Origin of the sequence: Hohaiivirga grylli (genome assembly GCF_039655745.1) — a bacterium.
GTDB lineage: Bacteria > Pseudomonadota > Alphaproteobacteria > Rhizobiales > Beijerinckiaceae > Hohaiivirga > Hohaiivirga grylli.
Genome location: NZ_JBBYXI010000001.1, coordinates 1 through 57,671, shown reverse-complemented (window position 1 = coordinate 57,671; position 57,671 = coordinate 1). Strand labels below are relative to the sequence as shown.

Sequence of the window (57,671 nt, the reverse complement as noted above, 5' to 3'; positions counted from 1 at the left end):
GAAAGATTGTTGTGATGCCAAGTTCTGTTGCCTCCAGTGGGGAGGCGGGAGAATAGGCTTTTCCCTTGAAACGGATACTGCCGCTTGATGGCGGGAAAAGACCGGAAAGAATCTTGATCAGCGTTGATTTGCCGGCACCATTCTCGCCGAGCAGGGTATGAACCTTTCCCGGGCGAATATCGAGATTCATATGGCGCAATGCCTGCACTGGCCCGAAAGAGCGGGTCAGGTCACGGATTTCCAGAAGTGTATCTGAGGCTGTCTGCCTGTCTGACATGGGTTTTTCCAAAATATGATATGGGCGGGGTAAGGCCCGCCCATATGGAACAGCTTATTCCTTGACGTCGCCACCACGGACATACATGCCCGGAACGATCGGCTGTAATTCAGGAACGGTTTCGCCCTTCATGATCTTGACGGCAGACTGAACGGCTGTCTGGCCCATCTTATCCGGATACTGACGAACAACGGCAGCGAAGACCGGATCGCTGTCAACGGCATCACGGGCTTCCTTCATACCGTCAAAACCGATGACCTTGACCTGATTTTCAAGCTTGGCTGCCTTGACTGCTGCAGCTGCTGCGAGGGCTGCATCGTCACCAAAACCGAAGATACCGACAATCTTTGGGTTGGCTTTGAGGATGTTCTCAGCCGTTGCCAGTGCTTCTGCACGGGTGATACCGGCCTGATTGGCAACAATCTTCATATCCTTATGGGCTTCAAGGGCTTTGCTGAAGCCTTTGACGCGATCAACAACTGACTGCACTGTCGGGTAATTGATGACGGCGATTTCACCTTTGCCATCGGTCAGCTTAGCCATCATCTCGCCAGCTTTGACACCACCGGCATAGTTGTCTGTGCCAATGTGGGATGCAACCTTGACGCCATTGGCCGGGATATCAACCGTAATGACTTTGATATTGGCCTTTTCAGCCTTGCGGATAATGTTGCGAACGCCATCGGAATCAACCGGTGACAGCACAATGACATCGACCTTTTTAGTGATGAAATCTTCAATGTCAGCAAGCTGCTTGTTGAGATCCTGATTGGCAATGGAGATGTCGAGTGTAACACCCTGTTTCTCTGCTTCCTTCTTCATGGCCTCACCGAGGTCGATGTAGAAGGGATGGGATTGTGTCAGGAGAGATGCCCCGATCACGTCCTTGGCAGTGGCGGGAAGAGACAATGCGCCGAGTGCCAGACCGGCAAGGGCTGCAATTTTAAGTCCTTTGAATGAAAACACGGCTTGCTCCTCTGTTAGACCTGAGATTGCTTGAAAATAAATGTTCCGGTTGGGCCGGGGTGTAATCTGAACCCCAAACGGGTCAGAAGCTCGCGACACCCTATGTCAGGGCGCTCTGAAAAAGCGATGGTGCCAATACGGGCTATGGAAAGGTTTGCTGATTCAGTAAATGTAGTGTGCGCCATATTATGGCTATGTATGAAAGTGATGGTTTGCCGGGCATGTATGAGGGCAGCCTGGGTAAACTCGGAAGACGAACGTTCATCGATGATGAGATTACCTTTCACATCTATCGCCTTGGCCTCACACAGATAAGTATCGACCAGTTCACATTTCAGACTTTGAATGAGTTTTGGCCCGCCAAGAGTGGAGCCATCTGCCCCAAGTGTTCCGGCCAGCAGATTGATCTTGCCGTCAAGACACTGTCGGGCCAGTGCGATGGCATCAATATCACATAAAATAAGCTGGAGATCATGAAGGCAGTTGAGCAGCGGAATGATCTGCTTGACCAGATTACCCTGTCCAATGAGTAAGGGGCCGTCATCCTGTACGAGATTAGCTACAGTCCGTAACATTAAGGCTGTATGTGCCTTGTTGGGTGTTGCCTGCTCTCTGTTAAATTTGGGAGTTAGCTGGTTGGTTGCCAGTGCCTTGCCAAAGCTGCGGATCAACAGGCCCTGTTCTTCAAGGTAATTGAGATCACTGCGAATGGTAACAGCTGATACACCAAGCACCTGCGCCAGGTCTTCAACCCGCATTTCACCCTGCCGCCTGACAATCTCTGCCAGGGTCAACCGCCGTTTGAGCGTTCCGCTATGTGTCCCAATGACCAAAATGAAAAACTCGAAAGGTGAAACTTATGAAACGTAAGTAGCACGTGGGATATATAGGTGTAAAGAGCGCTGCGAACTAAGAGATGGTGGGGTATAAATGGGCAGAATTTATGAGTTACAGGCTGCTTTATTGCAGTTGGAAAATTTACATAATCCGCGGAATAGTCCGATTTCTTTGGGTTAACCTAATTGTCATTATTTTGATTCGTAAGGTTACTGCGTCAATTTCACTCAGCGAACCTAGAGTTAAGCAAATTACGACAGGTTTTATGATTATTTATCTATCCATTAATTTTTTTAATATAAAACAGCAAAAGGCTTCATAATAATATATTCAACCAATTAACTTATTGATACTAATCATTAATTTCAATAAAATCATTTGTTTTGAAAAATATTTTTAAATTGTCTGATATTAAAATTTCTATTGCAAGTTCATATAATTTTATTATAAAATGCCGGAAATGATCGTATAAATCATCTGGAATAATTATTTCTTGTATAAGATTAAGTTATACTTCCTTTGAATTTGTACGCACCTAGGAGCGTTTGAAACTTGGCTTTCATGCCATATGTCAGGCTCCTGCGATGTCCGTAAGATCGGCAGGGGCTGTTCTTAAGCGGTAAGATATTGGTTTATATGTGAAAGAGGTAATGTTCTTACGTCTTGATCATAGAATTTAAACAAACAGACATTAAAGTCTATTGGGGCAAGTATGAGCAAGTTTTTCAGCGCTTCTGAGCGTCGTTCGTCTATTAATCTGTCTAGCCAGAATGTATCGAAGGCATCGCGTCGTCAGCTTATGCGCGTTTTGCGTATGGCGCATCGCACCCTTGGCATGAAGCGTAGCAAGCTGGCTCTGGGTGTCGGAATTGGGGTGGCCCTTGTCGCGGGTAGTCTGGTCATTTCCTCGACTCCTGCATTTGCCCAGTCTCTTGGGGGCGGCAGTGCCATTGGTAATGCAACAGCGATTTCACCGTCGGGGGCCTGTTCGACATTAACGCTGGCAAATGCTCTTGCAAATTCCAATTTGGCCATTGCTATGGGCTGTGGAAGTGCGGCAACGGCAATGTCTGCTGTTGCTATTGGTACAAGTGCTTCAGCTTCTGGTAACAGCTCGATTGCCATGGGTAATAATGCTGCAGCCTCAATGACAAATGCGGTTGCTATTGGTACTAATTCTGTCGCTTCGGGCGCAAGTAGTACGGCAGTCGGTGCATCAGCAAAGGCAACAGCTTTCGGTTCTTATGCTATGGGCTTTGCAACCACAGCGGCCGGGCAGTCCTCATTGGCTGCCGGCTATTCTTCGAGCACGGGTACTGGTGGTACAAATGCTACGGCTGTGGGTTCATATGCATCTGCAACGAATATGCAGGCGCTTGCTTTTGGGTATCAGGTAAAAGCAGAGGGCGTTAATAGTACAGCAATTGGTTCTCAGGCCACCGCGGGTTATACTGGTACGATTGCTATAGGGACTAACGCCAAGGCGACGATAGCTAGTGGTGGTACAACTGCAGATCATGCTATTGCAATAGGTGATACTGCCTGGGCTTTAAAAGATGACGCCATGGCTCTCGGCTACATGTCGATGGCAACCGGTGTATCTTCGATATCACTGGGGGAAAGATCATATGCCCAGTCAGATTATGACATTGTTTTGGGTTCCGGAGCCTCGACGAATGGTACCGGTCTGGATATGGCGCTTGGTGTCAATGCAATAGCAGGTGGTGGCGAGTCGACGACCATCGGGTATAATGCACAGTCATTAGGACTGCGTGCAATTGCACTCGGTGCAACAGCTAATGCTGATTATGATTATTCCGTTGCGATTGGTTATAATGCTGTTGTTAGCAAAGCGAATGCTATTGCGATTGGGCAATTAACGAGGGCAGGTCTTAGTGCTGTTGCCATCGGTGATGGGGCTGCTGCGACGACTGATTACAGTGTGGCATTAGGGGCCCAGGCTACGACGGCTAGAGTGAACGCTGTTGCGCTTGGCTATAAATCCACTGCTGGTGGTACCAGTTCTGTTGCTTTGGGCGATGGGGCTACCGTTACGAATAATGCAAATTTCTCAGTTGCCATTGGTAGTGCGGCGCTGATTGGCGCAAATGTGAATAATGGAATTGCACTGGGGACGTCTGCAAATGTGACGTACCATAATGGAATTGCACTGGGTAATACATCAGCCGCAAAAGCTGCTGATGCGATTGCTATCGGTAATGCGGCTCAGGCAACGGGCGGATATGCTGTTGTCTTGGGCTCACAAGCCAGTGCTCCAGGTAATTATGGTATTGTGATCGGTCAGGGCGCATCTATGGCGTCTACAACGTCAGGTACTGCTGCCTACTCCATTGCGATCGGCGGGACATCATATGTTGGTGGGCAGAGTGCCATTGCTTTTGGTTATAAAGCATCGGTTGCTGCCAATTATTCCATGGCAATGGGCGCATCAGCCAATTCGTATGGTCTGTATGATGTTGTGATCGGTTATTCCGCTGTTGGTGGTGTTGCTGGTGGAACATCGACAAATAATAATACAGCCGTTGGGCGCAGTGCTCAGGCAACAGGGGGTGGCTCTGTTGCTTTCGGGTATCTGACAATTTCATCAGGCTCTTCTTCAACGGCTATCGGTAACACTGCCAAGGCGACGGCTAATAGCAGCACGGCATTTGGTACACTTTCTACTGCAAGTGCTAGCTGGTCAACCGCATTGGGCCCTGGTGCAACCGCATCAAACGAACATGCAACAGCAATCGGTTCCAGTGCAAAGGCACTAGGGGCGGATACGATTGCTATTGGTCAGTCAACGAGAGCAGATGGCTCTGATTCAATTGCCATAGGTTTTCTTGCCACAACGGGAGCAGCAACCAGCAATTCAATTGCTATTGGCTCGTACTCGGAAGTTACCAGTATTAATTCGCTTGCTCTGGGTTATGAAGCTTTTGCTTCTGGCGCAAGCAGTACGGCTATCGGTTATGCCTCTGAGGCCTCCGGGGCTTCAAGCTTAGCTGTTGGTTATAATTCAGCTGCCTCTGGTGCCAACGCAACGGCTGTTGGGTATATTGCACGTGCAACTGGTGAGAGCGGAACTGCATTAGGAAACTATTCTAATGCTGCTGGCCTCAATAGTATTTCTATCGGGCGCTCTTCAGCTGCCTATGAAGGGGCTACAACTATTGGTTATTTCTCCTTTGCAATGGCTAAAAATGCGACAAGCTTAGGCACTGGTGCATATTCCAGAGGCGTGTCCTCTACTGCACTTGGTGATTCTGCGCGCGCCAATGAAGATAACTCTGTTGCGCTTGGTGCCTCGTCATTGACAGCTGCCGCCGTTTCAACAGCCTCGATCACCATTAACGGTAAGGCTTATAACTTTGCTGGTGATGTTGCCAATAGTACGGTCAGTGTGGGTAGTGCCGATCTGAAGCGCACAATTACCAATGTTGCAGCAGGTTCTATCTCTGCCACCTCGACTGATGCAATCAACGGATCCCAGCTGTTTGCGGTTAATGCCAGTATTGAAGATGCAACAACCGGTCTTGCAGCAGCTCTTGGTGGTGGAGCCGGTTATACCGGTGGCGTCTGGACAGCTCCGACTTATGTCATCACATCCGTTGCAGCTGATGGTACAACAACATCCAGCACCTACAACAACGTGGGTGATGCGCTTGGTGGTATCAGCACCAGCCTTGGAAATGCAAACACCCATATCAACAATGTTGAAACGAACCTGACAAATCTGACGACCAATATCGTCAATGGTGAGATTGGCCCGGTTCAACGTACGGCAACAACAACCCTGTCACTGATTGCCTCTGGTGGTAGTGCCTCTGCTCCGGGTGTTGCCCAGAAGCTGGCCAATGTTGCTGATGGTGAGATTTCTGCAAGTTCACTGGAGGCCGTTAATGGTTCTCAGCTGTACGCATTAAGCCAAAGCATTGGCGGTAGTGTTGATGCCCTGTTGTGGGATGATACCTATGGCATGTTCAGTGCAAGCCATGGCTCAACGCTTACAAACAAGATTACCAATGTCGAAGCTGGTGATGTGAGCTCTTACTCGACAGAGGCCATTAATGGCTCGCAGCTTAATGAAACTAACCAGAATACGTCGCAGTATCTGGGTGGTGGCGCTGACGTTGCAGGAGGAGGTGTAGCCCCAACCTACAACATCACAAACGTTGCGGTTGATGGAACGACAACGTCCAGTACCTACAACAACGTTGGCGATGCACTGGGTGGTCTGAACACCAGCATTGGTAACACCAATACACATCTCAACAGTCTTGAGACCAATGTGACGAACCTGACGACCAATATCACCAATGGTGAAATTGGTCCGGTTCAGCGGACAGCCACAACAACCCTGTCGCTGATTGCTTCCGGTGGAGATGCCTCTGCTCCGGGTGTCGCTCAGAAGCTGACCAATGTTGCCCCTGGCACATTGAGTGCAGTCTCAACGGATGCGGTTAACGGTTCCCAGCTTTATGCCACCAACCTGAATACATCTCAGTATCTTGGTGGTGGTGCCGATATTGGTGCCGGTACAGCCCCAACCTACAACATCACCAATGTTGCGGTTGACGGAACAACAACGTCCAGCACCTACAACAACGTTGGCGATGCACTGGGTGGTCTGAACACCAGCATTGGCAATACCAATACCCATCTCAACAGTCTTGAGACCAATGTGACGAACCTGACAACGAATATCACCAATGGTGAAATTGGTCCGGTTCAGCGGACAGCCACAACAACCCTGTCGCTGATCGCTTCCGGCGGCAATGCCTCAGCTCCGGGTGCAGCCCAGAAGCTGACCAATGTTGCGGATGGTGCTGTCACAGCCAACTCACTGGACGCCGTCAACGGTTCGCAGCTCTACGCTCTTGGTCAGACAATCACTGATCTGAGTACAGATGCTCTGTTGTGGGATGATACGCTCGGTGCGTTCAGTGCCAGCCATGGAGCTGTCACAACCAACAAGATCACCAATGTTGCTGCTGGTACACTGAGTGCAGTCTCAACGGATGCGGTCAATGGTTCCCAGCTTTATGCCACAAACCTGAATACATCTCAGTATCTTGGTGGTGGTGCCGATATTGGTGCCGGTACAGCCCCAACCTACAACATCACCAATGTTGCGGTTGATGGAACGACAACCTCCAGCACCTACAACAACGTTGGTGATGCGCTTGGTGGTCTGAACACCAGCATTGGTAACACCAACACCCATCTCAACAGTCTTGAGACCAATGTGACGAACCTGACAACGAACATCACCAATGGTGAAATCGGTCCGGTTCAGCGGACAGCCACAACAACGCTGTCGCTGATTGCTTCCGGCGGCAATGCCTCAGCTCCAGGTGCAGCCCAGAAGCTGACCAATGTTGCTGACGGTGCTGTCACAGCCAGCTCCTTGGATGCCGTGAACGGTTCACAGCTCTACGCCCTTGGTCAGACAATCACCAATCTTGGCGCTGATGCCCTCCTTTGGGATGATACCTATGGCATGTTCAGTGCGAGCCATGGTTCAACGCTTACAAACAAGATTACCAACATTGAAGCTGGTGATGTGAGCTCTTACTCGACAGAGGCTATTAATGGCTCGCAGCTTCATAACACGAACCAGAATACGTCTCAGTATTTCGGTGGTGGTGCTGATGTTGCAGCAGGTGTTGCTCCGGACTATGTCATCACCAATGTTGCAGTTGATGGTACAACGACCAGCACAACTTACAACAACGTTGGAGACGCTCTTGGTGGTGTGAACACCAGCATTGGTAACACCAATACGCATCTCAACAGTCTTGAGACCAATGTGACGAACCTGACAACGAACATCACCAATGGTGAAATCGGTCCGGTTCAGCGTACTGCTACAACAACATTGTCCCTGATTGCTTCCGGCGGCAATGCCTCAGCTCCGGGTGCAGCCCAGAAGCTGGACAATGTTGCGGATGGTGCTGTGACAGCAACCTCGCTTGAAGCTGTTAATGGTTCTCAGCTTTATGCTCTTGGTCAGACAATCACTGATCTGGGTACAGATGCTCTGTTGTGGGATAATACCCTTGGTGCGTTCAGTGCCAGCCATGGAGCTGTCACAACCAACAAGATCACCAATGTTGCTGCTGGCACACTGAGTGCAGCATCAACGGATGCGGTTAATGGTTCGCAGCTTTATGCCACAAACCTGAATACATCTCAGTATCTTGGTGGTGGTGCAGATATTGGTGCCGGTACAGCCCCAACCTACAACATCACCAATGTTGCAGTTGATGGAACAACAACGTCCAGCACCTACAACAACGTTGGCGATGCGCTGGGTGGTTTGAACACCAGCATTGGTAACACCAATACCCATCTCAACAGTCTTGAGACCAATGTGACGAACCTGACAACGAACATCACCAATGGTGAAATCGGTCCGGTTCAGCGTACGGCCACAACAACCCTGTCCCTGATTGCTTCTGGTGGAGATGCCTCCGCTCCGGGCGCCGCCCAGAAGCTGGACAATGTTGCAGATGGTGCTGTGACAGCAACCTCGCTTGAAGCTGTTAATGGTTCTCAGCTGTACGCCCTTGGTCAGACAATCACTGATCTGGGTACAGATGCTCTGTTGTGGGATGATACGCTTGGTGCGTTCAGTGCCAGCCATGGTGCTGTCACAACCAACAAGATCACCAATGTTGCCGCTGGCACACTGAGTGCAGCATCAACCGATGCAGTCAATGGTTCCCAGCTTTATGCCACCAACCTGAATACGTCCCAGTATCTTGGTGGTGGTGCCGACATTGGTGCCGGTACAGCCCCAACCTACAACATCACCAATGTTGCAGTTGATGGCACAACAACCTCCAGCACCTACAACAACGTTGGTGATGCACTGGGTGGTCTGAACACCAGCATTGGTAATACCAATACACATCTCAACAGCCTTGAGACAAACGTCACAAACCTGACAACGAACATCACCAATGGTGAAATCGGTCCTGTTCAGCGCACAGCCACAACGACGCTGTCACTGATCGCTTCCGGCGGCAATGCCTCAGCTCCGGGTGCAGCTCAGAAGCTGACCAATGTTGCCCCTGGCACATTGAGTGCAGCATCAACGGATGCGGTTAATGGTTCCCAGCTTTATGCCACCAACCTGAATACGTCCCAGTATCTGGGTGGTGGTGCAGACATTGGTGCCGGTACAGCGCCAACCTACAACATCACCAATGTTGCGGTTGACGGAACAACAACCTCCAGCACCTACAACAACGTTGGTGATGCGCTGGGTGGTCTGAACACCAGCATTGGCAATACCAACACCCATCTCAACAGTCTTGAGACCAATGTGACGAACCTGACAACGAACATCACCAATGGTGAAATCGGTCCGGTTCAGCGGACAGCCACCACAACTCTGTCACTGATTGCTTCCGGCGGCAATGCCTCAGCTCCGGGTGCTGCCCAGAAGCTGGACAATGTTGCGGATGGTGCTGTGACAGCAACCTCGCTTGAAGCTGTTAATGGTTCTCAGCTTTATGCTCTTGGTCAGACAATCACTGATCTGGGTACAGATGCTCTGTTGTGGGATGATACGCTTGGTGCGTTCAGTGCCAGCCATGGAGCTGTCACAACCAACAAGATCACCAATGTTGCTGCTGGCACACTGAGTGCAGCATCAACGGATGCGGTTAATGGTTCGCAACTTTATGCCACAAACCTGAATACATCTCAGTATCTGGGTGGTGGTGCAGACATCGGTGCCGGTACAGCCCCAACCTACAACATCACCAATGTTGCGGTTGATGGCACAACAACGTCCAGCACCTACAACAACGTTGGCGATGCGCTTGGTGGTCTGAACACCAGCATTGGTAACACCAACACCCATCTCAACAGTCTTGAGACCAATGTGACGAACCTGACAACGAACATCACCAATGGTGAAATTGGTCCGGTTCAACGTACAGCAACAGCAGTTCTGTCACTGATTGCTGCTGGTGGTGACGCCTCTAATCCGGGAGCTGCCCAGAAGCTGACCAATGTTGCTGACGGTGCTGTCACAGCCAGCTCACTGGACGCAGTCAACGGTTCTCAGCTGTATGCGCTGACCCAAAATGTTGAGAATCTGAATACAGACGCTCTGTTGTGGGATGATCTTCTGGGTTCTTATAGCGCCAGCCATGGCAGCAGTGCTCAGAACAAGATCACCAATGTTGCAGCAGGTACGCTGAGCGTAACCTCAACGGATGCAGTGAACGGTTCTCAGCTGTTTACAACCAATCAGACGGTTGCTTCCTACTTCGGTGGTGGTGCAAGCTTTGATGGCAGCACATGGACAGCTCCAACCTATAACATCGCACGCATCGGTGTTGATGGCACAACGACGACCGTTGCTTACAACAATGTCGGTGATGCTTTGGGTGGTGTGAACAGCAGCATCTCTAACGTCAACACACGTGTCGATAACATTACGACAAATATCGATAATGGTACGGTTGGCCCGGTTCAGCGGACAGGTAATGAGAATGAACTCACACTGGTCGCTGATGGTGGTGATGCTTCAAATCCGGGTGATGCCCAGAAGCTGACCAATGTTGCTGATGGTGATGTTTCTGCAAACTCATCGGATGCAGTGAATGGTTCTCAGCTGCATGAGACCAACCAGAATGTCGCCACTATTGGCGAAGGCTCAGCCTCTGCGCTTGGTGGTGGTGCATCTTATGACAGTGAAACCGGCACCTGGACAGGCCCAACCTATAACCTCACCAATGTGAACTCAGACGGTTCAACAACAACGAACTCATATGACAACGTTGGTGATGCACTGGGTGGACTGAGCAACAGCGTCAATAACGTCAACAACCGGGTTGATAATATCGATAACTCGATTGAAGTTCTGCAGAATGACGCATTGCTCTGGGATAATAACCTTGGTGCATTCAGTGCCAGCCATGGTTCATCTCAGACCAACAAGATCACCAATGTTGCAGCAGGTACCCTGAGTGCGACATCGACCGATGCCGTCAATGGTTCCCAGCTCTATGAAACCAACCAGAAGGTTGAAGAGCTTGACCAGAATGCGGTTAAGTATGACCTCAACCCTGATGGAACAAAGTCCAATACTGTGACTCTTGAGGGTGGTGATCCGAACGCTCCTGTTGTGATCACGAACGTTGCAGCAGGTGTCAACGACTCGGACGCGGTGAACGTTGCGCAGCTGCGTGAAGCTGTCAGTGGTGGTAGTGTGAACAACCAGTATATTGATCAGCGTGTTCAGCAAACCTTGCAGGAATCACGATCCTATACAGACTACAAGTCCGCTGAAACTCTCCAGCAGGCCAATGCCTACACTGATATGAAGTTTGATAGCCTCAATCAGGAAATCACCAAGGCGAAGAAGGAAGCACGTCAGGCAGCAGCAGTTGGTCTTGCAGCCGCATCGCTTCGCTATGACAACCGTCCGGGCAAGTGGAGCACGGCCGTTGGTGGTGGTGCATGGCGTGGTGAGGGTGCCTTTGCGATGGGTGTTGGCTATACCAGTGAAGATGGTATGGTACGTGCCAATCTCTCCGCGACCACATCCGGTGGTCACTGGGGTGTCGGCGGTGGCCTGAGTATTACACTGAACTGAGGTAACTCAATGAGACTTATCACCCTTCTGGTGATGGTTATGATGCTTATCAGCGGCGGAGCCATCTCCGCCGCTGAAAATGATTCAAGCGCACGCGGCAGATATCAGATCCGTCCTTCCGATGTTGTTTTGCCGGAAAATGTTCCGCTTGGTCAGTATCGCCGCTATTTCCAGCCGTTTGAAAACTGGATTCTGATTTGTGACGAAAACTTACGCGAGAGACGCAAAGTCTGTAACGCCAGCCAGACCATAGAAGACAAATCAACGAAGGCTCTTGTTTTTAGCTGGTCACTTGCTGCAACCGATAGTGGTGAGCCGCATATGATCGTACGGACTGCACCTGACACGCAGATATCAAAAGGCTTGGAACTACGGCTTTCCACGGGCCAGGTCTTTGCTCAAATCAAGTTTAACGGCTGCAATAAAACAGTCTGTATTGGCCAGACAGTCGTCGGCCCAGTTCTCTCCGGCCAGATATCAAAAGCCGAAAGTGTCTTCGTCCAGTTCTGGAACAAGGCCGGAAAACCCATCAGGCTCCGTGTCCCGCTCAAGGGGCTGAAAGAAGCAGTGAATGCGATTTGAGGTCCAGGGACTAATAATTATAATTGAAAATTTTATATAATTTAGTAAAATTTACTAGCTCCAAATATTAGGATATGGACGTGGAATTTCTTGTTCAATGCGATCCAAAATTTCCCTACAATGATATCGTTGATATCAGGCAAAGATTACTTAAATCAAATGCGTTAGTGTTTGGTTACGCTTTTGAAAAATTTGATTTATTCTCTATAGAAAGTATATTGCATCTTCAGCATTTTGAAGAGAAAAAAATTCAATTATTGCCAGATTTAAACATTGTATCTCGTATGATTAATGTTGCTCAATTTGGCATTCCGTCTCGAATGGATGATGTGACGAAGCTTGCCATAGATTTGATGGCATTCTCTCAAACAATGAATATCTTTATAGAACCATCTATTGCATTTCATGAACTTGCAAGCTGTGAAGGAAATCAAAAAGCATTAGAGAAATTAGCTTGGTTTAGAGTGGCAGATTACGGTCAAGCAAATAGTTGGGTTGATTTAGCCCAAGGGCGAATTCAACGTTTGCCGAGCGTTAGTTTAAAAGAGACCCAAAAATTAGATTTAGCTTATCCACTAAGTCGGTGGAGACGTAACTATATAGTTGCTTTAAAAATTGCAGAACTTGAGCTTTCAAACTTAACACAATTGGATCGTGCACTTTCATTGCTCAAATGGATGGTGCAAGATTATTTTTTTGCAGGCCCTGCTGCAATTTTTGCAACAATGTATTTCTCTCCTCACAAGAAAAAGCGGGTTATTAAAAATTTACATTCTACGGATCGTGAGAGGGCAATTAGAGGAATTAAGAATGCTGCATGGGATATTACTCATATGAGTGATTTCGTGGCTAAAATTAATAAAAATGATCAAAATATTAAGCAGGGAGAATACTTCATTTTTGCTACAGCAGACAAAAGCTTAGCGGAAATTGCACCTGTTCTTATATATAACTCTTCAAAATATGATCAGGTTGATGAACTGGCACGAAATTTATCAAAATGGTGGCCTAGTGTTGAAGCTTTAAAGATTTCCGAAGTTCTAACTCAGTATCTTCGAGATATAGAAGGCCGCCCGCCTCCTACATCTACTCTTCCTTCAGATAATCCAATTCAATTTATGATTGAAAAAGGTGAGAGAATAATTAAGGGTACAGTTAAATAATATAGAATAATGTTTTCGAGAGGTTATAGCATGAGTATGCATAATTATAATCATTTTAAAACATCTAAAGCGCACTGTCCTTCATGTAATGGTGATCGTATATGTAAAGTGTATGGATGCAAAACTATTAATTTCAATGAAGAGGAAGCTCAAATTCATGGTGAGGTCACACACTCACTTCTTCAATGTTGTGGTTGTGAAGCTATGTTTTATGAAGTTAGCAGTTGGAATAGCGAAGAGATTGATTATTCATATGATGATTTTGGGAATGAAAAATGTGCCCCAATTTATGACAAATGTATTTACCCTAAGCCTGAAATAAAAAATAAACCCACTTGGCTATCTGAAATAGAAGATATTGATATTACAATATTTAAAATATTAAATGAGGTTTATATTGCGTATGAAAATGATGCGCATACTTTAGCAACAGTTGGGTTGAGAACTGTATTAGATCGGGCAACAGAAATTTTAAACATTGATCCTGCAATAACATTTAAAGAAAAACTAGAAAACTTAAAGACAAAAGGATTTATTGGTGGTAAAGAGTTTGATATACTCGAAGTAGTAATTGATGCAGGAAATGCTGCAGCTCATCGCGGTTGGATCACGAGAGATAAAAATGTAAGGCAATTACTGTCTACAGTCGAAATTTTTATTGAACGTAGTTTGGTACAAGCAGATAGTGTCTTGCAATTAAAGAAATTCATTCCTGAGAAACCTAAAAGGGTTAAAACTACTTAAAAATATAATTTCTCTGATGCTTCCGAAGTTTATTCTGGCGGAGAGGGGGAGATTCGAACTCCCGATAGACTTGCGCCTATGCCGCATTTCGAGTGCGGTGCATTCAACCACTCTGCCACCTCTCCGCGGGGCTTCTGTATCATCGGTTGAAGCGGAGCTGGATTAACATGCGTTAAGGCGGCTGACAATACAGGGTTTGTGAAAAAGCACCAGGCTGGCTGTGATTATTCCGGGATAAGGGGATGCGGTAACACAAGGCGACGATAAACGCCGCCTTGTGTTATTGTGTTATGCGAAGAGCTTTGCTGCCAGATCGCCGATGGCTTTGAAGTCTGGTTTGCCAGAGCCCAGTAGCGGGATGGCATCGACGGTTTTAACATCTGCCGGGATCATCAGCTCTGGTGCGCCCTGCTGCTTGGCGAATTTCTGGAGTGCCTCACGGGTTGCGTCTTTCTCCGTTGTCATAATGACAATACGTTCGCCTTTTTTGGTATCGGGCAGGTTTGCGGCTGCGGATTGTGCGCCTGTCCAGAGTTGGGCTGCAAGAGCTTCAACTGCAGCAAGAGAGACCATCTCACCACCGATTTTGGCAAAGCGCTTGGCGCGGCCCTTGATGGTGACAAAGCCGTCTTCGTCAATGGTGCAGATGTCGCCCGTGTCGTGCCAGCCTTCCGGTGGCGGATCGATGACACCGGGTTGCTCAGGCCTCAGGTAGCCGAGCATGACGTTCGGGCCTTTCACGAACAGACGGCCGCCTTCTTCAATGCCAGCGACAGGTTCAAGCCGGTAATTCATACCGGGAAGAATACGGCCAACGGTGCCATAGTGATTGAACATCGGCGTATTGAGTGCCAGCACCGGTGCGGTTTCAGTAACGCCATAACCTTCCAGAATGCGCAGGCCAAATTTTTCCATGTAAACCTGACGTGTTGATTCCCGGACAGGTTCGGCCCCCGCCACGATGTAGCGAATGGAGCGAAAGTCATAAGGGTGGGCTTTCTTGGCATAACCGGCGAGGAAGGTGTCGGTACCAAAAACAACCGTGGCATTGGTGCCGTAAACCATCTCTGGAATAATGCGGTAATGCAGGGGTGACGGGTAGAGGTATACCGGCACACCATAAACCAGTGGCAGAATGAGGGCTGCCGTCAGCCCGAAGGAATGGAACAGTGGCAGGACATTGAAGACTTTATCCTGACGGCCAAAGTCAATCCGGGCTGCCGCCTGTGCGGCATTGGCCAGAATGTTGCGGTGTGAAAGTACAACACCTTTTGGAGCGCCTTCGCTGCCTGAGGTGAATAGAATGGCAGCCGGATCGTTAGCAGAGCGTGTAACGAGCGGCTTATGATAATGAAACAGCATCTGCAGTTTGTCAGCTGTTGTGATCTGTTTAGCGACATCTTCCAGATACAGAATTGTGAAGTTCTGCTCCAGAAGGCTGATTACCTTTTCAAGGCGTGCTTTTTCAATGAAACTACGGGCTGTCAGTACGATTTTGACATCCGCTGTCTTGCAGGCAGATTCAAGATTTGCCGGGCCTGCAGTGAAGTTGAGCATAGCCGGGACGCGACCAGCCGACATCAGCCCAAGAATGGTTGCAGCCGTGCCGCTGGCTCCGGGGAGTAACACCGCAACAGCTTCACCTGTTTTTGTCTTCGGCATAATCTTTTTGCCGATGAGTGATGCAGCGATCAGCAGTTTGCGATAACTCATGCTGCCGGAAAGAGGGTCTTCAACCGCAATGCGCCCCTTTCCATGCTCGTCAGCGGCTTTGACAACGGCCTCATAGATCGTCTGATCAATGTGGGCTGTTTTGAATAACAGATCAGACATGATCTGATAGAGATGGATACCTGCCTGTTTCCGGCGCTCCCGTCCCTTTATCTCTTCCGGAACGGAAAGACGGACAGGCTCCAGAATTGTAACGGTAACCTTTGGCCACCAGCGACGGCGGACCTGCTGACGTGTCAGGCGAGAGAAAAAGGTCTTTTCCAGGCCATCAATCTTGACCGGGACAACTTCGGCCTCTGATTTATCGGCAATCAGGCCAACACCATCATAAACCTTCATCAGACTGCCGGTAACAGTCAGACGGCCTTCCGGGAAAATGACAAGGGTTTTGCCGCTTGAGACTTCGTTGATCAGAGCCCGGGTTGCCATGGGCTTTGCCGGGTCCAGCGGATAGGCATTGACGAGTTTCAGAAAAGGCTTCACCCACCAGCGTTTGGCGATGTTGTAATCAATCGCAAACAGTGGCGCTTTATTAAACAGCGACAGGGCAAGGGCAGCATCCAGAAAGCTGACGTGGTTGAGAGCAATAATGGCACGCTCACCAACCTTATCGAGATTTTCCCGGCCATGGACTTCAACGCGATAAATGGCGCGAAACAGGATTGAGAGAAAATCCGCCAATGGGTTGGTTGGTGAATTTCTGAAAATAACAACGCCAACAAAAAGCGAGGCGATACCCAACAGAGTGAGGATGACGGGTAGGGATATGCTGCTGCGTGTTACCTCTGCTGTTGATGCGGTTCCGCCAAGCAGCTGTTCAAGAACAGCAACAACAATGGCACCGATCACCATGGCAGCAGCTGACTGAATATTGGTGGCAGCAATCACACGTGCACGCTTGTCGGCATCAGCCCATGCCTGAACGGCGGCAAAAGCCGGTACAATGTAAATACCGCCAGCAATAGCAAGGCCGGCCATGTCGATAGCGGCATGCATGCCGTCAACGCTGAACAGAAACTGTTTCCATGACAGAGGTGTCAAAGATGGCTGGTGGAAATAGAGCACCATAGCCAGATCAAAGCAGAATACACCCATCAAAAGACCGGCTACAGCGGTTGGCAACATGATAATGCGCCCGCTTGCCAGCCAAGAAGCTATACCGGAACCAATGGCGATGCTGATGGCAAAAATGGTAAGAAGGGCTGTTGTGACTTCTTCCTGGCCATTGAAGTAATCTTTCGCAATGACAGGCAGCAATGAGAGCAGGACAGCCCCGATTAGCCAGAACCATGAAACAATCAGGCCACCATTCCAGAGGCGCTTGTTGCGATGAAGGTCTTTGAGAAGATCAGAGGTAGAACGTAAGACATTACGGTCAACTTTGAGATACGGAGCAGCTTCACCTGTTTTCGGGATGAACATGCTGGAAATCCAGCACAGAACGGCAAACCCCATAATGAACAGTGCGATGAATGTTGCAAAGGTTGAGGCGCTGTTATCGGCTGCACCACCATCAATTGTAATGGCCATGCCTCCTAAAATGGTGCCTCCAAGAATTGCAAGAAAGGTTGCGCCTTCCACTAGTGCGTTGCCTGCCGGGAGTTCAGACTGTTTCAGATGATCTGGCAGGATGCCGTATTTAATCGGGCCAAAGAGTGCTGAAATGGTGCCGAAACCGAATAAGGCCGTAAAGAGGAATGGCAGGGGAGGAAGAGCCATCCCAAACAATGTGATGTGCTCAGCATAAACAAGAAAGCCAATCACGGCGATGAAGGCAACGGCAATTTCAACGAACTTCAGCCTGCGTGCGACGATGGCTTTATCGTATCTGTCGGCCCATTGACCACCAAGACCAGAGAGAAAGAACGATGGGGCAATAAAAATAGCACCAGCCAAAATAACCAGCACTGGGCCACTCTCGCTGCTCAGTTTGTACATGATCAGCATAACAAGGGCATTTTTCAGGAAGTTGTCATTGAATGCCGAAAAGAACTGACACCAGAATAAAGGCGCAAAACGCCGTGATGTCATGAGTGAACTGAACATGTATTTGCCTCCAACCACGTCGCAACGTGACATGCTTTATGTATCGCGTATTACGTAAATAAAACATGTCATCGTGCAATTTTTTAAAAATGAACAATGTTCATGTCTGGACATTCTCATAAAAATGAACAATGTTCAATATGGGTTTTGAAAAAGCTTTGGAAAGTGTTGTGAGATGCAGGCAAGCCCTCGGAAGGAAGCCCTTAGGAATAATGTTGTTCAGGCTGCGGAAGCACTTGTCTCAGCTGATGGACTAGGGGCGCTTAAAGCGCGGGATATCGCAAGTCGTGCGGGGTGTTCGCTTGGCGCGATCTATACTGTTTTTAAGGATATTGACGCCCTGATACTCGCTGTTAATGAACGCACGTTGATGCAGCTTGCCGACCAGTTGAGTACTTTTGAGGTACAGCAGAAAGCAGACAAAGTTGATGGAGAACGTTGGCTTGTCGGGTTGTCTCACGTGTATCTCAATTTTGCAGCCCGCAGCAAAATGCTGTGGCTGGCGCTATTTGAGCACCGGATGTCTGTGGGAAGTGAGCTCCCGCAAGAGATGGCAGAAAAGCATCAGATGCTTTTTGATTTCATTGAGCAGCCGCTGGCTATTTTGAAGATTGGCAAGTCTCCTGAAGAGCGGCAGTTGTTGGCCCGGTCGCTGTTTTCAGCTGTCCATGGCATGGTTGTTCTCGGGCTTGAGAAAAAACTGGCGAGCCTGTCACTCGAGGCATTGAAAGAGCAGATTGAAGAGATTGTTTCGGCAGCCGTGCGTGGGCTTGTCACGCGCTAATATGCAATATGAATCGGTCCGGGTGTGCGATATGTCTCATCCATAGGGTTTATTTTTTGCCAAAAATACCTTTGTTTTCTTGACTCTCGTAAGTTTGAACGGTATCAACTCCCGTTCATGGATTATTTCCGTGATTGTATCGGGATGATTCCCGATGCGTTAACCGCGATATCCCGATAGGGTTTCGCACTTCTCGAAACTGCAAAAAAGCTGGTCCCGACACTGTCGGAGAACGGGTTAGAACACGAAGGAAAAAACGATGTTCGCAGTAATTAAGACAGGCGGTAAACAGTACCGCGTTGCAGCCGAAGACGTTATCGCCGTTGCTAAAATCAACAGCGAAGCAGGTTCTGCGGTTGTTTTCGACACAGTAACAATGTTCTCCAATGGTACGAGCGTCCAGATTGGTGCGCCTGCTATTGCTGGCCTCACTGTTTCAGGTGAAGTTGTGGAACATAAGCGCTCTCCGAAGGTTATTGCTTTCAAGAAGCGCCGTCGTCAGAATTCCAAGCGCAAGCGCGGTCATCGTCAGGATTACACGCTTGTTCGCATTACAGCTCTGGGCGATGCCAAGCCAGCCAAGAAGGCTGCAGCTAAGGCAGAAGCCGCTCCGGCAGCTGATGCAGCTCCTGCCAAGAAGGCAGCAGCAAAGAAACCCGCCGCGGCCAAGGCCGAGAAGTAAGTCGGTTTATCCGACAGGATGTAAAGATTTTAGAGGACTAAAACCATGGCTCAGAAGAAAGCTGGCGGTTCATCCCGTAACGGACGTGACTCAGAAGGCCGTCGTCTTGGCGTAAAGAAGTTCGGTAGTGAAGCTGTCATTCCGGGCAACATTATTGTGCGTCAGCGCGGTACCAAGTGGCATCCCGGCAATAACGTCGGCATGGGTAAAGACCACACAATTTTCGCAACATGTACAGGTCGCGTGCACTTTAGCAAACGACAAGGCCGTACATTTGTGTCCGTGCTTCCGGCCAGTGAGGCCGCAGAATAATCGGCGATAGCTACAGACGAAGAGCTACCGCCGGTACCCAACCAAACCGGTGGTAGTAGTCAAAAAAGGATCGAAATCTCTGATCCGGCTACGATCAAAGAAACCAGGGGAGGTAGGGTAACTACCTCCCCTTCGTCGTTTCAGGGCCTTGAGGAAGGCCAGTTATAAGATCGGAGCTAAATCATGTACCCCGATATCACTCGCGATGACGTCTTCATGCTTGAAACAAAGCGGTTGTGGCTCCGTTGGCCACGCCTTGCTGATGCCCAAGCTATTGTGCGCTTCGCAGGCGACAAACGGATTGCGGATATGGCGATGATCTCACATCCTCTGACACTCAGAGAGGCTGAAGAGTTTATTTTCCATGCCCGGCAGAGCAACGCCAATGGAACAGGCATGACAATGGTTATCACACCGAAGAATAAGCCCAATGTGGTCTTCGGGGTGGTTACGATTGAAGCCGGTTCTGAGGGTAGCGTTCCACAGCTCGGCTTCTGGCTTGCCGCCCAGCATTGGGGCCATGGCTATACCAGTGAAGCTGTTCAGGCGATGGTTGATGCCTTCTTCATCTATACGACAGAGCAGGAGCTGATCTCTTCCGCCCGGGTTGAAAACGAACCTTCAAAGCGTGTTCTTGGCAAGGTCGGGTTCATTCCGTACGGTGATGGTCTGTTGGAGAAGAAGAACCGGTTACCCAATACAGGTGGTGATGTTGAATATAGTCAGCACGGCGATTTCGTTGAGGCCAACTATTTCAGCATGGATCGCCGGATTTGGGGTAAGGATCTGCCCTGGATGCATCCTGAAGCTATGAAGGCAGCTTTAATAACAGCAGCTGCTTGATAAGTGAGCGCATGTGGCAATTTCTGCTGCATGCGCATCTAAAATACGGGAAAGAATGCATAAAATGCATGTTGGTCAGAAAAGCTTCTGCAATAGTGATTGCCGAAATCCTTCTCCTCCCGTAATGAATATCGCAACAAACCTTTGAATGCGGTATATAACGCGGGTAGGGTTTTTCCTCCGGCAAGAAGTTGAATCATGAAGTTTCTCGACCAGGCAAAAATTTATATTCGATCAGGTGATGGCGGAGCGGGCTGTGTCTCTTTCCGGCGAGAGAAGTTCATTGAGTTCGGTGGGCCGGATGGTGGTGATGGTGGCCGTGGTGGTGATGTCTGGGTTGAATGCGTCAACGGCCTGAATACACTTATTGATTACCGCTATCAGCAGCACTTCAAGGCTCAGAAGGGCCAGCACGGTATGGGCAAGAACCGAACCGGTGCCAAAGGTGATGATGCTGTTCTGAAGGTACCAGCCGGTACGCAGATTTTTGCTGAAGATAACGAAACCCTTCTGGCTGATATCACAGAAGTCGGGCAGCGCGTTCTGCTTGCCCGTGGTGGTAATGGTGGTTTTGGTAATGCCTATTTCACCAGCTCAACCAACCGTGCACCACGCCGTGCAAACCCCGGTCTGGAAGGTCAGGAGCAGTGGATATGGCTGCGTCTGAAACTGATTGCTGATGCCGGTCTTGTGGGTTTGCCCAATGCTGGTAAATCAACCTTCCTTGCAACAGTAACGGCAGCAAAGCCGAAGATTGCCGATTATCCATTCACGACACTGCACCCGAACCTTGGTGTTGTGCGCTCGGATAGCCGTGAGTTTGTGCTGGCTGATATTCCCGGCCTGATTGAAGGTGCCCATGAGGGTGCCGGTCTTGGTGATCGCTTCCTTGGTCACGTTGAACGCTGCCGTGTGCTCTTACATCTGGTTGACGGCTCTGGTGAGCATGCTGGCAAGGACTACAAAACAATCCGCAATGAGCTGGCGGCTTACGGTCATGGTCTGGATGAAAAGGAAGAGATTGTCGCCCTTTCCAAGACAGATACGCTTGATGAAGAAACACTGAAACAGCAGAAAGCAAGGCTGAAGCGTGCATCTGGTAAGGAGCCGATGGTTCTCTCATCAGCTACGCATTCCGGTGTTAAGGAAGTCTTACGTGCCGTACTTAAGGTGATTGATGCCTCTGTTGAAGCTGAAAAAGAAGCGAACACTGAGGAAGTCAAGGAATGGCATCCATGAGTGGAGAAGCGATATCGGGCATTGCCGATAATGATAAGAAACCAAACTTGCGCGACTTCCGCAGAATTGTTCTGAAGGTTGGTTCGTCTCTTCTCGTTGATAGTAAGCAGGGACGTCTGAAACATGCCTGGCTCGCAGCATTGGCTGAAGACATTGCAGAGTTGCATAACCGCGGCATTGATGTGCTCGTGGTTTCATCGGGTGCAGTTGCCATGGGCCGGACATTGCTCAAACTGCCATCTGGCCCGTTGAAACTAGAGGAAAGTCAGGCAGCAGCTGCGGTTGGCCAGATTGAACTCGCACGTGTCTGGACAGAAGTTCTGGCGCATCACCGGATTACGGCTGGCCAGATTCTGGTGACATTATCAGATACGGAAGAGCGTCGACGCTATCTCAATGCCCGTGCCACATCACTCAAGCTGCTTGAGATGCGTGCGGTACCGGTTGTGAATGAGAATGATACAGTCGCAACCAGCGAAATCCGTTATGGTGATAACGACCGTTTGGCGGCACGTGTTGCAACGATGATTGGCGCTGATCTGCTGATACTGTTCTCTGATATTGACGGGCTTTACACAGCGCCGCCTGCGCAAAATCCATCCGCAAGGCACCTCCCTGTTGTTGAGAAAATAACAGCTGAAATTGATGCCATGGCGGGAGGTGCTGCCTCTGAGCTTTCGCGTGGGGGGATGCGTACCAAGGTTGAGGCAGGCAAGATTGCAACGGCCAGCGGCACCCATATGATTATTGCAGATGGCCGTTCCAAGAACCCGCTGAAGGCCATTGAAGATGGTGGGCGCTGCACGTGGTTCCTCACACCATCAAACCCGGTCGCTGCCCGTAAAACATGGATTGCCGGTTCGATTGAACCACATGGTACGCTTCATATTGATGATGGTGCCGTAAAGGCCCTGAAAGCAGGTGCAAGCCTTCTGCCAGTTGGTGTTAAACTTGCAGAGGGTGATTTCAGCCGTGGTGATACAGTGGTCATCCGGGACAAATCGGGTGTCATTGGTCGCGGACTTGTGGCTTATGATATCGAAGAAGCCCGCAAGATTATCGGGCATGCCAGTGGTGAAATTGAAGAGATACTTGGTCACGCCGGGCGATCAGAGATGATTCACCGTGACGACATGGTTTTGTTAGTGGAGTAAGTGTTATGACAATTGGCAGTAGCAGTCGCGAAGAGATGCTTGAAATCGGGCGTAAAGCCCGTGTTGCAGCCCGTAAGATTGCCCTTGCCAACCCGTCACTCAAACAGAAAGCCCTTAAAGCCATTGCCATGCACATTCGTGCAGATGCGGCTCATATTCTTGCAGTCAATGCTGAGGATCTGGAAGCTGCAAAGCAGAAGGGCCTTGCGTCTTCGTTTATTGACCGACTTGCTTTGGATGAAAAGCGTCTTGAGGCTGTAGCCGTAGCTGTTGAAGATATCGCGGCTCTGCCTGATCCAATTGGCCGTATCACGGCTACATTCGATCGTCCAAACGGGCTTGTTATTGACCGCGTTATGACGCCACTCGGTGTCATCGGGGTGATTTTTGAAAGCCGCCCGAATGTGACAGCTGATGCCGGAGCGCTCTGCCTGAAGGCCGGGAATGCCGCTATTCTCAGAGCCGGCTCTGACAGTTTTGGAACTTCAGCCGCGATTGCTGCTGCAATGGGTAAGGGCCTTGAAGAAGTTGGTTTGCCGAAAGAGGTTATCCAGCTTGTGCCAACCAAAGACCGGGCAGCTGTCGGTGATATGCTGTCTGGGCTTGATGGTAATATTGATGTGATTATTCCCCGTGGTGGAAAGAGCCTCGTCGAACGTGTTCAGAAAGAAGCACGTGTGCCGGTTTTCGCGCATCTTGAAGGGCTGTGTCATATCTTCGTCCATGAGCAGGCTGACCTTGAGATGGCGAAGGGCATTGTTCTCAATGCCAAGCTGCGCCGGACCGGTATTTGTGGTGCAGTAGAGACCCTGCTTGTTGACCGCAAGGTTGTCTCGACCCATCTGCCAGCTCTGGTAAAGCTGTTGCTTGATAATGGATGTGAAGTCCGGGGTGATGCAGAAACGCAGGCTGTTGATGCACGGATTATTGCAGCGACAGAGGAAGACTGGCGTACGGAATATCTTGATGCCATCGTTTCAGTGAAAGTTGTCGATGGCTTAGAGGCCGCTATTGCTCATATTGAAGGCTATGGCTCGCATCATACGGATGCCATTATCACTGATGATGTGACGGTTGCCAACCAGTTCTTTGCGGAGGTCGACTCCGCAATTGTGCTGCACAATGCATCCACTCAGTTTGCGGATGGCGGTGAATTTGGTTTTGGTGCCGAGATTGGTATTGCCACTGGCCGTATGCATGCCAGAGGGCCGGTTGGCGTCGAACAGCTGACATCCTTCAAATATCGTGTCCGTGGCAACGGGCAGACACGTCCGTAAAGACATGCGGGGCCTTAGAAACCTTGCCATGCGGTGGCAGGATTTAGCCCCGCACCATCGCTTGCCACCTGTTGCAGCGGGTATGCGTATTGGCCTTTATGGGGGAAGCTTTAATCCAGCCCATGAAGGCCATCGCAAGGTTAGTCTGTTAGCTTTACAGAGATTACGACTTGACCAGATCTGGTGGCTGGTATCTCCGGGCAACCCACTAAAAGACCACAGCAATCTGCCTGATACTGCGGCCCGTGTAGCACAGGCTAAAGCCATGGTTTCAAACCCGCGTATTGTTGTTACGGCTTTTGAAGAGGCGATTGGGACGAACTATACCGTTGAAACAATAGCTTTTCTCAAGCAACGCTTTCCGCTTGTTCACTTTGTCTGGCTGATGGGGGCGGATAATCTGGCGGGCTTCCATCACTGGCGGGGCTGGCAGGATATTGCGCGGATGGTTTCAATTGCGGTTATTGATCGACCGGGCTGGACATTATCAGCAACAGCAAGTAAATCCGCTCATGTTCTGGCTCGCTACCGGAAGCCTGAAAATCAGGCATCCTGTCTTGCTGATTCGACATTGCCAGCGTGGGTTTTTATTCACGGACCACGTACTGCATTGTCATCAACACAGATGCGACAGCAGAAAAAGTAAGGTTTTCAATAAAATCGCCTTATTTTATCTGTAATAGTCATTCCCTATTATTGTTAGTCGTTGAATTTTAACAAATTTGCGGCATATTTTTAAAGGTCGGCGTGTTGCCGCGCTATCGAAGGATGATACCACTGCCCCACACAGCTTCACTTTCCACTAAATCCGCAGCGAAAGCTTCGCAGGAAAAGTCTGTTCAAGATATTGTCATGGAAGGCCTTGATGAAATGAAGGCTGAAGACGTGGTCGTTATCGACCTCGTTGGGAAGACAAGTCTTGCAGATATGATGGTTATTGCTTCCGGTCGTTCAAACCGCCATGTTGGCTCAATTGCCGAGCACATCATGGAAGAGATGAAGAATAACGGGCATGGCTTCCCCCGTGTTGAGGGTATGCCTTCCTGTGATTGGGTTCTGATCGACGCTGGCGATGTTCTGGTTCACGTTTTCCGCCCGGAAGTTCGGGCATTCTATAATCTAGAGAAAATGTGGAGTGCTGATCGCCCTGATGAGCAGACTGCAGCACCTGTTTCACGTCAGTAAGAAGAAGACGTGCGGCTCAGTATCATCAGTGTTGGCCGTTTAAAGAACGGGCCTGAACGCGAACTCGTTGAACGGTACAGGCAACGTCTGGAAGCATCCGGGCGTAGCCTTGGGTTCACGGCAATAAATCAGATTGAACTGTCAGAAAGCAAGGCCCGTCGCGAGGAAGATCGCCGGGCAGAAGAGGCTGCTGCCATTTCCGCAAAGCTTGGGAATGGTGTGCTTGTCGCTTTTGACGAGCGTGGGAAATCCCTTTCAAGCAAAGCCTTTTCTGATCAAATTACCAATTGGCGTGATAGTGGTCGTGAGCAGGCATCTTTTATCATCGGTGGGGCTGATGGTCTGGATGAGACCTTACGTCAGAAAGCTGATCTGATCTTATCGTTTGGTGCCCTGACTTTACCCCACCAATTAGTGCGTGTGTTAGTAACTGAGCAACTTTATCGCGCTATTACAATCATTGGTGGTCATCCTTACCATCGTGATGGTTGAGAATTTTTGGTTATATGCAGAGCTTTTTACCCATAACACGACACAGGCATAAGGGTCCGGTAATCGGACTATTTGTGCTGTCTCTTGTAATGGGTGCAGCTCTTCCACATCTTGGTAAGGCACAGGCTCCGGCAAATAACACGGCTCAGACTCAAAGTGAGTTGGAGGCCGTTAAGCAAAAGCTTGATGCCCATCAGCAGGCAGGCAAACGCCTTGAACAAGAGATTGCGTCAATCAAGAGCGACCGCACAAAACTCAATGCGGCCCTGATCGAGACAGCTCAGAAAACCCGCGCTCTGGAAGAGCAGATCAGAGATCTTGAAGAGCGTCTGGAAACACTCACAGGTAGTGAAACAGCTATTCAGGATTCACTGAACAGCAGACGGGCTGTTATCGCAGAGGTTCTGGCCGCACTGCAGCGGATGGGCCGAAAGCCGCCGCCAGCCGTATTGGCACAGCCAGAAGATATGCTGCTTGCTGTCCGGACATCCATTTTATTAGGCGCAGTTTTACCGGAATTACGCGCCGAGACGAATGCGCTTGCCAATGATCTCACAGAACTTGTGCGGTTGAAGAAGGCAATTGCGACAGATCGTTATACGCTCAATACACAGTTGACGAGCCTGACAGACCAGCAGCAACGTGTGGCAGCGCTCATGGAGGCGCGTCAGAGCCGCCAGTCTGAAGTTGAGGCTGCAATCGGCAGTGAACGTCAGAAAATGGCTGAGCTTGCAACGCAGGCAAAGTCTCTGGCAGACCTGATTGAACGATCGGAAAAAGAAGTGGCTGGCGCTCAACGTGCGGCTGCCGCGGCCAGACAGGCGGAAACAATGCAGCAAAAAGCTGCATTTGCTGCAACGGCATTTACCGATCCTTCAAGATTATCACCGAAGATACCTTTCGCGCAGGCAAAAGGCAGACTTCCTCTGCCCGTGTCCGGCGAACAAGTAAAGGACTTTGGTGGTTCTGATGGATATGGCGGCACTATGCGCGGCATATCCCTTTCAACCAGAGCAAAAGCGGTGGTGGTATCACCATCGGATGGGTGGGTTGCATTTGCTGGCCCGTTCAGGTCTTTTGGTCGTTTGTTGATCATTAATGCCGGAGGAGGATATTATGTATTGCTCGCTGGCATGGATCAGATAAATGTAGAGGTAGGACAATTTGTTCTCGCCGGTGAGCCGGTCGCAATAATGGGAGAGCAGGCATTGCCTTCTGCTGTTGCAGGCTCTATCGAGACAAAGGACCCTGTGCTCTATGTAGAGCTTAGGAAAGATGGCGGGTCAATTGACCCTGGGCCATGGTGGGCGAAATCGCAAAGCGAGAAGGTTCGCGGGTAATGCGCAAAATATCTTTAGTTCTCTTGGGCGCTGCAATTGGCGCTGGTACAGCAACACTGGTTTCCCAGCAGGTTATGCCAACAACAGCACCTGCTATCGCGGCACCTGCAGATACCTACAGGCAGCTGAGCCTGTTCGGTGATGTTTTTGAAAAAATTCGTGCCGACTATGTCGATAAACCCGATGATCAGAAGCTCATTGAAGCAGCTATCAATGGTATGCTGACATCGCTCGATCCACATTCCAACTATATGGATGTAAAGAGCTTCCAGGATATGCAGGTCCAGACCAAGGGTGAATTCGGTGGTCTTGGTATCGAAGTCACCATGGAAGACGGCCTCGTTAAGGTTGTGACGCCAATTGATGATACGCCGGCAGCACGTGCTGGTCTTCTGGCCAACGATCTTATCTCGCAGATTGATGGTGAGCAGATTCAGGGTCTGACCCTTAATCAGGCCGTCGATAAGATGCGTGGTGCGCCAAATACGAAGGTCAAGCTGAAGATCATTCGTAAGGGTAAAGATCCATTTGATGTCACGCTCACCCGTGAAACCATCAAGATCAAGCCCGTTCGCTTCCGTACAGAGGGTGATGTTGGCTATATCCGTATTACTCAGTTTACAGAGCAAACCTTCTCAAATCTCAAAATTGCCATTGAGAGCCTGACGAAGGAAATTGGTAATGACAAGCTGAAAGGCTTCATTATTGATCTGCGTAATGATCCGGGTGGTCTGCTTGATCAGGCTATCTCAGTTTCAGATGCTTTCCTTGATCGCGGTGAAATTGTTTCAACACGTCCACGCGATCCAAACCGGGTTGAACGTTACAGTGCCAAGAAGGGCGATCTGACAAACGGTAAGCCAATTGTTGTTCTGATTAACGGTGGTTCAGCTTCCGCTTCTGAGATTGTTGCCGGTGCTCTTCAGGATCACAAGCGTGCCAAGGTTCTGGGTACCCGCTCCTTCGGTAAGGGCTCTGTCCAGACAATCTTCCCGCTCGGTTCCAACGGCGGTATCCGTCTGACAACAGCGCGTTACTTCACGCCGTCAGGCCGTTCTATTCAGGCTCAGGGCATCGCTCCTGATATTGAAGTCCGTCAGGATATCCCGGATGAGCTGAAGGGTAAGGATGAAACCAAGGGTGAGGCCGGATTGCGCGGTCACCTGAGCAATACAACCGATAAGGACAAGGAAGAGGGCGGTGGTTCCTCAGCCTATATCCCGCCAGATACCAAGAAGGATAAACAGCTTTACGCTGCTTTGGAAGTTCTTCGTGGTGAATGGAAAGGCGTTGAAAATCTGAAGATGCCGGTTGTCGCCGAAACTGATGACAAGAAGTCAGATGGTGCTAAGGCAACAGATGAAAAATCCGACCAGAAGCAGGATGCCAAGCCTGAAGACGGTAAGAAGGATGAAGAAAAGAAATAAGTAAAAATAAACCCGCCGAAAGGCGGGTTTATTATATCTCGTTTATTCAAACCGGATAATATTCTCCGGTTTTCTTTTTAGAATGTGTAACGCAACCCGCCTGTAAGGCTGAAACCGGAAACACCCGTTTTGCCAATGCGCTGCTGGTAAGCAATGTCACCATAGGCAGAGAGGTTTTTGGAGAGGTTGGTGTTTATACCCACACCCGCTTCAATGACCGTACCCAGCTGACCGATCCGGAAATCATCACCAAGATAAATCTTGTTGCTGTGATTGCGGAAATTATGGATCAGGTTGAGTTTGCCATAAACAGTGACGATCCGGTCTTTCTCGGTGTAGGTCTTTGACAAACGGGCACCAATACGGGCAGTCAGCTGGTCAAGGTTCCCGAGCGTAACAACGAAGTTGTCGACGTCAAGTTTCCTGTCAAACATCAGGCGCTGATAGACCAGCTGTGCCTGAGGCTCAAGAATGATGCTCTCTGTCAGCTTGATCGGGTAACCGGTTTCAATCGAGGCGGCAAAGGTCTTGCCGCTGAGGCCTGCTGTTCTGCCACGATAGGATGTCGAGACATGACCATCAAAGCCACCGTAGGAAAGAATGCCGTCGATATACCAGCCACTGTTATGCAGATAGGTTGCATAAGCTGAGACAGTCCATTTATCGAGATCGGTATCCGTTGTACCGGAAACCCTGTTTGGTCCGAATGTCAGCTTACCGATGCTGCCAGCGATACCAAAGCGTGTGACGCTTTCTTCGCCTTCAAAGGCAAAGAGGTTGCCACCCATCTGGACTGCTGCATAGTTAATGTCAGCATTATAGCCATAGCTGTAGGTATTGCGGTTTGAGTTATATCTGTAGGTTCCACCGTATGCACGGATGAAGAACTCACCGGTGCCACTGTTGCGCCCAAGTGCCCGATCATCACGAACTTCACCCAAACGGCGATGCAGGTTGGAGATATCCATCAAGCCGGCATGGAAGAGGGCTGTTGGGGCAAGAATATAGTTCGCAACCTGAGGAGCAACCGCACGAACCTGTGGAGTTGGTCCTGGATCCGGTGTTGGAGCAGGTGGCTCTGGATCAATAATTCCAGGGATTTCAGGCTCCGGATCAGGCGTTACAGGAGTTGAGATATAAGCGCTCTGGAGGCGGTAATCCCAATATGGGTTTGTGCCCGTGACAAGTCTCTGGCTCTCATTAGCTGCACCATTGCTGGCGCCTGGGCCATAAGCCTGCAGAGTATACTGATAAGGTGTTCCGCCAGCTGTAATATAACCACCAAGCAGGCTGAAGGAGTTCTCAGAAGCTGAACCTGAAACCTGAATGATAGAAATACCTTCAGATGGAAGGTTGACCAGACCACTGGCTGTAGCCCTACCAATACTTCCTGTCACCAGATTAATGGAGACATTTGTTGTTCCGGTGACATTACCATTGATCAGCAGGCGGTCAGTTGACTGGTTTGCCAGACTTCCACCTTCATTCAGAAGTGTATTGAGAACAACACGGCCGTTATTTCCGATGTAGTTGCCATTGATCGTGAATACATCACCTGCAGCTAGTTCTTTTGACAGGTCTATGGCTCCACCATTGGTGACTGTTCCTGTCAGAGTGAAGGAAGTCGATTCACCTGCGGCACGATATGGCTCAAGGGTTGCACCGGAAGACAGATTCAGAGATGTCAGTGATGAATCTGCATTAATCTGCCACTTACTTGTGCTGCCATCGATTTTAAGGTCGATATTGGAGGGTGTTGCTGCAGCAATGTGGATGTCCGTTGATCCAACAAAGATGCTGCCATCGGACATGTTGAGAGCAATGACGCCACCATTAATGGCATCCATAATGCCTGTAACATCAAACTTGCCAGATGTTTCGGTAAAAGAAGATTTATCTATGGCTGGTAATCTTTCATACCGCTGGAAGTTATCGGGAATTACCGGAGTATTGATGCTGCGGTTTGCAATAACCGAGTCTGCTCCATTAGCCTGCATTACAATGGCTGTATTTGTTGCTCTTAACGTTGCACCACCGGCAAGATAGATATAACCGGGACGAACGTTATCGGTATATGTGCCCTGCTGTTCAGTTGCTGCATATAATGCATAGGCATTCGTACCAGTTGTTTTGATGTCGGCCCCATCACCAAGCTGAATAAAGCCGCCTTTATTTGCATAAACGGCATGACCTGTTATCGTGCTTGTTTCAATTGTCGCATTGTTGCCGATGAAGACGTAGGAACTGCCGAGAGTATTATTATTACCAAATATAAGATCCCAACCAGTAAGACCATTTGTATCTTTATTTCTGTTACCTGCATAGACAGCATAACCCGTTCCATCATTGGCGTTGGTTGCCGTGGCTGTACCGATTACTTTAATGACAGAAGCATCCGGTAAAATGATAACGGTATTTGAACCAGCATTTTGATAGTTGTTTGCGCGAACGGCAATACCATTCGTTGTTTCGATATTCGCGAACTGACCAATGTATACGAGTGAATCGTAGTCCCGGTTGAAGTCGGAGGCAGCATTGATACCATCCGCACTCGAACCTGTTGTCTTTATCGTCAGGCGATCAGCATAAAAATAGTTTGCTTCACTATTGATTCTAACACCGTCAGCAGCACTACCTGTTGTCGAGATGTTGATTTCCTTCAGGTTATACTGAGCATCTTTCATATAGACGCCAAAACCCTGTAGTGGAGCTGTTGTTCCTGACTCAGTTGTTATGACATTGACGATGTCATAAGAGCTTGGATTGCAATAATAAAGTGTGGAATTACAATCCAGTGTTGCTGCGTTAGGAGCTGTATTATTTATCAGAAAGAGAGATGCCAGAGCGGTTCCTGCAATCAGGCATGATTTGTAAGAATACGCACGGCTCGTGCGTACGGCGTTGCCGTAACACTTTTTGGACATGAGACCCCCGACAGGATTTTTAACTTTATGATAAAGATATCATTTAACTTAGTTATATTACATTAAATGATTGTATAAATCATGTCAATTTATAATTACATTTAATGTCGTTGGCGATATATGGCAGAATGTGAATTTTTATTAAATAATTAGAATATATTATAAAATATATTTGGTAATATTATGTGATATTTTAGATATGGGTTAAGATGAGATAAGGTTGCCTTGCAGCTTTCAACCAATATTATAATATCACAGTGAGAACATCTCCTAGTGCTTCATTCCTGCATGCAAAGGCAAATCAGCATGAAACTACTTTCCTATCGTCCATGTGTTGGTATCATGCTGCTGAATGCAAAAGGGCTGGTATTTGTTGGTCGGAGGAAAAGTGATGCCAGTGTACTCTCAGGCTCTCCTTATGCATGGCAAATGCCTCAGGGAGGTATTGATCCGGGGGAAGAGCCTTATCATGCGGCTTTACGTGAGCTCTATGAAGAGACCAACGTGAGAAGTGTGAAGCTGGTTGCTGAATCTGAGGAATGGTATAGCTATGACCTTCCCAAAGAAATGGTTGGCAACTGGCGTCGTCCGAACTGGCGCTTCAAGGGGCAGACACAGCGCTGGTTTGCATTTCGCTTTAATGGCGATGAAAGCGAAATCAATATTAAGTCACCTGCTGAAGGCAAGCACCGTCCGGAATTTGATGAATGGCGCTGGGAAAGTATTGAGCGCCTTCCAGAGCTGATTATTCCGTTCAAGCGTGAAGTTTATGAGCAGGTTGTCAAGGAATTTGCCAGTTTGCCAGACCTCGTGCGGGATAAATAATCTTTCTCATTCGTAACTGTACATGCTTGCTGGCGCACTTGATGCAGCGGTGATGCTATATAAATTACCAATTAGGTTCCTCTGTTTTGAGAGAATGGAGTGTCAGCATGACAGCCCGTATTGTGCAGGATATGCAATGTATCCAGATCAGAGAATTTGGTGGTCCTGAAGTCTTGCAGCTGGTTTCACGCAAGTCGCCTGTTCCAGAGAAGAATGAAGTTCTGGTCAGGGTGAAGGCAGCGGGTGTCAATCGGCCTGATGTATTTCAAAGGCAGGGGCATTATGCGCCGCCAAAAGGTAGCTCTGATCTGCCCGGGTTGGAAGTTGCTGGTATTATTCAGCAAACGGGTGAAGACGTACATCATCTGCATGTAGGTGATGAAGTTTGTGCACTTCTGGCAGGTGGTGGCTATGCTGAATACTGCACTGTTCCGGCTGTTCAGGTTCTACCAATTCCAAAAGGGCTTTCCATGGTGGAAGCTGCAGCTCTGCCTGAAACCTTTTTCACTGTCTGGACGAATGTCTTTGAAAGCGGTGCGCTGAAGCGTGGTGAGAGTATTCTTATTCACGGAGGCTCCAGTGGTATTGGCACAACAGCAATTCAGATGGCAAAACATATGGGAGCTCGTGTCCTTGTCACAGCTGGTTCTGATGAGAAATGTCAGGCTTGTGAGCATCTGGGTGCAGATCACGCTATCAATTACCACACTGAGGATTTTGTTCAGGCCGTTCGCAAACTGACAGATTATACAGGGGTTGATGTTATTCTTGATATGGTTGGTGGCGATTATCTGCCCAGAAATCTTAAGGCCCTTGCCTACAAAGGACGTCATGTTTCGATCGCGTTTCTTCGCGGTTCTGTCATGAAAGAGCTGGATCTTATGCCTCTGATCCTGAAGCGTCAGATATTGACCGGTTCAACCTTGCGTGCACGTGAGCCTGAGGAGAAGGGGCGGATTGCGCAGGAACTGAAAACACATATCTGGCCCGCTATTGAGAGCGGAAAGATTAAACCTCGTGTTTTTAAAACATTTCCTCTCGCACAGGCTGAAGAAGCGCATCGCCTGATGGAAAGCAGTCAGCATATTGGTAAGATTGTTCTGACGATATAAGGCAACTATATTAGGCTCGCCTTTTTACCATGTTGGTTCTGATGCCTGAAAAACAGTCGGTTCTTTTTGTCTGCCTCGGCAATATCTGCCGTTCTCCTCTGGCTGAGGCTGCGATGCGTTCTGTCGCCGAGCAATATCATCTGGACATTGATATTGACTCTGCTGGCACAGGTAACTGGCACAAGGGTGAGGCACCGGATGAGCGGGCACAAAGAACCGCTTTAAGACATGGTGTCGATATTGGTTGTTATCGGGCTCGTCAAATCACACAGAATGATTTTTATAAATTCTCACATATTATTGCTCTGGATCGTAGCAATCTCGAGACACTGCTTAAGCAGAAACCTGCTGACAGCTCTGCAATTGTACGAATGCTGCTGGATTACGTGCCCGGGCGCAAGGGCGAGGCCGTTGCAGACCCATATTACGGAACTGAAAGTGGTTTTGAAGTCACATGGCAAGATGCCATGTCAGGGGCACAAGCACTGGTGCGTACTCTGATGAAGGCGTGAGAAGTCACTACGTCATGTGCGCTGGCATGCAGTAACATACAGTTTTGCGGTGTGAGTATTCTTCGATATTAAGTTAAAAGGGTAACAGATGATATCGCAAATCCTGATGGTCATGATTGCCGCTATTGCATTGACCATTTTTGCAGAGAGACGGCAGATTCAGGCGCCTCTACTGCTTGCTGCCGTTGGAATTGTAGTCTCATTTGTCCCCGGGCTTCCTCATGTTGAAGTGCCCGCAAATGTCCTTCTTGGATTTGTTCTGCCGCCTCTGTTGTATTCCGCAGCATTAAATTTTTCATTTTACAGTTTTATGCGCCGTTTGAGCTCCATTACCAATCTCGGCGTTGCTCTGGTTCTGGTTACGGCCTTCGCAGGCAGTATAGCGGTTATGGCTATCATTCCGGAAATGTCATTCGCGCTTGCCCTCCTTTTAGGAGCGGTTGTGGCGCCGCCAGATGCTGTCAGTGCTGTTGCGATTGGCAGCCAGCTTCACCTTCCACGGCGGGTCATGACAATCCTGAAAGGAGAAAGCTTGATCAATGATGCGGCGGCACTAACATTATTTGCAGCTGCTGCCACAATGGTTACCGGGGGTGGGCATTTTATTGAGAACCCATTTCTCTACTTCCTGTACTCAACCGTTGCCGGTATCGTTATTGGCATCATTCTTGGACATGTCGTGCATTTCATACGGTGCCGTTTGTCTAATCCGACAATGATTACGACACTGACAATTATTCTTCCCTTTGCGGCTTATGCTCTGGCCGAAGAGGTACATGCCTCTGGTGTGCTCTCTGTGGTTTTTGCAGGTTTTGTGTGTGGGCATAAAGCGCCTGAGATGAGCTTGGCCGGACGCTTGCAGGAGCGCGATGTCTGGCGTGTTTTTGATGCCCTGCTTGAGGCCTTTGTTTTTGCCTATATTGGGTTGCAGTTCTCTTCCATCATTGAAAACGCAAAGAATGAAGGTTTTAACCTCTTGTTGCTGATGAAGGCATCTGCGGCTTTGCTGGTAACAGTTATCGTTGTGCGTCTGCTCTGGATTTTTCTCTCAGATCGCGTTGCAAGGCTTATCTATAAGACAAAACATGAGAAATGGCGCAGAGACAACAAATTATATGCACTGCCAGAGCCTTTGAACTGGCGGGAAAATCTTGTGCTGTCATGGTCTGGAATGCGTGGTGTTGTGACACTTGCTGCCGCTGCAGGCGTGCCTGTTGTGGCATCGACCGGAGTACCTGTGACAGGGTGGGGTGCTGTTCTTCCCATTGCTTTTGTTGTTGCGATCGGGACTTTGCTTTTACAGGGTCTGAGTTTGCCGTGGCTGATCAGTAAGCTTGGTGTCAATGATGCAAAGGATAAAAAGTATTTTCAGGAGCAATTACTGTATGCTCATAGCGTAGCAAATAAAGCGAGAATTCAGGCGCTACATGAGCTGCAGCAAAATAACAAAACCAAAGAAAGTGCTGATGTTGCTGGGCGAATGCTTCGCAGGGCCCAGAAAGAGACCCAGGAAAATACAGAACTCTCAGTGACGATGAATGAGAGACGCCGTAATCGTTTGTCGAATATTCTGGAAATTATCAGGTTTGTCTTGATTGAGCAGCGTGGCGCATTGCTTGATGCGCGTAGTGCGGATGACCTTGATGATGAAGTTGTTCGGCGTATGCTTGATGATATGGATCTAGAACAGGCCTTTATTGAGCGACGGGCTGAGCGGGCGGCAAAGGGTTTCTGAAAATAAAACTCTGCTATTTGTATAAAAAAATATAATTAAATCATTAGAAAAACTATATGTAACTTATTCATGTTTTGCTTTGATGCATTCATAACGGTTTTATAAAAAATGTTGCATTCTCATTGCGTGTGTCATACTTTAGTCATGAAGTGACTTATAGTAACTATAGCTGTATGGGCACTTGTGAATTATCGATTGCCTAACTGACCAAATGTCATCAAAGCAGTCGACTTTAATTATAAGCTGAGCCGACAGGTTCACTAAATGTAACTATGTAAGTCATTCAGTTTAGAATGGCTGTGGGGCGTTTTATAAAAAGAATGCAAGCAAATTACAGGACTATTAGGTCTGTGAAATTGGCTTAATGACATTTCCGCATTCTTTTCTTAAGCCTTTTATATGGCGTGCGAAAAACAATTCAAAAAACTGATTGTTGTTAGCAGTTTATTTATTCGGGGTACTACCATGTCAAATAAGAGTTTTGTTTCTCATGCTTTACGTTCTCGCATTGCGCGCGCAATGAACGATGTCTCGTTCCTTGCTCTTGCACGCGGCAATCATCGGTCTGTTATGCCCGATGGACGTAAGGTCGTGTTGAAGAAAGCTGCTGCAGCTTCACTCTTGGCAGGAGCCATGTTGCTTGGTGGATCTGCTTATGCTGCTGACTGGGTTGGCTCAACGAATAATCAATGGTCAACCGGAACAAACTGGTCTACTGGCGCAGCCCCGAATGCAGCTGGTGTACAGGTTCGTTTCCTTGACAATGATGGTTCGCTGAATGGCAAGACAATTACCGTCACAGGTAGCAATACTCTTGGTCAGCTGCTGATTGGCGGAACAGATAATGCGACAGCGCGCGCCTTCACAATTTCTGGCGGTACCCTGAATTTTGATAACAGTGGTTCATCCGGTATGATTTCGCTGTCTGATAACCGCAGCGTCACAATCAATTCTGCCGTAACCACTGCTGGTAATCTGACAATTTCAAACTCCAGCGCCTATGGTGGCTCTGTTACCATGGGGGGCGCCATCAATATGAATGGTCAGGCGCTGTCTGTGGCGACTGTTACCAACTCAACTGTGACCATTAATGGTATAATCAGCAATGCATCCACTGTTGAGAAATCCGGTGGTGGTACACTGGCACTTAATGGTGCCAATACCTTTGGTGGTACGTTTAACTTCACTGATGGCACAATTGCCGTTGGTAACAATGCAGCCTTTGGCACATCAACCATTTCGCTTGTTGGTGGCACTTCTCAGGTCTTTGACGTCTCTTCCGGTAGCCGTACGCTGACAAACCAGGTTGCCCTGAATAACGGGTTTAGTGTCGTCGGTACTGGTAATACGCTGACATTCAACGCAACCCAGACATCAACGCTGACAGGTGCCAACACCTATAATGTTGGTAACGTCGCAACCCTTGCTTTCGGCTCCGGTTTTGACCTTCAGGGTGCAGGCAGTATCGTCAAGCAGGGTTATGGTACGCTTTCACTCCAGAGCAAGAACAATACATTTTCTGGTGGTCTTAATATTCAGCAGGGTGCTGTCAGCACAGGTTCGTTTAGTGATACACTGGTTATTGGTTCAGCATCCGGTGCTAACCACATGCTTGGCACTGGCGATATCATTCTGTCTGATGCCTCTTCAAGCCTGACAATCAACTCAGCTGCAGGTGCAACAGTTCAGTTTGCTGGTGGTACAGTTTCGGCAGCCAATGGCTCTGTCATTGAAGTCCTGAATGGTGCGACTGTCGATTTTGCTGGCGGTACCCTTGATTTTGGTACGGGTGCCGAAAAGGGTAAGCTTGTTTTCACGGGTGATGTGAAGCTCGGCAATACTCTGTTCGCTAATGCTGCCGGCTCCACCATGACAATTGGTGGTAATCTGACATTTAATGCTGGTTCACCCATTGGCCAGTCTGGCATTGATTTCGTTCTGGATAATGCATCAAATAAAACCGTCAGTGGCAGTGGTGCAGTTGCAGGGCTCAATGGCTTTACAAAGCAGGGCGCAGGAGCGGCTACGTTCTCCGGCATCACCAGCTTCGACGCTACAAGTGTATCTGTACTTGGCGGTACGCTTGATATCGGTACGGCTACAATTACAACGTCCGCCCTTAATATGGGCGGTGGTACACTTAGCTTCCATACAGCCAACCAGATTGATCCAGCTGCAACAATCACCCTGTTGTCTGGTACGTCATCTGTCTTCAACCTGAACGGTTTTGATCAGTCTTTCACGACTATCGCTGGTACGGGCGCACTTAACCTGAATCTTGGTGGTACATCATCTTCCGCCAATGCCGTTACACTCGGTGCAATTACGGGTAGTCCATCTGCCATTCGTATCAGTGACTGGGATGGCTCACCTTATGCATCGTTTGATCGTGTTTATACGACATCAGACCCGACAGCATCGCTTTCCAATGTCTGGTTCCAGGGCTATGCCAAGGGTGCAACTGCCGTTAATAATGGTGCAGGCCTTTGGGAGCTTCGTCCGACGAGCTTCCTGAGTTCTGAGTGGAATGGTCTGGCAAATGATAAACTCTGGAGTACTGCCGGTAACTGGGTTGGTGGGGATGAATACAGTGTGCCAAACCATGCCGGTGCAACAGCTTATTTTGGGAATCTTGCAGGTAGCCTGACTAATGTTGTTATTACGGGGGGGACGAATAACAGCTGGACAATTGGTAATCTGATTCTCAACTCGAGCGGTTCACAGGCATCTACTTATTTCAATATTCGGACAATGATCACTTTTGATAGTGGCGTTGCTGATGTAAATGCCAACCTGACTGCAATGACTGCAATGCCATGGTTGCGTTTCCAGAGTACTGTCAAATTTGATAGTGATACAAATATTACGCTTGCTGGCAGTAGTATTCTTTTCATATCGGGTCCTATAACCGGAAGTGGCGATATTATTTTTAATGGCCCGGGTAACATACGTTTTGAAGTTGCCTCAGCCAATGCTGCTTCATACACGGGTGATATCTACGTACAATCCGGTACTTTTAGTGTTAATGCGAGCAATAACCTGGGGACCGGAACCCTGCATATTCAGGGTGGCGCCGTTGGCGGACTTGCTGCCAGTGTTAAGAATACCATTAATAACAAACTCTCTTTAGAGGGTAACTTTTCCTCACAATATGTCAGATATACATATAATGGTGATGTCGAGCTTGATGCTATCAGAACTATTACAGTTTCAACCAATACAACAATGCCTGGCGAGGTTGCTTCCGTTACATTTGATTCAGGGCTGAATTTTACCGGTTCTGGCGGCCTGATCTTTAATGGCGGGGGCACGAAGGAGATACTGAGTGCTAATAATACCTTCAGTGGTGGCTTAACCGTTGCCTACAGCACGCTATTTACGACCCTGACAAGTGACCTCGTTATTGGTCAGCTAAGCCCAGGAAACAATTACCTTGGCTCCGGCGATATCACAATAAACAGCAGTACGACTTCTAATCTGAAAATTGACAGTCAAGGTCATTCGGGTACGTTGGCAGGCGGTACTCTGACTGTTGCCAATGGCAGTTATTTCAGTTTTCTTGGTGGTGGTGACTTTACCCTTGCTGGCGGGACACTGGACGCAACAACAAACAGAGGTTTTTTCCTGGTTTCCGGTGATCTGACGTTTGGCGGTACGACCCTGCTTAACTCTCCGACAGTCGTTGTTGATACGACGACAAATCCGGGAAATACCACCACAATTTATGGTTCGGGGACAATTACAGGGATCAATAATTTCCTGAAGCAAGGTTCTGGAACAACAGTACTCGATTCCGGTATTACATTATTCAAACCAAATAACATTTACCTTACAGCTGGTACTTTAAAGCTTGGAAGAGATAATCAGTTGAATGCAACATCTGGGGCGTTATACCTCAATGGTGGTAGCTTCAATACTGATAATTATCGCACAAACATTTATGGTGTGTATCTGTATAAGGATAGTTCGTTTATCCTTAATGATTACGGTGGAGTTACGTTTGCTCGACGTATATCAGGTGCTACCAACTGGTACCCAAATTCCATTCTGACCATTCAGAATAATGGTCAGGCTTGGGTTGCTAATGACAGTGCAACCTTTATTCGCTTTACTACTGACCCTGGCTTCTCTGATGCTGAATTGGCCAATATTGCATTTACCGGTTATGAATCTGGCGCAATCGTTGATAATTCTACAGCGGGTTACTGGTATCTGTTGCCATCAGCCTCGACAACAAATGAATGGGGTGGTGGTGCTGCCGCCGATGATAATTGGGGCACTGCTGCCAACTGGCTGAATAACGTTGTTCCGAATGCTGCTGGTGAGAGTGCCACAATTCGTGATGCTGATAGCAATCTAGACGGCAAAACAATAGCTGTTGATGGCAATTATACAATCGGACGCCTCAATGTTGAGGCCAGCTCTGGTCAGACCTTTACATTGGGTGGTAGTGGAACACTGACGATTTCAGGTTCTGATGCACGCATTAAGCATGCCGGTGTCAATAATCTGACATTGGCTGCCAACCTTAATCTTGATGGTGCAACAGATCTTATTGTTACGGTGCCAACTAACTATTCTTATTTAGAACTAAGTAGCTCGGTGACGGGTTCAGGTGGTTTTATAAAGACTGGTGCTGGTACACTTAAGTTGTCTGGCGGTGGCACGAGTGATTATACAGGTGGCTTCCTGTGGCAGGATGCTTCCGTTATACAGTTTAATGCTGATGGGGCCCTATTCGGAAGTGGTGTCTTCACAATCGGTAGCAGCAATGACGCAGATACCTATCGTGTTGAAACACTGGGCGGGAGCCATACGGTTACGTCAGATTATAAACTGGCAGGGAATCTGCAACTCCAAAAGGATACTCTTTATGGCGTTACCATTGCCGATAGTATCGGCAAGACTAATACGCTGACCTTTAGCGGGTCTGGTGATATTGCAGAAACCCGGTATATCAATGTTTATGGTGATACTTATGTTCTGCAGCAAAGCCTTCAGCAGCTGACACTTACACTGGATGGTGAACTGAGTGGGGCCGGTAATATTATTAAGACCGGCTATGGAATACTGGCGATTAATGGTGCGAATACGGACTTCTCCGGAGGGGTCAATCTCCAGCAGGGTACGCTTTATGTTGGCCAGAGTAATGGTCTTGGAACCGGTGTTTTCACTGTCAGCTCTACGTATGTTCATAGTGCGCAGCTGACTGTTAACGGTGGTACGGAAGCTTCTCCATTCCTGCTGAATAATCAGCTCGATCTGAGGGGAATGGCCTATTATACCGGCGGTGTGATGCTGTTTGACTATAACGGCATATCAACTCTGACAGGTATTGTTGATCTTGGCTCAAGATCGGCCGCAGATACAATTATTTTCGGCAAAAATAACGTTCTGTCCGGAACGGGTCTGATCCGTATGGGTCTGGCAGGCACTTACAGCCAATATGGTATTACCAGATTCCTGGGAGATAATACCTACACGGGTGGAACTATTCTGGCTACCGCTGTAGCCCAAGTTGGTACTGACTCAATTACGGACAGTGACGGAAATGTTGTTAGTGGTGCACTTGGTACCGGTCTTATCACGATGCGTGGCGGTTATATCGCGGCCTACAGTGAAGTCGGGTCGGGGATCACAACACGCCGTGTTTCAAACGCCATTAAACTTGACGCAACCTCATTGCAGGTCACTAAGGGTGGTGATGCAACAACCCTGGTTTTTGATACCCCAACCATTACATTACGTAACGGAAAGCTTGATTTTTCTGCAAATATTGCTACCGGCGCAACACTCGTAATCGAGTCTCAGCTGATTGATGATACTGCCAACAGTTATCAGGGTGGTATCACCAAGCTGGGCGCAGGTATTCTCGAACTGGTCAATGGAGATAACCAGATCAGTGACGGTATTCGCGTTTCTGCCGGTACATTGCTGGCTACTGCAACGGGCGATGTGACTACTGGCCGTCTTGATGCCGGTAATAACTATCTTGGAACAGGTGAGCTAATTCTTGAGGCGGCTACGACTACCCGGATTGTAACGGATGATGGTTCGACAGTTCGTTTGTCTGGCTCCGGCATCACCATGAACGGTTCTGCTAATCTGTTCATTGCTGGTGGCACTAATGTTAAAACCATTCTTGACAGCAACTCCAGCTTCACCGGAACCAGTACAACAGGCTGGATTGCAACTTCTGGTCAGCTGATCAAGGAAGGTGAAGGTACCACAACAACAATTGGTGCCAGACTGAATACACCTGATCTGGTTATCAGTTCCGGCACACTTGGTTTTGCGAATGCTAACCTGATGGCTGGTGTTCAGCAGCTGACCATGAATGGTGGTACACTGGCTCTCAATGGTCTCAACCAGACGATGGCAGCTGGCTCACAGTTTGTGCTGACCGCTGATTCAACCATTGATTTTGGTTCAGGCTCCAGTGTCCTGACAATCAATAACTTCAAACTCTCTGATGATGGTATGTATGTCGGGTCATCTGACCTGACACTCAGCCTTGCGAACTGGAGTGGCAATGCGGGTGCCGGTTTTGGTGCTGATCAGCTGATCGTAACCAATCTGGCAGAAGGCAAAAAGCTTTATAACGTATGGTTCACAGGTGGTTATACCATTGGTGCCAAGGTTATTCTGAATGCCAATAACCAGCTTGAGCTAGTGCCAGTTGGTGTTGCCTATACATGGGATAATCACTCCAACAGCGCGCTCTGGGCAGCTTCAAACTGGAATGACACCGGTGCGCCAATTTCGGCTGGTGACGGTGCTGTCTTTGCCGATCTGGATGCAGGTCTCGATGGCCGCACGATCTCGACAGGTTCTGGTATTACTGTTGGCATGATCTCGTTTGAGAGTACACAGGGCCAGCAGTTCACGCTGTCAGGTGGAACGATTACGCTTGATACCGCAGATGAAAACATGCCAGCCCAGATTCGTCTGGTTGGTAATTCTGCGCCAACGATTGATTCAAACATCAACCTCAACAGTAATCTGGTTATCACAGCTGATGGTACGGAAAAGCTGACACTGAATGGTGACATTTCCGGTGCCAACAAGAGCGTGACCATCAATGGTACGGGTACAGTTGCCCTGAATGGTGATGGCTCGAACTTCACAAGTGGCCTGACCATCAACAGTGGCACTGTTGAGATTAATGCATCCAGCATGACCAATGCCCTTGGTGGTGTTGCCTCTGGTCCGGCTGGTCTGGGTACGCTGACGGTTAATGGCGGTACACTGAGCCTTGCCAATGGCTCACAGACCCTCCACAACTCTGTTGTTCTGGGTGGCGACTTTACCGTTACAGGTAATAACGCAGGTCTGACTCTTGCTGGTTCAACGGGTGCAACTGGCAGTGTTGCTCAGGATGTCACAATTACCGTTGATGCTGATAGCTATCTGACCTTTGGAGAAGATCTCCCTCTGACAGGTTCTGGCGATATCACTAAAGCGGGTTCCGGAACACTCAACTTTAACGGCGACAGTGCCGGTTACAGCGGTGATGTGAACGTTAATGCTGGTACCGTTGGTATTGGTGCTGATCTGGGCTTTGGTACGGGGTCTGTTAACCTTGGCAATGGCACGACGCTTGCAGCCAATGCGGATGGTCTCAATGTTGGTAATAACATCGTACTGAGCTCCGGCTCCCAGACGATTGCGACGGGTGCCAATGACCTGACCTTGTCCGGTGTGATCTCTGGCGATGCTGCTTTGACCAAGACCGGAACAGGCACGCTGACGCTTGATGCCGTATCAACATATACAGGCGGAACAATCATTTCGGCCGGGACTGTTGATCTTGCGAATGCCAGTGGTGCTGGTACCGGCGCAATTACAATCAACAGCGGAGCAACTCTGGAAGCCTCCTTCTCGAATGGAACACTGAATAATAGCCGTACGGGTGCCGGTGATATCAGTATCACAGGCACGAATGTACGCCTTGCCGGAATTTCAAGCCACTCGGGTGTGCTGACAGTTGCGGATGGTGCATCAGCTTTGGTTGCTTTGCCATATAATTCTCTTGGTACCGCCACTATCGTCCTTGAGGGTGATGGCCGGATGACCATTGATCCACCAGTAACCGCTAGTTTTGTGTTCTCGAACAAGATTTCCGGCACCGGAACATTTGTTGTTGAACTTGCCAATAAAAATAAAATTTTCGGGTTTGGTACTGAAGCTATGCATGGTGGCTTCACGGGTGTCATGGAGATGGGGACCGGGACATTACAGCTTGATGCGGGCGCAGCTAATGTCCTTGGAAATGCAACGCTTCAACTGAATGAGAACTCAATTACCAGTCTTGCAGGCAACCGCTCGGTTGGTAATTTGACCATGAATGGTGGTGTGATTAATACCGGTCTGTATAGCGCTACAGGTGGATTCACTGGACAAGTGACGACCGGTAATCTTGACCTGACAGCAGGGGGCGTTCAGCTTAACCTGTCTGATGTAAGCGCGGCTTTCAGCCTTCTTGTTGTTGATGATGGCGTCACGAACCAGCTTGTGAGTGCCGCGACAGTTACAGGCGATATCTCGAATATCAACCTGGTTGACAAGGACGGTAATGTTCTGGGAACCTCGAGTGTTCAGGATATTACGCAAAGCGGCACAAAAGTTGCAAATGCAACATATAACCATAGCCTGAGCTCAACAGGCGCGGGTGGTGATGGCCTTTATGTGACATACCAGCTGACCGAGCTTGCTCTTCTCGCTAGTGAGACATTCGTTCTGACTGAGCGGACAGGTGCAACGGGAACAGCGGCTGAGCTGAAGGCGAAGGTAACAGGTTCTGGTAACCTTGAAATCGCTTCGAAAAGTGCAATCACTATCTCGAATGCAACTAATGATTACTCCGGTTCAACGATTGTTTCTTCGGGTATAGCAAAAGCTGGTGTTGCCGATGTCTTCAAAAATAACGGCGACATGGTTGTCCAGTCTGGCGGTACGCTTGATCTGAACGGTTTTGCCAATCAGGTAAACAACCTGCAAGGTGCAGGCTCGGTTATTGCGTCTGCGGATTTGACAGCAAACAACACTGCTGACAGCACGTTCTCCGGTGTTATCTCCGGTTCGGGCAACTTTGCCAAGACCGGTTCTGGTGAATTGACCCTCTCAGGTGTTTCGAGCTTTACCGGTTCTACGTCGGTTAATAGTGGCAGCCTGAAGCTGACCAATGCGGGAGCGATCTCGTCCGGTTCAGCAACAGTTGCAGCTGATGCACTGATGGAACTGGCCTTTAACTCAACCAGCTTTGGTAATGTAATTGATGGGGCAGGGACGGTTAAGGTCAGTGGAACATCTGTCACGCTTGCCGGAACAAACACACTTTCCGGTCAGTGGGATATAACGGGTTCGGCGATTGCAACGACCGAGGGTAACCTTGGTACGGCAGAAGTCTATCTTGATGGTCCTGACAGCAGCCTGACCCTGAAGCCGTCAGATGGATTTATCTTTGCCAATGCACTGAAAGGCAATGGTACGCTGTTTGCCGAAATGGGTACGCATAGTTCTGCCCTTGAGTTTACGTTTGATGCAGGTGATGAGTTTGCTGGCACACTGGCTATGGGCATTGGCTCGTATACGCTGTCCGGTGCGAACACGACTGCTTTGACCAATGCGTATCTGCGTGCTGATAATGGTTCAACAATTACAGTTGATACAGGCATCCAGGCAATTGGAGGTCTGATCTTCAATGATGGTACGGTTGTATTCGATGCTACTGTTCCGTCTGAGATTGTTGCCAACAGCCTGCTACAGGTTAAGCTGCTGGACGTGAATGGTACCGGTACGGTATCGATCAAGGTTCCTGAAGCACCAGGTATCCCAACGATTGGTTCTGATAATACAAGGAACCTGCTGTCACAGGATGATAGTGGTGCACTGACGCAGCTTGTTTCCAGTGATACAGTTGTTGGTGCGGGTGGCGCGCTGATGCTGACTAATCAGTATGGTATAGACCTGCAGGCAGCAGATCAGGCCGTCAATCTCATGGATGCTGGCGGAGTGATCACAGCAGCAGTGGGCACTTATGGCTATCGTCTGAATACAGGCGATGCCAATGATGGTCTGTATGTTGCTTATGCTCTGAAGACTGTTGAGCTTCTGTCTGGTCAGGTTCTGACCTTAACGCCAGATGCTGGTGCAACAGGCCTTGCAACTGATCTGTCTGCACAGGTCATTGGTTCGGGTAACCTTGAGATTGCAGCCGGTAGCGGCAAGCTGGTATCCCTGACCAACTCGGGTAACACCTACACCGGTACAACGACAGTGACCTCCGGGACATTGCAGCTTGGTTCGAACAATGCGCTTGGCAATACGACAGCCCTGAGCATTGCCTCCGGTGCGACGACCAATGTTAATGGTTACACGCAGGTTGTGAACGGTGCCTTCACAGGTGCTAGCGGTTCAACGCTGAACCTGAACAATGGCTCACTGACCATCAATAATGGCGGCACGTCCGCCGGTTCCCTGACCGGTGCCGGTACACTGGCCATTGCCGGTGGTACGCTTGACGTTACCGGTGCGAACACAGGCCTGACCGCCGGTGTGAGCATAGCCTCCGGTGCAACCGTTGAACTCGACAATGTTGCCGGTATCGGTAACAGCGGGACAGCCACAGTTGCGGGTGACCTGATCATCGATAACGCCACGGGTAACTTCTCAAAGAATGTCGCCGGTGCCGGTGATGTAACAGTTGCCTCTGGCTCCACAGTGACCCTGACCGGTAACAACACACTGTCCGGTAACTGGATTGTTGATGCAGCCTCCGCGCTGACAGCCTCGACGCAAGGTAACCTCGGTTCCGCCGAGATCGCCAATGCAGGTAGCTTCACCATCAATACGTCAACCGACTGGACATTGGCTAACGACTTCACGGGCGCAGGCTCGTTCACGAAGTCGGGTTCTGGTAACCTGACCATTGCACAGGCAAATGCCCGGACAGGGACAACCGATATCACGGCAGGCAAGCTAACACTGACCAACGCTGATGGTGTTGGTTCCGGTGATATCACTGTTGCAACCACTTCTGCTTCTGAAGGCTTGAACCTTGCTTTCGCAACTGATCAGACGTTTGATAACGTTCTGCTCGGTAGTGGTGGAACCATGGTTTCTGGTGCAGGTGTTGCCACGATTACAGGTGCAAATTCTGCCTACACAGGTGACTGGTCTATCACTGGTAAAGCTGCTCTTGCGGCAACCGCCACAGATAGCCAGACCAATCTCGGTACAGGTAAGGTTGCTATTACAGGTACCCTGAATGCTGCAATGAATGGCGCATTCACGTTCTCGAATGAACTGACGGGTACAGGTATCCTGAATGCCTCTAACAATGGTGCTGCATTCAACTTTACGTCCAACGTTGGTTCGGCTTTTGCAGGAACAGTTGTTCTGTCGAACAATACGTTTGATCTGTCAGGTGCAAACACATCTGCACTGACCAAAGCGACGTTGAGCCTTGGTGCAAACAACATCACAACAGTTGGTGCAGGGTCTCAGGCGATCGGCAATCTGGCATTTGATGGTGGTATGCTGAAGTATGCCAACCTGACAGTTCCGGCAGATGCCACATCACCTGATCTGATCTCGACAGGTAATGTGACGGTTTCGGCTAACGGTGGTTCTATCGCGGTTAATCCAGCAACGACAGGTCTTGTTATTCCGACAACACCTACGCAGACCAATCTGCTCGCTCAGGATGATGATGCGCAGGTTAAGCTTGTTAACGCGAATGGCACTGTTACAGGTGCTGGCGGTCTGACGCTGACTGATCTGGATGGCAATAGTATCTCAACAGGTGGCCATCTCGTCGATATTATTGCCGGTGGTGTAACCGTTGCAGAAGCAACTTATGATTATATCCTCTCTGGCAAGAATAATGATGGTGTCTATCTTGGCTATGGTCTGAAGCAGCTTGATCTTCAGTCTGGTCAGACATTGGTTCTGACACCAGATGTTGGAGCTACAGGTGCCGCAACAGATCTGTCGGCAAAACTGACAGGTTCCGGTAATCTGGCAATTGATGCCATCAATGCCGGTAAGGTCTCACTGTCTAATGCAACAAACGACTACACAGGTGTAACATCTGTTGTCAGTGGTACCTTGCAGATGGCGAATGACAATGTCCTTGGGTTTACCTCGGATGTTCAGATCGCTGGTGGTACGACTCTCGATATGAATGGCTTCTCCCAGACAGTTGGTGCCGTGCATACAGCTGTTGGCGGAACCCTGAATATTGCAGAGGGTTCAACCCTGACAGTTGCAGACAGCCAGAGAGCTGCTGGCGATACAGATGGTGGTGCTCTTGAGACAAACTCTCTTGTTGGCTCAGGTACCTTTATCATTGATCCTTCAATTGTCCGCGTGAATGGTATCCAGTCTGGCTATACAGGTAATCTGCAGGTAACGGGCGGTTCACAGCTTATGCTGAATGCTGCCGGTGCCTTCAACTCGGCCCAGTCCATTGAGCTGGTTGGCGCAGAAGACAAGCTGAGCTTTGCTAATCTCTCGGGTTACAATGCAGCATGGACAGCCGTTGCCAACGGCACGACAGCTGTATTCATTAAGGGTATTGGTACTGTTGAATCGCTTGATGGTTCTGATATCCACCTTACAGGTGACAACAGCGCATTTGCAGGTCAGCTGATGTCAGCTGCGGGTTCTGTAATCCGTGCATCTGAAGCCAAGAATGTCGGTACGGCATCTATTCAGGCCGATGGTACATTCAATGCGATTTCAGAGAGCGTCTGGAAGTTTGATAACGTTGTAAATGGTACAGGTGTCTTCCTGAAGAGTGGCGCAGGTGTTTTGACAGTTGATCAGGCATTGGCTAGCTTTGAGGGTGTCACAACCATTGAAAGTGGCGCACTGGTTGTTGGCGAAAGCAGCACGACTGCCAAGATTGGTGGTTCTGTCCGTATCGAAAGCAATGGCATTCTGTCAGGTACGGGTGAGGTTGCAGGTGATGTCTACAATCTTGGTCGGATTGTTGCCTATAATGCTCTGCCAAATATCAATGGTTACGGCGGGCTGGTTACTTCTGACCTGAGTGTTGGCAGCGTTGCCAATGCTGGCAGTATTATTCTGGCAGGTTATGCTGCTGGCAATACGCTGACAGTCAATGGTGACTATGTTGGTATGAACGGGCGTCTTTACCTGAACACATTGTTCGGCGGAGATGACTCTGCAACAGATCGTCTGGTTCTCAATGGCGGTCAGGCTACAGGTACAACAAGCCTCGTCATCACCAATCAGGGTGGTGCAGGTGCTGAAACCAATGTTGGTATTCAGGTTATCACTGCTAAGAATGGTGCTCAGACAGAAGCGACAGCATTTAAGCTTGACCAGATGTCTTCGGGTTACCGTTCAACAACAGATACACTGGCAATCGGTGCCTATGACTACAGCCTCGTCAGAGGTGGTAACGGAGGCGACGCCAATAGCTGGTATCTGACATCTCAGGCATCTTCTAATCTGAATGGTGGCTCTTCAGGTCAGGATGATAAGGTTGTCCGTCCTGAAGGTGGTGCCTATCAGCTGGGCCATCAGGTTGCGCGTACGATGTTCATGACATCTCTGCATGATCGCGATGGTTATGCCGGTCAGGCCCAGACAAACCGTGATTATGCGGGTTGGGCACGTGTTACAGGTAAGCGGACGAATGGCCGCTCAGCTGGTAATGCACTGTCAACATCTGCAGATACGTTCACGGCACAGGTGGGTGTTGATCTGTTCAAGTACGAATCCCCTGAGTATGGCACCTTCTATGCCGGTATCATGGGCGGCTGGGGTACATCTGATACGGATGCGAAGAGCCGTCAGATTAATCAGTCCAAGGCCTCTGGTACGGTTAAAGGCTACTCTGTCGGTGCATATGGTACATGGTATCAGAATGACCGTGGTGAAGCTGGTGCTTATGTTGATGTCTGGGCTCAGTACAACTGGTTCAATCATGAAGTTCGCGGCTATGGCCTGCCAAAAGAGAAGTATGATGCGCACAGCTTCACAACATCTCTTGAAGTTGGTTACAGCTTCCTGCTGCACAGTAGTGAAACAGCCAAGATCTATCTCGAACCTCAGGTACAGCTGGCTTATATCAACTACTCAGCTGATACGCTGACTGAAGTTAGCGGCACAACAGTTCGCTATAAGGGAGCCTCAGGTCTTCTGGCGCGTGCAGGTGCCCGTCTTTATGGTCAGTTCAACCTTGATAATGGTATGGTGCTGCGCCCATATCTGGAGGCAAACTACTGGTATAACCAGAAGAGCGGCAAGCTTTACATGAATAACGATCTGGTCCCATCAGGTGCACCACGCTCGTTTGGTGAAGTTAAGCTTGGTATCTCCGGTGAGATCACGAAGAACCTTCAGGTTTGGGGTGATGTCGGTGTCCAGTTCGGTGGCAAACACTATAATGCTGTCACCGGTCAGGTTGGCCTGAAATACACCTGGTAAAAGACGTAAATCAGATAATAAAGTGCCCGGATATCCAAATGATCCGGGCATTTTTTTAGCCAACTTATAAAGTCAAGCTGAAAAATTTAATTCTAGATACATGTTGACTGTAGATTTTTATTATTTTTACATTTAATTTAAGAATAAATTTTACAGATCAAAAAATTGAATAATATATTTATAGTATAATTTTTTATGTTTTATAATTCGTTTTTAATAGAATAGAGATTTTCTATGACTATATTGTCTCAGGCCCTCTCTTCTCTGAAACAGCTTTTTTATTGACATTTAAGATAAAATTTCATTTAATATAACCATTATAGGCTATTCGATCATTAATATTATTCAATTAAAGCCAGAACATATCTGGGTTAGATAAATCATGATCGTAAGGTTGGGGTGAAATAAAAAAGAAACTTTAAATGCGGGGGTAGTCTGTTGAAGCCTGAGCTGAAAACCATTTCTCGAAATGCACTTCTTTTACTTCTGTCAGGAGTTGCGAGTATTGTAGCATCCAATACCTATGCGGCAGAACATATTACGAGTGATAGAACGGTATCCGGGTGGAATTATTATTCTGATGCCGTTTGGGTTGATGGAACAGGGGTAACCGTTACAATTGATGGTAGCGGTAATATTCTTGAGACAGCTGACAGTGGTGATACGACAAGTCCGGTAGATGAAGGGTTTGAGTTTGTCGTTGGCAGAGGCGCAGGAAGCTCCGGCATCGTTAATGTACGAAACGGTGGTCAGCTTATTGTCGGCAACAAGCTTTTTGTTGGTCAGACGGGTGGTGACGGGACGCTTGTCATTGGTGATGGCGGGCTTGTTACGACCAAGCGTGGCGGCAATGTTGGTCTGATAGGGGATGCTTCGACGAAAGGGCTGATCCGTATTGAAGCCGGTGGCAAGCTTATCAGCCAGTCGGGCGATTTTTATATAGGTGGTACAAACCACGGGGTTCTGGATATTGAAGCCGGTGGTACAATGACCTTAGGGTCTGCTTCAAGTAACCAGTTCATTGTCGGGCAGTCACAGGGCTCTCTTGGTGAGGTTTATGTCAAAGGTAACCTGAACCTGACGGGTGGCGGTAATGTTCACGCCAGTATCGGTAATTATGGTACGGGTCTCGTTGAAGTTACTGATGGCGGTATCTTTACAGTTTCAGGCTATGTCCGTGTTGGTGAGAACAGCGGTACGGGGAGTGTTCTTGTCTCCGGGGCTGGCTCACGTTTTGAGACGACAGGCGCAGGAAGCTTTGTGATTGGCAATGGTTCAGGAACCGGCAGCGTGACAGTTGCAGATGGCGGTCTTCTGAAGGCTGGTAGCAAGCTGGTTCAGGTGGGGCGAGGCACTGGTAACGGGTATCTGAATATCGGTGCAGGTCTTGGGCAAACCGCTCAGGCTGCCGGAACGGTTGATACATCAACGGCTGTTCAGCTTTATGCCAACGGTTCTCTGGTTTTTAATTATACAGAGCCAACTTATACATTCGCTTCCCATATCAATGGGACAGGCACAATTGTTCAGGTTAATGCCGGAACAAAAACAATTCTGACATATGATAATACTGATTTTACTGGTCAGACAATTATCAGTGGTGGGACGCTCCAACTCGGTAATGGCGGGACCACAGGTGCAGTCGGTGGTAATATCACTATCGCGAGTGGCGCAACCTTGGTGGCAGATCGGACGAATACACTTCTGCTTTCCGGTGTTATTGATGGGCAGGGACGTGTTGTTCAGAATGGAACCGGAACACTGACCCTCTCGGGTAATAATACTTATACGGGTGGTACAGAAATCCTCTCCGGTAAGGTTCTTCTGCAGCATGCTAATGGCGCTTCTACCGGATCAATTCTGGTCTCTGGCGGAACAAGTCTTGATCTGGAATTTTCCTCTCCTTCATTTGTAAACGCTCTTTCCGGAAGTGGGACAATTACAACGCTGAGCGGTGTAGATGTTCATCTGACCGGGAATAGCAGCAGTTTTAGTGGCAGCTTCACAGTTGATGCCAATTCAGTTCTTCGCGCTTCGGCACAGCAGAATATTGGTCTGGCTAACGTTAATGTTGCCGGTACGTTTAATGTTGCCACAGATGGTATCTGGAATCTTACCAGTAATCTTACTGGTTCAGGTGTTCTCCTGAAGAGTGGCAGTGGCGTTCTGAGTGTCAATCAGGAACTTGCCAGCTTTGCCGGTGAGACGCAGATTGAATCCGGTACGGTTGTGGTTGGTGAAGGCAGTACGTCGGCTCTACTGGGCGGTACTGTTCACATCATGAGTGCGGGTATTCTATCGGGAACCGGTACGGTTGATGGTGCTGTCCATAATCAGGGAACCATTGCTGCTTTTAATGCGCTGCCTTCTCTTAATGGCTATGGCAATAACAGTCTTTCAAATCTGACTGTCGGCCCGTTGACAAACGAAGGCACGATTATTCTGGCTGGAGGGCAGGTTGGTAATACCCTGACCGTTGTCGGTGGTATGACAGGCGTTGATGGCCGTATTGTTCTGAATACAGTATTTGGCGATGATAGCTCACGGACCGATCGTTTAATCCTTGATGGTGGAGCAGCAACTGGTTCAACCAGTCTGGCTGTTATGAATCAGGGTGGAACAGGCGGTTTGACAAATGTCGGTATTCAGGTTGTCTCTGCAATAAATGGTGCGACGACAGAAAGCTCGGCTTTTACGCTTGATCCATCTTCCAGCGGCTATCGTGCTGTTACCAGCACTCTTGCCATTGGTGCCTATGATTATAGCCTTGTCAGAGGTGGTAATGGCGGTAATGCCGAGAGCTGGTATCTGGTATCGCGGACCAATGTCATACCTCCAGTTGTTATACCGCCCGTTAATGGTGGTGATGAGGACAAGACAAGCAGCAATGATGGAGGAGCGAATAAGGTGCCTTCTGCTCCTGTAGAAGCCCTGATCCGCCCGGAAGCTGGTGTCTATCAGATGAACCATCAGATTTCCCGTACGATGTTCATCATGTCTCTGCATGATCGTGATGGTTATGCAGGTCTGGCTCAGACAGACCGTGATGATGCGGGCTGGGCGCGCGTTACAGGCAAGAGGACGCATGGGCGCTCTGCCGGTAATGCACTGTCAACATCTGCTGATACGCTTACAGCACAGATTGGTGTTGACCTGCTAAAATACGAATCTCCTGAGTATGGTACTTTCTATGCCGGTATCATGGGCGGCTGGGGTACATCTGATACGGATTCGAAAAGCCGGCAAAGAAACGTTTTGAAAGCGTCAGGTACGGTTAATGGTTATTCTGTTGGGGCGTATGGCACATGGTATCGAAATGATCGTGGTCAGCCCGGCCCGTATATTGATACATGGGCACAGTATAACTGGTTCAACCATGAAGTTCGCGGGATTGGCTTGCCGAAGGAAAAGTATGATGCACAATCGTTTGTCGCATCAGTTGAGGCCGGGCATAGTTTCCTGATGTACGCCAGTGGGACGACGAGCATCTACCTCGAACCACAATTACAACTTGCATACATCAACTACACGTCAGGCAGCCTGACAGAAGCTTCCGGGACACTCATTCGCTATAAGGGAGGCTCGGGTCTTCTGGCTCGTGCAGGTGCCCGTCTTTATGGTCAGTTTGACCTTGATAACGGTATGGTGCTGCGCCCATATCTGGAAGCGAACTACTGGTACAATCAGAAGGGTGGCAAGCTTTACATGAACAATGATCTGGTCCCGTCAGGTGCGCCACGCTCATTCGGTGAAGTCAAGCTTGGTATCTCTGGCGAAATCACGAAGAACCTTCAGGCTTGGGGTGATGTTGGGACCCAGTTTGGTGGCAAACACTATAACGCTGTCACCGGCCAGGTTGGCTTGAAATACACCTGGTAAAAAACGCAAATCAGGTGCGAGAAAGCGAGGGGTAACTGGCAGAATTTGCCCCTCTTTTTTCTTCTGATATAAAATTTATTTTTATATGCAGGAGGTCGTAAAATCCAATGATTTTTGCATGCAAAAAACTATTATTTTTCCTATTTTCAAAACAAGTAAAAAAGTTTTGACTGCATTTTGGATTTTTATTTGTATCATGATAGTTGCAAAAATATTATGCAGGTGTTATTTGGAGGATTAATAAGAGATAAATTTTCCGTTTTGAATAGGCAGAATTCATACCAATTTGATTGGCGGGCTATGAAAAATATTAGTAATATCAGGAATTTACCCCCCCCCCCCCCCCCCCCATATTAAGTGAGCTGGCTGGTGTCGGGAGTGATTTTCATTTCCCAAAAGTTGAGGCCAAGAGTGACAATCCGGCATTCTCAGCTGCTGTTGCCATCGTCATCGCATATTTACAAAAAGCACATTGTTCAGAAGAACACATCATCCCACTTTTAAGGGATGTGCACCAAGTTGCGCTTGAGATTCTTAAAATTGAAAATAGCCCTAATGCCCCTATTCCTCAGGAAAAGGCTAGGGCAACTAAGCCAGCGGTACCTGTTAAAGATAGTGTAACCGACGAATATCTGGTTTGCCTTGAGGATGGCCAGAAGGTCAAAAGTCTCAAGAGATATCTTCGCTCTCATTACGATATGACCATTGCTCAATATCGAATGAAGTGGTCTTTACCCATTGATTATCCTGTTGTTGCGCCTGCCTTGAGCAGGAAGCGATCGCGCATTGCTAAACAGGTCAAGCCACATCAGGCACGGGTCAGAAGTAAGGCTCCGCAGTAGCAACTCTGCTCTGTGAATCTTTCCAATTTAAAATCTATTCTTGTGGGGTATCCATGACAACTCTTCGTTTTTGTTCATCCAACCGGCTGCGCAGTTTCAGCAGTGTATCTGCGCGCGTTCTTGCTCTGATGGTTAAAAACCCATCAGAAAATAGCAGTAAGGTTGCGGCCTCCTTTGTGGCAGGTGTTTTATTATTAGCTGGCAATGCATTTGTTGGTGCAGCCAATGCTGCCTGTGTTGATGCAGCGACTGGAACTTATGCATCTGGGGGCTCAGTCTGTTCTACGGCACAATCAAGTTATGATGCCACTGGTTCAGCAGCATTTGCAACTGGCGCGGGAAGCATTCTTAATGCAAATGGTGTGACCACTATTAAAGGAAATGCTTTTAATATTGGTGTGATTTCTGCTTCTGCTGGCGGTGTCGTCAATATCACAGGTGTGACCTCGGCTACGCCATTAATCATTACGGCTGAAGGCACTAGAAGCCGTGGTCTTTATTCTACCGGTGCCTCGTCTAATATCGTGATTGATGGACCTGTTCAGATTACAACTGGTGGGGCTGCCAGTGGTGCTGATTATTCGCATGGCATCCATACTTATGGTGGAACAATAACCATTAAAGGATCAGTGAATATTGCAACAGGTATCAGTGGTGGTGCTGGAACTGGTAATTACGGACTTTATGCAGAAGGCGGTACGATTAACGTCGGTGATGCCTACATTCGTCCAGCGGGAACTGCGACTTCTACGGGTGCTGGTGCTACCGCTGGTGGTATCATCAATATGGGTAAGGTTGACATTCTAATCAATGGTAGTTCCCAGACATATACCTATGGTGTGCTGTCAGATAATGGTAGTACCGTTACATTAGCGGGCGGTAAAGTTGAGCAGACAACAACGGCAAGTTTTTTGACAAACCGTAGTAACTCTGCTCTGCGTTCAATTACCAACTCTATGCTGACTGTGACAGGTGATATTGAGATCATCACCAATGGTTATGGAGCTCGCGGTGTCTATGTCTCTGGAAACAGCACTGCAAATTTAAACAACACCAATATAACGACTAAGGGTAGTGCCTCAGCAGGTATACAGATCGGCAAATCCCGTGATGATGGTCCTGGTGCAGGTATTGTCAATTCCAGTGGTGCTTTGGTTATCAATCAGCCGATTGCAGGCTCACCGGGTATTTATATCGAAAACTCTGGGTCTGCTTTGAATGCCAATTTTGCTGGCAGCTCAACGGTTATCAATGCGGCAGGCCGGGCCATTCTTTATGGTGGCTCCATAGCAGCAGCTGATCCTGATACTGTTGCAACAATTGCTCTGAATAATGCAACGCTGGCAACAACTGGTGTCAATGCTGACCTGATCTATGTCGGTGGCCGTGTTATGGCAGGCTCCTCTCTTAGCCTGACGAATGGCTCAGCAACAGCTTCATCTGGTGGATGGCTAATCAATGTCAGCAACAGAGTTGTTTCAGACTCATTTTCAAATGGTTCAATTTACAAGGCCAGCGATTTTACCTTCAATGCTGACAATATGAAGCTGCAGGGCAGTGTTAATACGATTGATGATACCAATGGTACCTCAATCCTACGTATGAAGCTTGACAACGGCTCTGTGTGGACGCTGGCGTCTGCTGGCAGCAATACGATCTCGACATTGACAACGCTCGATCTGAACAACTCTACGCTTGATGCCAGCAATGGTGATTTCACACTGATGGCGCGTGAGGGCTTTACCAATAATGGTGGTGTTATTGATCTGAGTGGAACGGCAAAAACAGCCGGTCAGATGTTCACGATTGATGGTAATTATACCGCGACAGGTGATGCGACTCTGAAAATCGATACGGTTTTGGGTGACAGCAGCTCTGTCAGTGATGTTCTGGCAATCAATAACGGTATTGTTTCCGGTAAGACGCAGGTTATCGTCAATAACGACGGTGGGCTGGGTGCACAGACAACCGGTGATGGTATCCTGATCGTACAGACCACAAACTCAACTATCGCTGCTGGTGCCGACTTCTGGGCTCCAACGAATTCGGTCAAAGCTGGTCTCTATGCCTATAACGTTGTCAGAGGGACGCAGAGTACCGACAACTGGTATCTCACCAGTGAATATGTTGCGCCACCAGTGCAGCCGCCTGTTGACCCTTCGTCTCCAGAGCCGACTCCAGAGCCGTTCCGTCCGAGTCTGCCGAATATCCGTGCTGAAATACCTGTCTATATGACAGCATCTGTACTGGCGAATAAGCTGGCCCTGGCAATGGTCGGTACCTATCATGACCGTGCCGGTGAAGATTACTCTGATACCCTGCTTCTTCCATCACAGGTGAGAGATGAATGGTGTGGTTCCGGCCGGAACAAGTATCGTTGCCCGGTAACGGCAAGGGCATACGACCATAAGGTCTATGCTGGTTGGGCCCGTCTGTTCGGTGAAACCGGGAATGTCGGTTATGGCGGTAAGGGAAATGCCTATGGCCGTCTGACCAAGTTCTACAAGAATGGCCCGTCTTACGATTACGACATGGCAGGCTTCCAGGCCGGTATGGATATCTACCGCAGGGAATATGCCGATGGCATGCGTGATATCGCCGGTCTCTATGTCGGCTATGGCAACATCGACAGCAATATCCAGCAGGTCTATGGCGGCAAGGCCGGAACCATGACAA

At 48.7% G+C, this 57,671-nt stretch carries 29 protein-coding genes and 1 tRNA gene (1 of these 30 running past the window's edge); 24 read left to right on the top strand and 6 right to left on the bottom strand.

The features are described from left to right. The 3 genes in view from WJT86_RS00150 to WJT86_RS00140 are tightly spaced (at most 54 nt apart) and all read right to left on the bottom strand, a layout consistent with a single transcriptional unit that may run on beyond the window. Positions 1-277, bottom strand: the 5' end (the start) of a protein-coding gene (locus tag WJT86_RS00150; RefSeq protein ID WP_346335466.1) for a sugar ABC transporter ATP-binding protein. 1,262 nt of this gene lie to the left of the window's left edge; the window shows 277 of its 1,539 coding nt (coding positions 1-277); its start codon is at positions 275-277; its stop codon lies beyond the left edge, outside the window. A 54-nt stretch (positions 278-331) separates the two neighbouring features. Beyond that, positions 332-1,243 (bottom strand): substrate-binding domain-containing protein, encoded by a 912-nt coding sequence (locus WJT86_RS00145; protein WP_346335465.1) that lies wholly within the window; start codon positions 1,241-1,243, stop codon positions 332-334. A 14-nt stretch (positions 1,244-1,257) separates the two neighbouring features. Then, the gene (locus WJT86_RS00140) at positions 1,258-2,037 is read right to left on the bottom strand and encodes a DeoR family transcriptional regulator (RefSeq protein WP_346336260.1); all 780 of its coding nucleotides are present in this window, start codon (positions 2,035-2,037) and stop codon (positions 1,258-1,260) included. Positions 2,038-2,792: 755 nt separating this feature from the next. Between WJT86_RS00140 and WJT86_RS00135 the strand changes: the two genes are divergently transcribed. The 4 genes from WJT86_RS00135 to WJT86_RS00120 all read left to right on the top strand — a co-directional run bounded on the left by WJT86_RS00135 (position 2,793) and on the right by WJT86_RS00120 (position 14,191). Beyond that, the gene (locus WJT86_RS00135) at positions 2,793-11,702 is read left to right on the top strand and encodes a YadA-like family protein (RefSeq protein WP_346335464.1); all 8,910 of its coding nucleotides are present in this window, start codon (positions 2,793-2,795) and stop codon (positions 11,700-11,702) included. Between the two features lie 9 nt (positions 11,703-11,711). Beyond that, complete coding sequence (locus tag WJT86_RS00130; RefSeq protein ID WP_346335463.1) at positions 11,712-12,284, top strand: invasion associated locus B family protein; 573 nt, start codon at positions 11,712-11,714, stop codon at positions 12,282-12,284. An 80-nt stretch (positions 12,285-12,364) separates the two neighbouring features. After that, positions 12,365-13,447, top strand: a complete 1,083-nt coding sequence (locus WJT86_RS00125) for a hypothetical protein (protein WP_346335462.1) — start codon at positions 12,365-12,367, stop codon at positions 13,445-13,447. A 30-nt stretch (positions 13,448-13,477) separates the two neighbouring features. Then, positions 13,478-14,191 (top strand): DUF4145 domain-containing protein, encoded by a 714-nt coding sequence (locus WJT86_RS00120; protein WP_346335461.1) that lies wholly within the window; start codon positions 13,478-13,480, stop codon positions 14,189-14,191. Between the two features lie 35 nt (positions 14,192-14,226). On the opposite strand, the gene WJT86_RS00115 is transcribed toward WJT86_RS00120, so the two are convergent. After that, positions 14,227-14,316: transfer RNA gene (locus WJT86_RS00115), tRNA-Ser, on the bottom strand. Positions 14,317-14,479: 163 nt separating this feature from the next. Beyond that, positions 14,480-17,968, bottom strand: coding sequence for an acyl-[ACP]--phospholipid O-acyltransferase (locus WJT86_RS00110; protein ID WP_346335460.1), 3,489 nt, complete (start codon positions 17,966-17,968; stop codon positions 14,480-14,482). Between the two features lie 175 nt (positions 17,969-18,143). Here WJT86_RS00110 and WJT86_RS00105 point away from each other — a divergent pair, with 175 nt between their 5' ends. The 12 genes from WJT86_RS00105 (at position 18,144) to WJT86_RS00050 (ending at position 28,703) form a co-directional block, all read left to right on the top strand. Further along, positions 18,144-18,752 carry a TetR/AcrR family transcriptional regulator gene (locus WJT86_RS00105; RefSeq protein ID WP_346335459.1) on the top strand — a complete coding sequence of 203 codons (609 nt, stop codon included), beginning with the start codon at positions 18,144-18,146 and terminating at the stop codon, positions 18,750-18,752. Positions 18,753-19,011: 259 nt separating this feature from the next. Continuing rightward, positions 19,012-19,434, top strand: a complete 423-nt coding sequence (gene rplU / locus WJT86_RS00100; protein ID WP_346335458.1) for a 50S ribosomal protein L21 — start codon at positions 19,012-19,014, stop codon at positions 19,432-19,434. Between the two features lie 45 nt (positions 19,435-19,479). Next, positions 19,480-19,746, top strand: a complete 267-nt coding sequence (rpmA, locus tag WJT86_RS00095; protein ID WP_346335457.1) for a 50S ribosomal protein L27 — start codon at positions 19,480-19,482, stop codon at positions 19,744-19,746. Between the two features lie 183 nt (positions 19,747-19,929). Next, on the top strand, positions 19,930-20,589 hold the full coding sequence (locus WJT86_RS00090) for a GNAT family N-acetyltransferase (RefSeq protein ID WP_346335456.1): 660 nt from the start codon (positions 19,930-19,932) through the stop codon (positions 20,587-20,589). Between the two features lie 198 nt (positions 20,590-20,787). Beyond that, on the top strand, positions 20,788-21,828 hold the full coding sequence (gene obgE / locus WJT86_RS00085) for a GTPase ObgE (RefSeq protein WP_346335455.1): 1,041 nt from the start codon (positions 20,788-20,790) through the stop codon (positions 21,826-21,828). Continuing rightward, positions 21,816-22,982: a glutamate 5-kinase gene (gene proB, locus WJT86_RS00080; RefSeq protein WP_407066883.1), complete on the top strand. Its 1,167-nt coding sequence runs from the start codon at positions 21,816-21,818 to the stop codon at positions 22,980-22,982. The genes obgE and proB overlap by 13 nt, the downstream gene beginning before the upstream one ends. A 5-nt stretch (positions 22,983-22,987) precedes the next feature. Beyond that, complete coding sequence (locus WJT86_RS00075; RefSeq protein WP_346335453.1) at positions 22,988-24,259, top strand: glutamate-5-semialdehyde dehydrogenase; 1,272 nt, start codon at positions 22,988-22,990, stop codon at positions 24,257-24,259. Positions 24,260-24,287: 28 nt separating this feature from the next. Next, positions 24,288-24,905, top strand: coding sequence for a nicotinate-nucleotide adenylyltransferase (locus tag WJT86_RS00070; protein WP_346335452.1), 618 nt, complete (start codon positions 24,288-24,290; stop codon positions 24,903-24,905). A 122-nt stretch (positions 24,906-25,027) separates the two neighbouring features. Continuing rightward, positions 25,028-25,444: a ribosome silencing factor gene (gene rsfS, locus WJT86_RS00065; protein ID WP_407066900.1), complete on the top strand. Its 417-nt coding sequence runs from the start codon at positions 25,028-25,030 to the stop codon at positions 25,442-25,444. Between the two features lie 9 nt (positions 25,445-25,453). Beyond that, on the top strand, positions 25,454-25,936 hold the full coding sequence (rlmH, locus tag WJT86_RS00060; protein WP_346335450.1) for a 23S rRNA (pseudouridine(1915)-N(3))-methyltransferase RlmH: 483 nt from the start codon (positions 25,454-25,456) through the stop codon (positions 25,934-25,936). A gap of 74 nt (positions 25,937-26,010) precedes the next feature. Then, positions 26,011-27,276 (top strand): murein hydrolase activator EnvC family protein, encoded by a 1,266-nt coding sequence (locus WJT86_RS00055; protein ID WP_346335449.1) that lies wholly within the window; start codon positions 26,011-26,013, stop codon positions 27,274-27,276. Continuing rightward, entirely contained in the window at positions 27,276-28,703 is a 1,428-nt protein-coding gene (locus WJT86_RS00050) for a S41 family peptidase (RefSeq protein ID WP_346335448.1), read from the top strand. The genes WJT86_RS00055 and WJT86_RS00050 overlap by 1 nt, the downstream gene beginning before the upstream one ends. Before the next feature lie 77 nt (positions 28,704-28,780). Here the strand turns inward: WJT86_RS00050 and WJT86_RS00045 are convergent, their stop codons facing one another. Continuing rightward, complete coding sequence (locus WJT86_RS00045; RefSeq protein ID WP_346335447.1) at positions 28,781-31,627, bottom strand: autotransporter family protein; 2,847 nt, start codon at positions 31,625-31,627, stop codon at positions 28,781-28,783. A 306-nt stretch (positions 31,628-31,933) separates the two neighbouring features. Between WJT86_RS00045 and WJT86_RS00040 the strand changes: the two genes are divergently transcribed. From WJT86_RS00040 to WJT86_RS00005, 8 genes are all read left to right on the top strand, one after another. Next, positions 31,934-32,452: an RNA pyrophosphohydrolase gene (locus WJT86_RS00040; protein WP_346335446.1), complete on the top strand. Its 519-nt coding sequence runs from the start codon at positions 31,934-31,936 to the stop codon at positions 32,450-32,452. A 107-nt stretch (positions 32,453-32,559) separates the two neighbouring features. Next, complete coding sequence (locus WJT86_RS00035; protein ID WP_346335445.1) at positions 32,560-33,564, top strand: NAD(P)H-quinone oxidoreductase; 1,005 nt, start codon at positions 32,560-32,562, stop codon at positions 33,562-33,564. Positions 33,565-33,605: 41 nt separating this feature from the next. After that, complete coding sequence (locus WJT86_RS00030) at positions 33,606-34,076, top strand: low molecular weight protein-tyrosine-phosphatase (protein ID WP_346335444.1); 471 nt, start codon at positions 33,606-33,608, stop codon at positions 34,074-34,076. A gap of 88 nt (positions 34,077-34,164) precedes the next feature. Continuing rightward, positions 34,165-35,811, top strand: coding sequence for a cation:proton antiporter (locus WJT86_RS00025; protein WP_346335443.1), 1,647 nt, complete (start codon positions 34,165-34,167; stop codon positions 35,809-35,811). Positions 35,812-36,276: 465 nt separating this feature from the next. Next, positions 36,277-50,274 carry an autotransporter outer membrane beta-barrel domain-containing protein gene (locus WJT86_RS00020; RefSeq protein WP_346335442.1) on the top strand — a complete coding sequence of 4,666 codons (13,998 nt, stop codon included), beginning with the start codon at positions 36,277-36,279 and terminating at the stop codon, positions 50,272-50,274. Between the two features lie 438 nt (positions 50,275-50,712). Next, positions 50,713-54,153, top strand: a complete 3,441-nt coding sequence (locus WJT86_RS00015) for an autotransporter outer membrane beta-barrel domain-containing protein (protein ID WP_346335441.1) — start codon at positions 50,713-50,715, stop codon at positions 54,151-54,153. A 350-nt stretch (positions 54,154-54,503) separates the two neighbouring features. Continuing rightward, positions 54,504-54,995, top strand: a complete 492-nt coding sequence (locus WJT86_RS00010; protein WP_346336259.1) for a MucR family transcriptional regulator — start codon at positions 54,504-54,506, stop codon at positions 54,993-54,995. A 53-nt stretch (positions 54,996-55,048) separates the two neighbouring features. Further along, a partial coding sequence (locus WJT86_RS00005) for an autotransporter outer membrane beta-barrel domain-containing protein (protein WP_346335440.1) occupies positions 55,049-57,671 on the top strand: 2,623 nt, incomplete at its 3' end.

Excerpts from the sequence above, each read along its gene's own strand:
- WJT86_RS00135 (WP_346335464.1), top strand. The coding sequence starts at position 2,793 with ATGAGCAAGTTTTTCAGCGCTTCTGAGCGTCGTTCGTCTATTAATCTG.
- WJT86_RS00130 (WP_346335463.1), top strand. The coding sequence starts at position 11,712 with ATGAGACTTATCACCCTTCTGGTGATGGTTATGATGCTTATCAGCGGC.
- WJT86_RS00120 (WP_346335461.1), top strand. The coding sequence starts at position 13,478 with ATGAGTATGCATAATTATAATCATTTTAAAACATCTAAAGCGCACTGT.
- WJT86_RS00110 (WP_346335460.1), bottom strand. The coding sequence starts at position 17,968 with ATGTTCAGTTCACTCATGACATCACGGCGTTTTGCGCCTTTATTCTGG.
- WJT86_RS00105 (WP_346335459.1), top strand. The coding sequence starts at position 18,144 with ATGCAGGCAAGCCCTCGGAAGGAAGCCCTTAGGAATAATGTTGTTCAG.
- rplU (WP_346335458.1), top strand. The coding sequence starts at position 19,012 with ATGTTCGCAGTAATTAAGACAGGCGGTAAACAGTACCGCGTTGCAGCC.
- rpmA (WP_346335457.1), top strand. The coding sequence starts at position 19,480 with ATGGCTCAGAAGAAAGCTGGCGGTTCATCCCGTAACGGACGTGACTCA.
- WJT86_RS00090 (WP_346335456.1), top strand. The coding sequence starts at position 19,930 with ATGTACCCCGATATCACTCGCGATGACGTCTTCATGCTTGAAACAAAG.
- obgE (WP_346335455.1), top strand. The coding sequence starts at position 20,788 with ATGAAGTTTCTCGACCAGGCAAAAATTTATATTCGATCAGGTGATGGC.
- proB (WP_407066883.1), top strand. The coding sequence starts at position 21,816 with ATGGCATCCATGAGTGGAGAAGCGATATCGGGCATTGCCGATAATGAT.
- WJT86_RS00075 (WP_346335453.1), top strand. The coding sequence starts at position 22,988 with ATGACAATTGGCAGTAGCAGTCGCGAAGAGATGCTTGAAATCGGGCGT.
- WJT86_RS00070 (WP_346335452.1), top strand. The coding sequence starts at position 24,288 with ATGCGGTGGCAGGATTTAGCCCCGCACCATCGCTTGCCACCTGTTGCA.
- rsfS (WP_407066900.1), top strand. The coding sequence starts at position 25,028 with ATGATACCACTGCCCCACACAGCTTCACTTTCCACTAAATCCGCAGCG.
- WJT86_RS00050 (WP_346335448.1), top strand. The coding sequence starts at position 27,276 with ATGCGCAAAATATCTTTAGTTCTCTTGGGCGCTGCAATTGGCGCTGGT.
- WJT86_RS00045 (WP_346335447.1), bottom strand. The coding sequence starts at position 31,627 with ATGTCCAAAAAGTGTTACGGCAACGCCGTACGCACGAGCCGTGCGTAT.
- WJT86_RS00040 (WP_346335446.1), top strand. The coding sequence starts at position 31,934 with ATGAAACTACTTTCCTATCGTCCATGTGTTGGTATCATGCTGCTGAAT.
- WJT86_RS00035 (WP_346335445.1), top strand. The coding sequence starts at position 32,560 with ATGACAGCCCGTATTGTGCAGGATATGCAATGTATCCAGATCAGAGAA.
- WJT86_RS00030 (WP_346335444.1), top strand. The coding sequence starts at position 33,606 with ATGCCTGAAAAACAGTCGGTTCTTTTTGTCTGCCTCGGCAATATCTGC.
- WJT86_RS00025 (WP_346335443.1), top strand. The coding sequence starts at position 34,165 with ATGATATCGCAAATCCTGATGGTCATGATTGCCGCTATTGCATTGACC.
- WJT86_RS00020 (WP_346335442.1), top strand. The coding sequence starts at position 36,277 with ATGTCAAATAAGAGTTTTGTTTCTCATGCTTTACGTTCTCGCATTGCG.